This is a genomic window from Bradyrhizobium sp. B025 (genome assembly GCF_042257955.1).
GTDB classification, from domain to species: Bacteria; Pseudomonadota; Alphaproteobacteria; order Rhizobiales; family Xanthobacteraceae; genus Bradyrhizobium; species Bradyrhizobium diazoefficiens.
Window position 1 is genome coordinate 3,599,619 of the sequence record NZ_CP170150.1, and the last position, 56,740, is coordinate 3,656,358.

Here is a 56,740-nt window from a genome sequence, read left to right on the forward strand (position 1 = left end):
CGATAGGGCCGACTGCGGATGCTCTTGTTGCCGCGAAACATCAGCGAGCCGCTGAATAGCGGTTCCAGACCGATGGTTTTTGACTGTGCATGGATGAGCGCGTTCACTTCCAGCGTTGGAGGCGGACGTGAGTTGGTTGCTTGTGCTTATCATCGCTGCGAGCGCAATGGTGTTGATCGCTCATGCGATTGACGCGATGCGTTCCTGATACTCTTTGAGACCCGGTTTCATCGGTAGTCAAGTAAGCCAAGAGAATGTTCCGCGGCCGGCGAGTGTCAATTTGAGGAACTTGGCCCCGCGAGCCAAGGTTGTCACAGCAGGAGGAATACGATCATGCTTATGTTTTACTTGCCGATCATAATCTTCAACGCAATGCTCGAAGCAATTACGAAGCAGAAGAATGTGCCGGTATCCATCGATGAGCCACCAAGCTTCGATTAGACTCCGATCTCAATGCGTTGGCTTCGATGCTTGCTGAGGTCAACGTCCCCTCAGGCATTTGAATACTTCTTCAGCTCGAACCGTGCGATCTGGTTCCGGTGTACCTCGTCCGGGCCGTCAGCGAGACGCAGCAAACGTGCGGTGGCATAGGCCTGAGTCAGGCCGAAATCGTTCGAGGTGCCGCCGCCGCCATGGGCCTGGATCGCCCAGTCGATGACCTGGCAGGCCATGTTGGGCACGGCGACCTTGATCATCGCGATCTCGCTTTTCGCCACCTTGTTGCCGACCGTGTCCATGGCGTAGGCGGCGTTCAGCGTCAGCAGCCGGGCCTGCTCGATCATGATGCGGGCTTCCGCGATGCGCTCCTGCGTCACCGTCTGCTCGGAGACCGGCTTGCCGAAGGCGACGCGGCTGCGCACGCGGCGGCACATCTTTTCCAGCGTGCGTTCAGACAAGCCAATCAGGCGCATGCAGTGGTGGATGCGGCCGGGGCCGAGGCGCCCCTGCGCGATCTCGAAGCCGCGGCCTTCGCCGAGCAGCATGTTCTCCTTCGGGACCCGCACATTGGTGAAGACGACTTCGGAGGCGCGGTCGGGTACGCCGTAGAAGCCGAACACGGGGAGGGGACGCTTCACCTCGATGCCTGATGTATCCATCGGCACCAGGATCATGGATTGCTGCTTGTGGCGGTCCGGATTGTCAGGATCGGTCTTGCCCATGAAGATGCAGATCTTGCAGTGCGGGTCGGTCGCGTTGGTGGTGTACCATTTGCGCCCGTTGATGACGTAATGGTCGCCGTCGCGCACGATCGAGCTCTCGATGTTGGTCGCGTCGGACGAGGCGACCGCAGGCTCGGTCATCGCGAAGCAGGAGCGGATCTCACCCGCGAGCAGCGGCTTCAGCCAGCGCTCCTTGTCCTCTTTCGTGCCGTAGCGCTCCAGCACCTCCATGTTGCCGGTGTCGGGCGCCGAGCAGTTGAACACTTCGGGCGCAAGATGCGAGCGGCCCATCACTTCGCAGAGCGGGGCATATTCGAGATTGGTGAGGCCCGCGCCGTGGCTCGATTCCGGCAGGAACAGGTTCCAGAGGCCTTCCGCGCGCGCGAGCGGCTTCAGTTCTTCGACGACGGGATAGACCTTCCAGGGCCCGAGCTCCTCGGCCTCGCGGTAGAACCGTTCCTCATTGGGATAGATGTGCCGGTCCATGAAGCTTTCGAGCTTGCGCTTGAGCTCGACGACTTTGGGCGACATCGGGTAAAGCATCTTACGTCTCCTTGATCGATGGACGGCGCGGACTTCAGCGTGATCACGTGCCGCTTCAAGCGACGCGGTATTCCCTGAACTTCTCGCGCAACGCCGATTTGAGCACCTTTCCGGTGCCGGTCATCGGGAATTCGTCCAGGAACTCGACGGCGTCAGGCATCCACCAGCTCGCGATCTTCGGGCGCATGTGGTCGAGCAGCGCCTTGCCGTCGACGGTCGCGCCCTTCTTGCGAACCACGAGGAGCAGGGGACGCTCCTGCCACTTCTCATGCGCAATCGCGACCACGGCAGCTTGCAGCACGTCGGGATGAGACAAGGCGACGTCCTCGAGCTGGATCGAGGAGATCCACTCGCCGCCGGACTTGATCACGTCCTTGGAGCGGTCGGTCAGCGTGACGTGGCCCTGCGGGTCGATCACGGCCATGTCGCCGGTGATCAGCCAGCCGTCGCGGTCGAGGCCTTCGTCGAGCTTCATATAGCCCGAGGCGACCCAGGGACCACGCGCGCGCAGATGGCCGACGGTCTTGCCGTCGCGCGGCAGCTCGACGCCGCCGTCGTCGACGATGCGCAAGGCGGTGCCGAAACAGGCGCGGCCCGAGACCTGTCGGCGGTCGAACTTCTCCTTGTCGCTGAGGTGCTCCGAGCCGGGACGCAGGCCCGGCATCGAGCAGCCCAGAGCCTCGGTCATGCCCCAGGCCTGGATGTAGTCGATGTTGTAGTCGCGATTCAGCTTCTCGACCATGGCGCGCGGCGGGGCCGAGCCCGACGACAGCGTTGCACGCAGGGTGGAGAATCTGTTGCCGGTGCGGCCGAGCCAGTCGAGCAGGATCAGCCAGAAGCTCGGCACCCCCGCCGACAGCGTCACCTTCTCGCCTTCGAGCAATTCATACAGCTTGTCCGGCTCATAGTTGCGGCCGGGCAGCACCAGCTTCGAGCCGGTATAGGGCGCGGTGAACGGCATATTCCAGCCATTGCCGTGGAACAGCGGCGCCATCGGCATCATCACCTCGCGCACGCCTTCGACGTGCCCGGGCAGGAAGTCGAAGCTGCTGCAGGTCATGGTCTGCAGGATCGCGGCGCGGTGCGAATAGATCACGCCCTTGGGATTTCCCGTCGTCCCCGAGGTATAGCAGATGGTGGAGGCGGATTTTTCGTCGAACTCCGGCCAGGTGAAGCCGGCGTCGTTCTCTCGTCCGAGAAGCTCCTCGTAGCAATGGACGTTTACAAGCTTCGTCTCCGGCATCCGCTCGCGCGAGGACATCACGACGTAAGCCTCGATCGTCTTCAATTGCGGCGCGATCGCCTCGACGATCGGCAGCGTGGCGCGGTCGACGAACAGCAGGCGGTCTTCGGCGTGGTTGATGATGTAGACGAGCTGCTCGGGAAACAGCCGCGGATTGACGGTGTGCAGCACATAGCCCATGCCCGGCGCGGCGTAGAACATCTCGAAATGGCGGTGGGTATTCCAGGCCAGCGTGCCGACGCGGTCGCCTTGCTTCATGCCGAGACGCTTCAAGGCCAGCGCCATGCGCTTGATGCGTGGGAGAGCGTCCGCATAGGTGTAGCGATGGATGTCGCCCTCGATCTCGCGCGCGACGATCTCCGCCTCGCCGTGATAGTCGGCGGCGTACTGGATCAGGCCGCTGATCAGGAGCGGCATGTCCATCATCAATCCCTGCATCATTTCCTCCGGATCGCCATGTCGTTGCATGGCGCTTGTGATTTGCGCGCGAGGTTACCGGAACGTCACGCGCCGTTCACGCAAAAAACGGCAGACGTGATTGCATGCGTCACTTTTTCAAGGCTAACGTGAGGAGAGCTGCCGGCGAAGCAGCGTCTGTCGTGGAGGAAATGGATGTCAGCGGAAAGACACAAGACCGGCGCAGCCGGCGCACCTACGGTCGATCTTTCCGCACTTCGCGCGCGCTATCGCGACGAGCGCGATCGCCGTCTGCGCGCCGAGGGCAAGGCGCAATATGTCGAGGTATCAGGCGATTTCGGCCGCTATCTCGACGATCCCTGGGCCGATCCCGGATTTGCGCGCGAGGCCGTCAGCGAAGCGACCGAAGTGCTCATCGTCGGCGGCGGCTTTGGCGGCCTGCTCTGCGGCGCGCGCCTGCGCGAGGCCGGCATCGCGGATTTTCGCATGGTGGAAAAGGCCGCCGACTTCGGCGGCACCTGGTACTGGAATCGCTACCCCGGTGCGGCCTGCGATACCGAGAGCTACATCTATCTGCCGCTGCTGGAGGAGACCGGCTATATGCCGGTGCGCAAATATGCGCGGGCGCCGGAGATTTACGAACACTCCCGCCGCATCGGCCGCCACTTCGGCCTGTACGAGCGCGCGCTGTTTCAGACCGTCATCTCGCGCATGGAATGGCAGGAGCGGGAGGCGCGCTGGCTCGTCGAGACCGATCGCGGCGATCGCATCCGCGCGCGGTTCGTCATTCTGGCCGGTGGCCCGCTGAGCCGGCCGAAGCTGCCGGGCATTCCCGGCATCGAGAGCTTTGCGGGACACAGCTTTCACACCAGCCGCTGGGACTACGCCTACACCGGCGGTACGGCTGAAGGCGGTCTCGCCGGCCTTGCCGACAAGCGCGTCGGCATCATCGGCACCGGCGCCACCGCCGTGCAATGCGTGCCGCATCTCGGCCGCTCGGCGAAGGAGCTCTATGTCTTCCAGCGCACGCCGTCGGCGATCGGCGTGCGCGACGACCGGCCGACGGATCAGACCTGGGCGCAGAGCTTCAGGCCCGGCTGGCAGCGCGAGCGCATGGACAATTTCACCGCGGTGATCTCGGGCGAGCCGTTCGAGCAGGATCTGGTCCAGGATGGCTGGACCGGCCTGCTTGGCGAGATCCTGCTCGCGCCGCGCCGCCAGCCACAGCCGGTGACCTCGCTGGAGGAGGCGTTGAAGGTCATCGAGCAGGCCGACTACCGCAAGATGGAGGAGATCCGCGCGCGCGTCGATGCCGTGGTGAAGGACGAGGCGGCCGCGGCCGCGCTCAAGCCCTGGTACAAGGCGTTCTGCAAGCGGCCGTGCTTCCACGACGAATATCTCGACACCTTCAATCGCCCCAACGTGCATCTCGTCGATACCAAAGGGCAGGGCGTCGAGCGCATCACGGAGAATGCCGTGATCGTCGATGGCAAGGCCTATGAGCTCGACTGCCTGATCTATGCCAGCGGCTTCGAGGTCGGCACCGATTACGCCCGCCGCATGGGCTTCGAGGTCTATGGCCGCGACGGCATGAACCTGTCCGAGCGCTGGCGCGACGGCGTCAGGACGATGCACGGCTTCTACAGCCGCGGCTTCCCGAACTGCTTCCTGATCGTCACGGTGCAGGCCGGCCAGAGCGCCAACTTCCCGCACATCATCGACGAGCAGTCGCAGCACATCGCCTATGTGATCGATCAGGCGCGCAAGCGCGGCGCCAGAACGCTGGAGCCGACGCTCGCTGCCGAGAACGCCTGGGTCGAGGAGGTCGTGAAAGCCGCGCTCGGCCGTCAGACTTACTTGGCCGAATGCACGCCCGGCTATTACAACAACGAGGGCGTGTTCGATCCGATCGCGGCAAGAAACAGCCAATATTGGCGCGGGCCGGTGGCGTTCCTGCGGTTGCTCGACAAGTGGCGCAAGGAGGGCAATTTGGAGGGGCTGGAATTGAGTTACGAGACCGCTGCGGAGGCCCGGGCTTGAGCGGCATGATCCCGGCCCCGTCAGGCGCCACGCGGCTCCACGTCATCGTCGGTGATCCCATCGCGCAGGTGCGCTCGCCCGCGGGCGTGTCAGCCGCCTTCGCCGCACGGGGGCACGACGGCATTCTCGTGCCCGTTCAGGTCGCCCTGGGGGATTTGCCCGACTTCCTCTCGGTGGCGGCGCGGTTGAAAAATCTCGACGGCATCGTCGTGACCATCCCGCACAAATTTGCCTGCTACCAGGCCTGCACGAGTGCGACCGATCGGGCGCACTTCCTGCGCACCGTGAACCTGATGCGCCGGCGCGCCGACGGCTCATGGCATGGCGATATGGTGGATGGCCTCGGCTTCGTCGGCGCGGCGCGGGCAAAGGGGATCGATCCCGGCGGCATGCGCGCCCTTCTGGTCGGCGCCGGCGGCGCCGGCTCGGCGATCGCGCTCGCGCTGGTCGAGGCCGGCGTCGGCGAGCTCGCCATTCACGACAGCATGGCCGAGCGCCGCGACGCGCTGATCGGCCGGCTCAATGGGCTCGGCAAAGCGCCGGTGCGGACCGGCACCATGGACCCCGCCGGCTTCGACTTTGTCGCCAATGCGACGCCCGCGGGGATGAAGGACGGCGATCCGATGCCGGTCGACGTCGCGCGCCTTGCGCCGTCCGCCTAATGCGGCTGCGTCATCACCAGGCCCGAAGTCTCCCCCTTCCTCGCCGCGGCCCGCAAGATCGGCTGTGTCACGGGGACCGGTACCGACATGTACCAGCAGCACCAGAGCATCATGGTGGATTTCCTGCTGGGAGCGGAGGCTGGGTGACTTGCGGACGTCGCGACTTGCCGGTGTCAAGAGCTTTGCTTGGATCGATTGGTCCTGTCGGGACTTGAGCGATCGCAACCGACGTAGGATCATGCGCGCGCGCGAGCCGGTCGCGCCCTAAGGAGAGGAACGAGCAATGATCAAGGGCAGGATAGTCGCGACGGCGGTGATTGGCGCGGCCGCGCTGCTTCTCTCTCTGCCTGTGGCCAACGCCGCGCAATGCGGCAGCTCGCCGGCCGGGTTCGAAGGCTGGAAGCGCGAATTCAGCGCAGAGGCGCAGGGCAAGGGCATTGGCCCGACCGCGATCTCGGCCCTGATGCAGACGAACTACGCCAGCGCGACCATCGCAGCCGACCGCGGCCAGCGCAGCTTCTCGCTGTCGCTCGACCAGTTCCTGGCCAAGCGCGGCGCCACAACGATCGTCGCCAAGGGGCGGCAGCTCAAGCAGTCGCAGGCGGCCCTGTTCGCCTCGATCCAGCAGCGCTACGGCGTTCCGCCCGGGCCGCTGATCGCGATCTGGGGCATGGAGACCGGCTTCGGCAGCCAGCGCGGCAACCAGAACATGCTGTCGTCGATCGCGACCCTTGCCTATGACTGCCGTCGCCCCGAGTTTTTCACCGACCAGCTCTATGCCGCGCTGAAGCTGATCGACCGCGGCACCCTGTCGGGCGCGACCCGCGGCTCCATGCACGGCGAGGTCGGCCAGACCCAGTTCATGCCCAAGAACATCCTGGCCTATGGCACCGGCAATCTCGAGGTTGCCGCCAATGCGTTGAACTCGACCGCGAATTTCCTGAAGGCCCATGGCTGGCGTGCGGGAGCCGGTTACCAGCCGGGCGAGCCGAATTTCGCCGCGATCGAGGCCTGGAATGCGGCCGGCGTCTATCAGAAGGCAATTGCGTTGATGGGACGACAGATCGACGAGGGCGGAACGGCCGCCTCGCGCTGACGGGAGCCCCGTTTCAAACGGGGCTCTCGATGCTTGTTTTGATGCGTTTTCTTGACGCGAACCGGCATCCACTTCGCTCGAAAACGCTCTTGCTCAGCAAGGCGTGATGCGCCGGCGCGAGAAAGTTGTTGCTATCAGGAACTGACGGCATGAGGTTTGCTTTGATCAGATTCAGGGCTGGGCATGAGGAGACTCAACATGGCAACCCAGATCGTGATGGACCAGACTGGCGACACACGCCACGAGTTTGATCCTGGCAATGCCGAAGCGCTGGCGCGGGCCGAACAGCGCTTTCGGGAGCTGACCGGAGCCGGCTTCACCGCCGCCTTCCGTACCGGGCCCGGCGAAGTGACCCGTATCAAATCGTTCGACCCGACCGCGCAGGAAACGCTGTTCTATCCCCGCTTGGTCGGCGGTTGATCTGAGCTGCCCATGTTCGCGGCACTCCGGTTCCGCGCGCCAGCGCGTGCTCGTTTGCATGCGCTGCGCGAACTCTACCGTCGCTTCTTCGGCGAGAACACGCCGGATGCGCGCGGCCGTCGGCTTCTGGCCGATTGGCTGTCACCGGCGCAGCGCGCCCAGTTCGAGCAGCACCGGTATTTCGATGTGATCGGCTGCGATACCGGCAAGAGGTATCGCATCCACTACGGCACGGCCGCCAACGTCCACGAAATCGACGACGCCGGCATGGCAACGATGGGATGGTGCTTCGTCCCGACAGGCTTCCTCGTGCCCGGCGACGTGATGCTCGCGCAGAAGATCGCGCTCGAGACGGATGAAAAGTCAGCGCTGGCGCTCGCCAACAGGTTTCCGCCGGCAACGCATTCGGAGCATTTTTACCGGCGGCCGTTCTAGCGCAGGGCGCTCAGGAGTGCGTGGTGCGATAGGCATCCAGCGCATGCGCCGCAAAGACGCCGATGCTGCAAAGGGCGAGGAGGGCGGAGATCAGCTCGATCATAGCTCATCCTCCCGTGCCGGCTGGGCGACGAGATTTTGGCAGCAGGAATAGTCCAGGATCAGATTGAGAAGGAATTGCATGGTGGCCGTCCCTGTATGATTTTGACAACCAGATAACCGGCCATCTGTTTCAGGCGTGTTTCGTCGCACCGGAAAAGGGGTTTCGCGGGGAACCCTGGGCTGGTTTGTGCGCGGCAGGCCCGCTACATCGCGCTTTTAGTTCAATTCCTTCGGGCCGCGCGTCTTCGCGGGCGGTCCTGCTTTGCGAGGCAAAATCATGGCGCAGGTCGAGTGGTTCGACGATCTCAGCATCGGGATGCGGTTCAAATCGCCGGAGGTCGAGGTCACCGAAGCCGACATCAAGCGCTTCGCGGCCGAGTTCGATCCGCAGCCGATGCACCTCGACCACGAGGCCGCCAAGGGGACCCTGTTCAATGGGCTCGCTGCATCAGGATGGCACACCGCCGCGATTGCCATGAACCTCGCGATCCAGACCCGGCCCTTCGGTCCGCATCCGCTGATCGGCGCGGGCGTCGACGGGCTGCGCTGGACCATTCCGGTGCGGCCCAATGACCGCCTGCATCTGGTCGGCGAAGTGATGAGCCTGACGCCGTCGAAGTCGAAGCCGCAGGGTATCGCGCTGGTGAAATGGACGATGTTCAACCAGAACGGCGAGGAGGTTTACACCTTCACCCCGATCGCGATCGTGCCGCGGCGAGCCTAGGACGCAAGCCGCCTGCCGCTGGCCTTGCCCGCGGCCTGAAGCCCTTGCGGGTCGTCGGCAGAGGTGGTCATCTCGGCCTCGGGAACACGCTGGAGGCCGACATGAGACGATTCCTTCTCGCCGCCGGAATGCTCGCAGGCGCCTTGAGCGCAGCCGCCTTGAGCTCGAGGCCCGCGCTGGCGCAACAATCCAAGGTCGGCGACTGGACCATCGAGAAGCGTACGCAGGATACGCATTGCAATGCGAGCCGCGGCTACAAGGACAAGGAGGACGAGAACCGCGACTACGTCATCGTCATCACCTATTCCGACAAGGCTATCGTGATCGTGATGATCTACGACGGCTGGGAGTGGGACAAGGTCGGCGAGATCCTCCGGGCCGACGTCGCCACCGATGACGCCGATATCATGAAGAAGGCGAAGTGGGAGGTGATGGACAAGACCACCGTGCGCGGCATCTTCGAGTTCGACCAGGCGATCATGGATCGCCTCTCGAAGGCCAGGCGTCTCACGCTCGATTTCGTGGACGATGACGAGGACAGCATCGAGATGCAGATCCCGCGCGCCGGCGAGGCGCTCGCCGCGCTGAAATTCTGCGAGGAGAACCGGAAGTAAGTCGCAGAGGCCGGTCCGCAAGGCGGGCGGGCGACAGCAGGCGATAACCGCGAGCGGGCGCGTGACTCTTCGCACACTGTCCGGTCGCTGTTCGCATTAATCCTAGTCTTTGGCGGAAACGTCCAAGCCGCATCCTGCGGTTGACGTTACGCAAGGATGATGTTCGATATTCCAGCATTGCGCTGTCGCATTTTTTCTCCGTCCAAGGCGGCGATCGGCCGGCCTGCCTCCCTCAGTTCCCGACGCGCTCGTCCGCCTCGCCACCGGGGCAACACGCAGACCCCATCGTCCATCCGATGACGATCCTCCAGGCAAACCGGTTCTCGTCGCTTGTCGGCGAGATCTACGATGCAGCGGCCAATCCCGCGCTGCGGAGCGCCGCCTTGGAGCAGGTTTCGAATTTCGTCGGTGGATGTGCCGCGACCATCCTGTCCAGGGATGCAGCCAGGCTCTCGATCGAGATCCACGAGCATTTTGGCACAGACACTCGGTTCCGTCAGCTCTATCGCGACAGATATGTCGAACTTGATCCCTTGCTCGACCGCCATCTCGACTTCGCCGCGGGCCAGACGGTCGGCGTGGCCGACGTCATGCCCCAGTCCGACTTCGAGGCAACCAGCTTCTACCGAGAGTGGGTGGAGCCGCAGGGAGCGATAGACCTCGCAACCGTGACGCTCGAGAAAACGGTCGCGCGCACCACGATCTTGCAGGTGCTGCGTCACCGGTCCCGCGGGACCGTCGACGACGTGATGCGCGAGCGTATGCGCCTGCTCGCGCCTCACATCCAGCGGTCGCGGGTCATGGGTCGCCAGATCAGGGCGCGCTCGCATACCGTGGACGATCTTGCCGATGTCCTGGACGGACTGAGCACGGCGATCTGCCTGCTCGACGCAGAAGGGAGGGTCGTCCATGCCAACGCGTCGTGCCGTCAGCTCTTCGTCGACGCCAATCTCCTCGCAATGGTCGGCGACAGAATAGTTGGCCGCAACACCCAGGCTGACAAAATATTCCGCGGCCTGTTCGAATTTTCCGCGGATGCAGGAACTCATTCAAACGGTCGCCGTCAGATCGAGCTCGTGACATCGTCCGACGGACATCATTATCTGCTCCATGCCGTTCCGTTGAGGCGGGAGCGCCATCTGCCGCGTGACGGAGCTGCCACCGTGCTCTTCGTTCAAAGGGCCACGATGGTGTCATCGCTCGTGCCCGATGCGATCGCAGTGGCGTTCAGGCTGACGCCGTCCGAATTGCGCGTGCTGATGGCGATCGTCGAGATCGGCGGGGTTCCCGACATTGCGGCCAAGCTCGGTATCGCCGAGACGACGGTGAAGACGCATCTCAGCCGGCTGTTCGAAAAGACGGGCGCCGGCAGGCAGGCCGACCTCGTCAAGATCGCCGCCGGATTTGCGGCGCCGTTTGGGCGGCAGACCGGCGCCGGCGATGCGGTGTGATCCAATTCACATCGCGGATCATGAGTTCGCGCAATCTCAATCCATTGTGATGAGCAAGGTGCGTGTGTCCTCCGAACGTATGACGCGTATCATTTGATACTTTCGTATATGGCCGCCACTTGAAAATGAGAAGGGCAGCGTGCGTCACGGAACAATGCGCACCGGCACCGAACGCGGGTGCGGGGAGATAACAGCGCGTGGCCGGGCCTGCTCGTTGGTTGGAGAGATTGCAGTGAGCGGCAAGGATGAATTTTCAATTTTCAATGTTTCAACGGACCACATTCCCGAAGACGAGCGCGTACCGCTCCTGCGCGAATTCTACTGCCGCGGCGTGCTGAAGGCGGAAGTCGAGGCAAGGGAAGGAAAGCCGGCCGCGGCGAGCTTCACGTCCCACGTCTTGCCGGAAGCCCAGTTGCTGATCGGGGGATTGTGCGGAGCGCGGGTCGTTCGCACGAAGCATCTGGTTGCAGATGGCGACGACAGTCTCGCCCTGATCGTGAACAGGTCCGGCGTTCTCGGTATATCCGAGCGGGGACACGATTTGAGGCTTCGGGCGGGAGAGGCGGTCCTGACCAGCGCGGAGGACGTCACGACCTTCGAGCGACTCTCGCTGGGAAGTGGCTTCTCGCTGCGCGTGCCGAGACGCGTGCTGGCCCCGATGATCGTGGATGTCGACGATGCGGTGATGCGCGTCATCCCGGAGAGCACCACCGGGCTACGGCTGCTCGTCGACTACGCGATCGCGCTGGTGCACGAAAAGGTGCTGGCGGTGCCTGCGATGCGGCAGCTCGGCGTCGCGCATCTGCATGATCTCCTGGCGCTCGTTCTCGGCGCCACGGATCACGCCCGCGAATCGACCGGACGGCGCGGCATCAAGGCGGCGCGACTCCAGAAGGCGAAATTCCTCATCGTCAACAATTGCTGGCAGCAGGATATCTCGGTGGCAAATGTTGCCCAAGAGCTCGGCGTGACCCCGCGCTATCTCCAGCGGCTGTTCGAGGTCGACGGCAAGACCTTTTCATCCTTCCTCACCGAGCAACGCCTCAAGCGTGCCCATCGCATGCTGCGCGAGCCTGACTTCGCCGAGCGGCCGGTGAGTTCGATCGCCTACGACGTCGGGTTCGGAGATCTCTCTTATTTCAACCGCTGCTTCCGGCGGGCCTATGGCGCGACGCCGAGCGACGTCAGGAGCGGCGAAGCGCTGTAACGCACCCCGACCGGATTTAGTAGATCATGACGCAGCGTTGCGTGCGGAAACGGCGCCTGAAGCCGGAGTGTTGAATGCACCGTTTCTTCTTCGACCTCCTGGTCGGCAATATCGTGAAGATCGACCCGGGCGGCATGGTGTTCGAACATGCCAAGGCGACCATCGTGGTGGCTGACGAGATGGCGCGGCATCTTTTCGTCTGGCGCGACGACCTGCGCGATCGTGACGCCTGGATCCGCGTCAGGGACAACCGCGGGCGCGAGATCTATCGCGCCGCCGTGTGGGCCGAGAGCGCGGAGAGGGCGGGCTGGGACCAGGTGTGAGCCGCGCAGGCGGTGTCACGGCTCTGCACCAGTTCCGGGCGAAGCGCGCTCGGTTCGTTCTGAGCCGCGACCCGGTCGCCTCCGTCCAAGTCGAATACGACGGACATTTCTACTTTAGCGCTCAGCGAATCCAATTCGCAGTGGCAGCCTCCTCCGTTTGGAGGCGGGGCTGCCGACAACGTGCCTGTGCGCCGGTGGGGCGAGATGGCGGCGACCGAGGGACTGGAAATGAATGTGACGGCAGCGGCGATCTGCTGACGCCGACGGCGCGGCTGCGCTACGTCGCGGGCCGGTTCGATGGCTACAGCGAGACCGGCTCGGCGCAGGGATTGTCGGTCGGCGGCCGCACGCTGCAGAGGAGCGGGCGAGGTCGATCTGTCCTGCGTGACCAGCCTCGCCGGCGGCGAGCTCAAGGCCAACATCCATGGCGGCGTCATCGCGCTCCAGCGCGTCGGCGACACCACCATCAGCACGGTGCTGCTCGGCCAGAACTTCTCTTTCGTGACGCCCGGTAGCCGCAGCACGGTGGTGCCGTCGCCGGCTTCGGCTTCGACTACCGTACCAGCCGCAACGTGTCCGTGTTCGGCGCGGTCGAGGGCATGATGATGTCCGACCAGAGCCGCACTGGCACCGCGAGGGGCGGCGTTCGCGTCGCGTTCTGAGCCGGCATTAGCCCCGGCGGCTTGAACACGACGCACGCTGGCCGGGCTCCATCCGCCCGGCCGGCGCATCCTCCGATCGGAGGATGCCGCGTGCCGCGGTTGTGGTACGCTTGGTGATATTGATCACTCATGCCATTCATTGCCATGCACGGACCTCGAGAGCTGCCCGCTGCGGGATTGTCGAATCCGTTCGTCAACTGATCGGTGAAATCACGATCGGAGTTGAACCTTTTGCTCCCGTGACAGACTCAACTAAGCCGCCGGGCACGAAGAACATTCCACAGTCTCGATGTTTGACCACTGGCTCTTCCAATGCCCCGACCTCCCAAACATGACGAGTTGATCGAGAGTATATATGACGCGGGTCTCCACCCTGAGTTGTGGAGCGACGTCGTCGTCATGGTTAATGCGTTCATCGGCAGTCAGGCCTGCGGGCTGATTTCGAAGGATCCGGTCAGCAAGTCCGGCGCGACGCATTTCTATTGCGGGGTCGATCCGCACTACATCCAGCTCTATTCCGAGACCTACGCCCGCTACGATCCTCTCGCCAGGCTCCCCCGGTACGGCGAGGTGCGCAACATCCCGGATCTCGTGAATTTCGAGGAATATCGCCGCGGCCGCTTCTATCAGGAATGGCTGCGTCCACAGGGCTATGTCGACGTGGCGAACGTGGTGCTGGAGCAGTCGAAGTCGCCGTGTCCGATGTTGCTGACGGTGATCCCGGGCAGGGAGATGCTCAATGCGGAGCAGCGCGCGCATGCAGTCGCTGGTCGCGCACGCCAGCCGGGCGCTGCTGATCAACCGGGCGATCGAGCGAAAGCAGCAGCGAGCGATCGCGCTGGCCGATGTTGTGGACCGGCTCAGTGCCGGCGTCATCCTGCTCGATGCCGCCTGCAATATCGTCCACAGCAATCCTGCCGCAAAAACCATTCTGACCGCGGCTGACGTCCTGCGGTCGGTCTCGGGCCGGCTCGTGGCGCGATCCGCCGAGGCAAATCTGGCCCTGCGCGATATCTTCCGCGACTCCGGCGAGGTTGCCGTAGCTGCGGCGGCCGGTCGAAAAATCCCGCTGAGATCCGATGGCGGTTCCTACTATATCGCGAACGTCATCGCGCTGCCGTCGTTGCTGCGTGATGGCGCGACGGAGCGCACGCCGGCCGTCGGAGCCCTGTTCGTCTGGAAGGCGGAACTCGACGGCCGCTCGTGTGCCGGCCTCGTCGACCGCACGTTCGACCTCACGCCGGCGGAATTGAGGGTCTTGCAGTCGATCGTCGAGGTCGGCGGCGTGCCGGAGACGGCGATTGCGCTCGGCATCGCAGAGACGACGGTGAAGACGCATCTGCATCGCGTCTTCGCCAAGACCGGCGTTTCTCGTCAGGCGGATCTCGTCAAGCTCGTGGCGGGATTTTCCAATCCGCTCGTGCACTGACGCGCATTCGCGTCGCGGGCGGCGTCGCTGCAGCCCGCCATAGGTTCAAACAGACACATCATTAGAAAGTTATCGCGGGTCATTCGATCGAATGACGCGATTTGCCGCGTGCCCCTCTAGGAGATGTCACACGATCTCTTGTTCGACGCGTTCGTGTTTTGTGAAGCAACTCACAGCGAGCGGAAGTGAATCTCGTCAATCTCTGGTGTAGGTCGAAAGGAGATTGTCATGCGAACGACGTCACCGGTTCTGGCTCGCAAGTTCCGCGACATCGTCGCGCGTATCGGCGCGGCGTTCCGCGAGCAGCGCGCGATCGACGCGCGGCGCGCGTTGCTGCGCTATCGCCATCTGCTGGAGCAGCCGCACGACCCATTGCCTTTGAATGAAATCATTCCGGTCAGCAACAAAGAGGATATTGCAGAAAATGCCCACGGATCTGATGCGAGCGAGCGCGCCGCCGGCGACCCCACGTTCGAGCGTGCGTAACGTCAACATCGTCGCAGTCGCCGCGACCGTGGCACTCGTCACGCTTCAACTGGTTGGCCTTGCGATGCTGGAACGCTCTCACGCGCACGCGATGCATGTGTCGTTTCCACGCGAACCGCAAGTTTGCTCGGAAAACGTCGACGCTGCCGTCTCGCAAATTCCCTACGATTGACCGGAGGACGGTCCGTGCCTGATGTCACGACACTGGCTCTGCTCAGCGTTGCCGTATTCGCCGGCGCCTTTGTTTCGGGGCTGTCGGGATTCGCATTCTCGGCCGTAGCCGGCGCCATCCTGCTCCGGGTGTTTCAGCCGCTGGAGGCCGTGCCGCTGATGATGGCGTGCAGCATCGGCGTGCAGGCGACCAATCTGTGGGCGCTTCGGCGCAGCATCCGCTGGGAAGGCAGTCTGCTGCTGATCGTCGGCGGATTGATCGGCGTTCCCATCGCGGTGTCGCTGTTGCAGTCCACCGATACGCATCTGCTCAGGCGCGGCTTCGGCGTCATCGTCGCGCTCTATGCCGCCTACATGCTGCTGCGTCCGACGCTGGTGACGGCCGGCGAGGCCGTCGGCCGGCACTGGGTTGCGCTGATCGGATTCGGGGGAGGGCTGGTCGGCGGGCTGACGGCCATGCCGGGCGCGATCCCGACGATCTGGTGCGACATGCGCGGCATGCCCAAGAGCGAGCAGCGTGGCCTGGTGCAGCCGTTCATCGCGGCGATGCAGGTCTTCGCCATCGCGCTGCTGGTCGGACATCAGGACCTGTCGTCAAAGGTCTTCGTCGATCTCGCGGTCAGCCTGCCGGCGCTGTTCGCCGGCTCCGCGCTCGGTGTGATCGCCTTTCACCGCGTCAACGAGACGGTCTTTCGCAAGACCGTGCTCGTTCTGCTGCTGATCTCGGGGATTTCCCTGATCTAGTGGCCTGCGCCTTCGTGATGAAGCCCCTGGACCGGCGCGGCGCTGATGTCGCTGCCGTGATGTACCAGCGGCTTGTTGCCGGTGATGGTTCTGAGCAGCACGTAGAACACCGGCGTCAGGAACAGGCCGAACACGGTGACGCCGATCATGCCGGAGAACACCGCGACACCCATCGCGCGTCGCATCTCCGAGCCTGCGCCGGTCGAGAGCACCAGCGGCAGGACGCCCATGATGAACGCCATCGACGTCATCAGGATCGGACGGAGCCGCAGCCGGCTCGCCTCGATCGCGGCGCGGATCGGGGTGCGCCCGGCGAATTCGAGCTCGCGCGCGAATTCGACGATCAGGATCGCGTTCTTGGCCGAGAGCCCGACGAGAACGATGAGGCCGATCTGGGTGAAGACGTTGTTGTCGCCCTTCGAGAGCCAGACCCCGAACATCGCCGCGAGCAGACCCATCGGCACGATCATGATGATCGAGAGCGGCAGGGTCAGGCTCTCGTAGAGCGCGGCCAGCACCAGGAACACCAGCAGGATCGCCAGCGGGAACACCCAGATTCCGGAATTGCCGGCGATGAACTCCTGATAGGTCAGGTCGGTCCATTCGAAGGCAAAGCCGGGCGGCAGCACTTCCGCCGCGATCCGCGTCGCGACTTCCTGCGCCTGGCCCGATGAAAAGCCGGGCGCGGCCGCCGCGTTGATGTCGGACGACAGGAAGCCGTTGTAGCGGATCGCGCGCTCCGGACCCGCACTCTGGCGGATCTTGAGCAGTGCGGACAACGGCACCATGTCGCCGGAGGACGAGCGCACCTTGAGCTGCCGGATGTCGTCGGCCCGGGCGCGGAACGGCGCGTCGGCCTGGACGCGGACGGAATAGGTGCGGCCAAACTTGTTGAAGTCGTTGACGTAGTAGGAGCCGAGGTAGATCTGGAGCGTGTTGAACACTTCCGTCACGGGCACCCCGAGCTGGAGCGCCTTGGTGCGGTCGATGTCGGCGAAGAGCTGGGGCACGTTGACCTGGAAGCTCGAGAACACGCCGGCGATCTCCGGCGCCTTCTGCATCGCCGCCATGAACGCTTTGGTCGCCTCGTTCAGCGCCTCATAGCCGAGGCCGGCGCGATCCTCGATCTGCAGCTTGAAGCCGCCGATGGTGCCGAGGCCGTTGACCGGCGGCGGCGGGAACATGGCGATGAAGGCTTCCTGGATGCCGGCGTATTTCTTGTTCAGCTCGGCTGCGATGGCATTGCCGCTAAGGGCTGCACCCTTGCGCTCGTCGAACGGCTTCAGCGTCGAGAACACGATGCCGGCATTGGACGAGTTGGTGAAGCCGGAGATCGACAGGCCCGGGAAGGCGACAGAGCTCTCGACACCTGGCTGGGTCAGCGCGACGTCGCTCATCTTGCGGATCACCTCTTCGGTGCGGTCGAGCGTTGCCCCGTCAGGCAGCCGCGAGAAGCCGACCAGATATTGCTTGTCCTGGCCCGGCACGAAGCCGCTCGGCACCTGCTGGAACAGGAAGGCGGTGAGGCCGACCAGCACGACGTAGAGACCCATCACCGCGGCCTTGCCGGAGATCACCTTTGTGACGGTGCCGCTGTAATTCTCCGATGAACGCGTGAAGGCCCGGTTGAAGCCGCGGAAGAACCAGCCAAGGCCCTTTTCCATGAGGATCGTCAGCCGGTCCTTCGGCTCATTGTGGCCCTTGAGCAGCAGTGCCGACAACGCCGGGGACAGCGTCAGCGAGTTGACGGCGGAAATCACGGTCGAGATCGCGATCGTCAACGCGAACTGCTTGTAGAACTGCCCGGTCAGGCCGGAGATGAAGGCGAGAGGCACGAACACCGCGATCAGCACCATGGCGATCGCGATGATCGGGCCGGAGACCTCGCGCATCGCCTGATAGGTCGCATCGCGCGGCGACAGCCCGGCCTCGATGTTGCGCTCGACGTTCTCGACCACGACGATGGCGTCGTCGACGACGATGCCGATCGCGAGCACCAGGCCGAACAGGCTGAGCGCGTTGATGGAGAAGCCGAACACGTGCATCACGGCGAAGGTGCCGACGATGGAGACCGGCACCGCGAGCAACGGGATGATCGAGGCGCGCCAGGTCTGCAGGAACAGGATCACGACCAGCACCACCAGCGCGATCGCCTCCAGCAGCGTGTGGATCACCGCCTCGATCGAGGAGCGCACGAACTGGGTCGGATCGTAGACGATCTGGTAGGACACGCCCTCGGGCATGTTCTTCTTGATCTCGGCCATGGTGGCGCGGACGTGGTCGGAAATCTGCAGCGCATTGGAGCCGGGCGCCTGGAAGATCGGGATCGCCACCGCTTGCTTGTTGTCGAGCAGCGAGCGCAGGCCGTATTCGGACGCCCCTAACTCGATGCGCGCGACGTCGCGCAAGCGCACCACTTCGCCGCGCGCGCCGGTCCTGACGACGATGTCGCCGAACTGCTCCTCGTTCGCGAGCCGTCCTTCCGCATTGACGGACAGTTGCAGGTCGATTCCCTTGACGTTCGGGGAGGAGCCGACCACGCCGGCCGCGGCCTCGACGTTCTGCGCCTGGATCGATTTGACGATGTCGCTCGCGGTCAGCCCGTGTTCGGCCGCCTTCTGCGGGTCGACCCAGACCCGCATCGAATAGTCGCCGGCACCATAGAGCTGGACGTCACCGACGCCGTCGATCCGCGCCAGACGGTCCTTGACGTTGAGCACCGCATAGTTGCGCAAATACGTCATGTCGTAGCGGCCGTTGGGCGACAAGAGATGCACCACCATGGTGAGGTCGGGCGAGGACTTCTTGGTGATGATGCCGAGCTGGCGCACCACGGCGGGCAGGCGGGGCTCGGCCTGCTGCACGCGGTTCTGCACCAGCTGCGTCGCCTTGTCGGGGTCGGTGCCGAGGCGGAACGTCACCGTCAGCGTCATCGCGCCGTCGGTGGTCGCCTGGCTCGACATGTAGAGCATGCCTTCGACGCCGTTGATCTGCTCCTCGATCGGCGTCGCCACCGTCTCCGCGATCACCTTCGGATTGGCGCCGGGATAGGTCGCGCGCACGAGGACGGAGGGCGGCACCACGTCCGGGTATTCCGAGATCGGCATCGCGAACAGCGAGATGAGCCCTGCGAGGAAAATCAGGACCGACAGCACACCGGCAAAAATCGGACGATCGATGAAGAATTTTGAGAGATTCATGGCCTTGCCCCTGGGCAATATCTTGGTCGTCTCCACACAGCTCCGCCGTCATTCCGGGGCGCGCGAAGCGCGAACCCGGAATCTAGAGGTGAAGTGATCGGAGTTCAGTAACTTCTAGATTCCGGGTTCGCGCGACGCGCGCCCCGGAATGACGGAAGATGTTAACGTTGCACCACGTCCTGGTTGCTGTGGTTGGAAGCCGCTTGCTGCCCCCGCGCGCCCATCGCCGCGACCTCCGTCTTGAGGAGGGCGCCGGGACGCACGCGCTGCAGGCCGTTGACGACGATGCGATCGCCGGGCTTCAGGCCCGCGGTGACGATGCGCAAGCCGTCGACCGCACCACCGAGCGTGATCGGACGGTAAACCGCGCGGCTGTCGTCGCCGACCGCCATCACGAACTTCTTGTCCTGGTCGGTGCCGATCGCGCGCTCGTCGATCATCACCAGCGTCTGCTGCTTCGGCTGGCCCATGCGCACGCGGGCGAACTGGCCGGGGATCAGACGCCCGTCCTCGTTCCTGAACACCGCGCGGACACGGATGGTGCCGCTCTGGCCGTTGACCTGGTTGTCGATGAGCTGGATATGGCCTTTCGCCGAAAGGCCGCCTGAGGTCGCCATCTCCACCGGGATCTGGTCGAGATTGCCGCGCTTGCCGGAGGCGTCCGCGATCGAGTTCAGCGCGTGCAGCACGACCTCTTCATCCGCATCGAACGACGCGTAGATCGGATTGACGGAAACCAGCGAGGTCAGCACCGGGGAGGCGGTGCCGGCGGCGACGAGATTGCCGACGGTGACCTCGATCTTGCCGACGCGGCCGTCCACGGGCGCGCGCACTTCGGTGTAATCGAGATTGAGCCTTGCGGTCTGCAGCGTCGCTTCCGCCGCCTTGACGTTGGCGATGGCCTCGCGATTGGCGTTGTCGCGCTGGTCGTAGTCGCGCCGCGTGACGACCGCGTTGCCGACGAGCTGCGCACCGCGCTCGAGCTCGCTCTGGGTGAACACCACGCGCGCCTTCGCCGCCTCGAGCTGGGCGTTGGCCTTGTCGACCTCGGCCGCGTAGGGCGCCGGATCGATCTTGAACAGCACGTCGCCGGCTTTCACCAACGCGCCTTCGGTGAAGTTGGTCGACAGGATCGCACCGGCCACGCGCGGACGAAGCTCGACGCGTTGGATGGCCTCGAGCCGGCCGGAGAAATCATCCCACAGCACGGTCGGCCGTGGCTCGATCATCGCGACCGTGACGGAGACGGCCTGCTCGGCCGCGGCAGCCGTTGCGGTCGCCTGCGCAGCACGAAAGTAATGGCCGGTCGCGATCGAACCGGCCACGGCGAGGGCGCCCACGATGGCGGCGCCGCCGAGAAGGCGGCGGATACGGCCAGGGCGAGAGGTATTTTGGGAGGGGGGCATTTGCGCGCTCCAGATATGTAGTGTTCACTACAGATGTGGAGCTGGATACCGCAGCGCAAGATACTTATGTACCGTTTGCTAAGAAAATTGTAGCCGCTTACCGCAAGCATTGGAAGGCGGAAGAGAAAATAAAGCTAGAACAAATAGATAGGATTTGACGTTAAGCTTCACGCAGAACGTGAATTCCGAGGAGACAGGCACATGGGCATGGGACGCCCCCGGGAATTCGACGCCGAAACGGCGTTGGACCAAGCGATGGAAGTGTTCTGGCGCCACGGCTATGAGGGCGCCACCATCGCGCAGCTCACCGAAGCCATGGGCATCAATCCGCCCAGCCTCTACGCCTGTTTCGGCAACAAGGAGGGCCTGCTGAAGGCCGCGCTCGACCGCTACACCAAGCTGCGTAACGTCTGGATGGACGGCGTGGTCTCGGCGCCGACCGCCCGCGAGGTCGCCGAGCGGATGCTGATGGGCATCGCCGACAAGCAGACCGATCCCGCCAATCCGCCCGGCTGCCTGCTCGTGCAAGGCGGCATCGCCTGCGGCAGCGGCTCCGAGAATGTCCCCTTCGAACTCGCCGCCCGCCGCGCCCAGAACGAAGACCAGCTCCGCGACCGCTTTGTTCGCGCCAAGGCGGAAGGTGATCTCAAGCCGGGCTCTGATCCCGCCGCGCTTGCGCGCTACGTCTCGGCAGTCTCCGTCGGCATGGGCGTGATGGCGTCTTCGGGCGCAGACCGCGAGGCGCTGCGGCAAGTGGCGAACGTAGCCGTGCAGGCGGTCGAGGCGCAGTCGGCCGGGAGAACGTGACGGCTGCCAGCGTCGCCGGCTTCTGTCATCTTGTGGACTACATGGCAGGGAGCGACGGCGGCGGGACGAAGCCGCCGAACTCGCGCTCGATCAGCCCGGCCAGCGCAATCGTCGTGCGGTCCTCCAGGTAAGGCCCGATGATCTGGACGCCGATTGGCAAGCCCGTCGTCGTGCGCTCGATCGGAACGGCGGTCGCCGGCAATCCGCAGGTTGAAGCGGGGTCTGCCCAGATGAAGCACGCATCGGAGTAGTTGTAGAGCTTTCCATCGATGTCGAGCTGCCGAGCGTCGAACGGTTCGGACTGGTCGTGCGGAAAGGCCGGCACGGCGGCCGTCGGGTAGATCACCGCGTCGACGTCGCGGAAGAGCTGATGCCACTTCTGTTGCAGTTGCAGGCGTGTCGCGTCGGTCGCCAGCCATTCACGATGGGTCATGCCCCAGCCGCGGGCGCGCTCGGCCTGCAGGCTGCGGTCGTCGGGCGCGAGCGCCGCGGCAAGTCCTTGCGCCTCTGCGAGGGCGGCCGGTGACAGGCGCGGGCTTCGCGCGGCGTTGAGCAGCTTCATGTAGAGCCGCGCGGATTCGGAGAGATCGGGCAGCGACGTGCTCGCGCGCGCGACCCGCGCGCCCGAACGCTCGAGCCGCTGCGCCAGCCGCGAGATGGCGGAGCGCACGGCGTCGCCCGTCGGCATCAGCGGATGGGTATCGATCACGAGGATCCTGAAATTCTTCAGCTGGTCATGTCGCGGCGCCGGCAGCGCAAGGCGATAGCCGATCCCGTCGCGCGTCTCGTCGGGTCCGGCAATCACGTCGAGCGACAGCGCAAGGTCGGAGGCGGTGCGTGCCATCGGTCCAACGACAGCCAGATCGCCCTGGCCGGGGACGGGCGGCGCCGGCGGCAGGCTGTATCCGCGCAGCGGGACCAACCCAAGGCTCGGCTTGTGTCCGAACACGCCGCAGAAATGCGAAGGCACCCGGATCGAGCCGCCGATATCCGAGCCGATCGAGAGCGGACCGAATCCGGCGGCCAGCGCCGCCCCCGATCCGCCCGAGGAGCCACCGGGCGACCGGCCGAGATTCCACGGATTGTTCGTCGTCCCGTGGATGTCGTTGTAGCTCTGGAAATCCCGCAGCCCGATCGGGATATTGGTCTTGCCGATGATGACGGCGCCCGCCGCCTTCAACCGCGAGACGACGAGGGCATCTTCCTCCGGCCTAAAATCCCTGAAGTGCGGAAAGCCCCATGTCGTCGGCAGGCCGGCGACGTTGAACGGTTCCTTGAGGGTCACGGGGATGCCGAGCAATGGCTGGCGCTCGCCGCGGCCAAGCGCGGCGTCGGCAGCGCGCGCGGCGTCCCTTGCGCGATCGAAATCGCGTACGATGACGGCATTGATCTTGCCGTCCAGGGCCTCGATGCGCGCGATCGTATGCGCGAGCAGCTCCGACGCCGAGATCTTGCGGGTGTGCAGAGCACTCAGCAGCATGCTGATCGAGCCGTAGTTCAAGTCGGCGGCATCTGCGGTCATCACGAACTCCATTGCATCTCATCGTCTCGGCGAGCCGATCCGGGGATGGAACATGCAATGTTGGGAGCGTGATGAGGAGGCAGCGCAACGGGAACCAGATCTGCCCGCCGGTCGGGGCGGGGGTTGGTCGCATTTGGGAGCCAGGAGACTGCCGGACGAACTCGGCCTGCATGGTTCGAGACGCCCGCTTTGGCGGGCTCCTCACCATGAGGGGCAGACATCCCGCCGCAAAACGCGACCTCATCCTGAGGGCCCGCCGTAGGCGGGCGTCTCGAAGGATGGGCCGCGGGCGAGCTTCCCGCCACGCCTTCTTATGCGATCGCCCCGACATCGATGCCGGGGCGCCCGCAGACCAGCGAACAGTGATGCTCAGGAAGCTTCCTTGAGCACCGGCGAAGCCGATTCCTCGGCCTTGAGCTCCTCGAGGCTGCGATGCCGCGGCTCGATGCCGAGCGCCCAGACCGTGATGATCTGCACCACCAGCAGTCCGATCATCAGCGCCATCACGCCGGCCACGCCGCGCGTCTCGAACAGCGACACCACGAGGAATGGTGTGACGATCGTGGCGCCGCGCCCGAGCGTGTTGACGATGCCCGAAGCGCGCAGGCGGACCTCGGTCGGAAACAGCTCGGGGATGTAGATGCCGAACAGAAGCGCGACCAGGACGTAGATCGGCACCGTCAGCGCAAAGCCCACGGCCGGCAGCAGGATCGGATCGGAGATCATGGGGTAGAGGACGCCGAGCGCCACTGCGATCAGCGACGCGCCGATGATGGTCGGCTTCCGGCCCCAGCGGTCGGCGGTCAATGCGCCGATCGCCGCGCCGACGGGAGCGCCGAGCGCCATCAGCAGCGAGTAGCCGAACGAGGTTGCGATCGAGAGCCCTTGCTTGACGAAGAACACCGGGAGCCAGGTCACGAAGCCATAGAGCAGGGTGTTGATCGTGATCAGGCAGACGGCGCCGACGATCATCCGCGACAGCAAGGGAGCAGTGAACAGCGTGCCGAGATCGGGGGACACTGGGGCCGGTGCCGTAGCTGCGGGAGGAGGCAAGGGCTGGCCTTGCGCCGCCTCCTTCTCGATGGCCTGCATCAGCGCTTCCGCTTCAGCGGTGCGACCGACCGCTTCCAGCCAGCGCGGGGATTCCGGCAACGACTTGCGCATGTACCAGACGACGAGCGCGCCGACGCCGCCGAGCACGAACATGGAGCGCCAGCCGAACTGCGGCACGAGTACCGATGCGACCAGCAGGGCGACCGGCAAGCCGGTGACGACGCAGACGGCCGTGAAGCCGAGCCATTTTCCGCGGGTGCGCGCGGGCACGAATTCCGTCATCGTCGAATAGCCGACGACATTCTCCGCCCCTAAGCCGACCCCCATCACGAAGCGGCAGGCAATGAGGAAGGCCATATCAGGCGAGAACGCGGCGGCGAGGGAAGCGATGCCGAAAAGCAGCAAATTGAATTGATAGGTGAAGCGGCGTCCGTAGCGGTCGCCGAGAAAGCCGGTGCCGAACGATCCCAGCATCATGCCGACGAAGGTCGCGGAGATGAAAGCCGCGTTCTGGGCGAGCGTCGAAAAGCCGGTCTTCAGCGTCACGCTCAGCACGGTCCCGGCGATATAGATGTCGAAGCCGTCGAAAAACATGCCGATGCCGATCAGCAGCATGATGCGGCGGTGGAATGGCCCGATCGGCAGCCGATCAAGACGGCTGCCTGCGTTCACCGATGTCGACATATACGCTCTCCCTTGACTGTTATTCTGGTCGATGCGGCCCGCCTTCTGTGAGCGATCTGCCGCGTGCAATGTCTGCTAGTTGAGGCGCTTCTGGTTGGCCGTGTCGCGATACCAGTCGAACGGCTGCTCGTGGGTGGCGACCATCACGCTCTTGGTGTTGAAGTGGTCGTTGAAGCTTTCGGTGCCGCATTCGCGGCCGATGCCGGAATCGTCGACGCCGCCCCAGGGCGAGGCCGGATCGAGCCGATGGTGATCGTTGATCCAGACGATGCCGGCCTTGACCGAGGCGGCGACACGATGCGCACGGGCGACGTCGCGCGTGCGGATCGCGGCGGCGAGACCGAACGGCGAGTCGTTGGCAAGCCGGAGCGCGTCGGCCTCGTCCTTGAACGGCGTTACCGACGTGAAGGGACCAAACACCTCCTCCTGGAAGATGCGCATGTCGGATGTGACGTCGGCGAAGACCGTCGGCTCGACGAAATAGCCGTTGTCGTGGCCCGGCACCTTCGCGGCAACACCGCCGGTGACGAGACGCGCGCCGTCTTCGTGGCCGTAGCCCGCGTAGGTGAGAACGCGGTCGCGCTGCCGGGCGGAGATCACGGGGCCCATTTGGGTGCTCGCATCGAAGGGATCGCCGACGCGGATCGTGCGGGTCTTGGCCTGCAGCTTCTCGACGAATTCGTCATAGATGGTGGCCTGGACGATGTGGCGCGAGGCACAGACGCAGGTCTGTCCGGCGCCGATGAAAGCGCCGAACGCGGCGTAATTGACGGCGCGGTCGACGTCGAAATCGTCGAACACCATCACCGGCGTCTTGCCGCCGAGCTCCATGGTCTGATGTGCGAACACTTTTGCCGCCGCGCTGCCGGCGATGCGGCCGGCCTCGGTGCCGCCGGTCAGGACCAGCTTGTTGATGTCGCCATGTTCGGCCAGCATCTTGCCGGCGCTCTGGCCGAGGCCCAGCACGATATTGAAGACACCCGGCGGAAGGCCGGCTTCGGTGAAGATCTGCGCGAGCTTCAAGGTCGTCAGCGGCGTATATTCGGACGGCTTGACCACGGTGACGCATCCGGTCGCCAGCACCACGGCCAGCGACTTGCACAGGATCATCAGCGGATGGTTGAAGGGCGTGCAGTTGGCGACGATGCCGATCGGCGTGCGAAGCGTGTAGTTCAGATACGCGCCTTCCACGGGGATCACGGAGTCGCGGCGCGCCAGCGCAACGCCCGCAAAGTAGCGAAAGAAATCGGGCAGGCGGGAGAGCTGCGCGCGGGTCTCGTTGACCGGGCGGCCGTTGTTGAGGGTTTCCAGCCGGTACAGGCTGTCGAGATTGGCCTCGAAGGCATCGGCGAGCTTGTTGACCAGTCTGGCACGGGCGCGCGTATCCATGCCGCCCCAGGCCTTGCCTTCGAACGCGGCGCGCGCGCTCTTCATGGCGCGGTCGATGTCCTCGGCAGTTGAATTGGGAATGCGGGCAATGACGTCGCCGGTCGCGGGGTTGCGCACGTCGAGCATCGCGCCGTTGCCGGCTTCGACTTCACGTCCGTCGATGAAATTGCCGTGGGTTTCGACGTCGATCGACGCAGGTTTTGAAGGAATGTTCATGATGACCTCTCCTCGACGATGACGGCGTTGCGCTTGAGCGCCGGCAGAACGCGTTTTTCGGTGGCCCCGATATGAGCCTTGATAATGCGCGCCGCGGTTCGCGTCTCGCGGCTCTGCATGGCGTCGATCAGGGCGACGTGCTCGGCGACGAGCTTCGCGGGGTCGTGCCCCCTAAGGTTGGAGATGCTGACGCGGACCAGCCGGTCGGCCTGGCCGATCAGGTCGCACAGCGCCGTCGCCATCCGGCGATTGCCGGACGCGTGCGCCAGCGCGGAGTGGAAGGCGCGATTGTAGGCGATGAAGTCCTCGTGGTTGCCGGCGAAGCGGCGAAATTCATCGAGCGATTTCAGGACACTGTCGGGCGCGCTCTCGATCGCCTCGGCAACGCAGGCCGGCTCCAGCGCAAGACGGAAGCGCAGGAGGTCGCGGGCGTCCGCCAGCGAGATCGGCGTGACCCGGTAGCCCTGGCGCGGCTGTACCGTCACCAGATGCTCGCGCTGCAGCCGCAGAAGCGCATCCCGGACCGGTTGCCGGCTCACGTCATAGCGCTCGGCAAGGTCCTGCTCGCGCATTTCATCACCCGGCGCAAAGCGACAGGCTAAAATATCAGACCTGAGACGGTCGTAGATATTCTCGCGCAAAAGCATCATATTGTTGGTCTCCTTGGCGTTAATATCTCAGTCGTGATATTTCACGTCAAGAGCCAAATGCTTGAATTCCCTGACAGTTGATTTATCAATCAGCGCCTCCGCGGCGCGCCAGCGACCGACGAAGTGAGGGAAAGACCGGACATGGACAGGCTTCTTGCCAACGGGACCGTCAACGCCGCGCAATCGGGCGAGGGGCCGCCGCTGTTCCTCTTTCACTCGCTGTTGTCGGATCGCGCGAGCTTCGATGCGATCGTGCCTGAGCTTCAGAGGTCGTTTCGCACCATCGTGCCGGAACTGCCGGGGTTCGGCCGCTCGCGCCCGGTGGACGGCGGCCTTGCTGCGGTCGCGGACCGGATGGCCGAGGCCGTGCGCGAAGGCGCGGGCGGCGCGCCGGCGATCGTGCTCGGCAATGGTTACGGTGGGTTCGTCGCGTTGCAGATGGCGATCCGGCATCCGGAGATCGCCAGCAAGCTCGTTCTCGCCGACAGCGGCGCAGCGTTCTCGGAGCCCGGTCGCGAAGCGTTTCGCAACATGGCGAAGGCATCGCGCGAGAAGGGGTTGGAGGCCATCACTGACGTCGCGATGCGTCGCCTGTTTGCGCCCGAGTTCCAGGCGCAGCAAACGGAGTTGATGCAGGATCGTCGTGCCGCGTTTCTGCGGACGGATCCCGGCGTGTTCCGTGCCGCGTGCGATGCATTGGCGAGCCTCGATCTTCGAGCTGAGCTTGCCGCGGTGAAAGTTCCGGTCCTCGTTCTCGTCGGCGAGCACGACGAAGCGACGCCGCCGCCGATGTCGCGTGAATTGGCCGCCGGATTGCCACGCGCCGAGCTCAAGGTCATCCCGGGCTGCGCCCACGTGCCGCAGCTTCAATCGCCGCGACAGTTTCTCGGAGCTCTTCAAGGCTTCCTGTTTTGAAGACGCAGCGATGCCTTCCGAACGGTTAACGGTTTGGCTCGGCGGCGAATTCAGCTTTGGGGATCGTGCAATCCTGCGCCTGTCTTGCCCGACGTGTCAAACGTCCTCGCGGGCCAGGCGCGACCCCGCGCGGCAGGAAATTCCTCATTGATTTGTACTGTGCATGGGGTTGTTTTCGCGTTTTTTGTTTGGACCCCCAGGTAGCGACGATCGGCACGTCAGCCGTCTGCATTGAACCGGTAGTCCTAAGAGTTTTTACACACAGTTCTGGCACGCTCCGCGCGTCCATATCCGCACCCCGCATCGTCGCGTCTCATTGCGCGCACGAAAAGATGGAACCCGCGGGCATCGAGGGGGCGTTACCCATGACTGCACTTACTTCGGACGCCGGTCGTGCGAAGGGCGGGATCGTGCCGATCCTGTTGTGCGTCGTGCCGTTCAGCCAGATTCCGCTCGATGCCTATACGCCCGGCCTGCCGCAGATGGTGGTGGATCTTTCCGCCGATCCGGCGTCGATGCAGAACACCGTTACCGCCTACATGCTCGGCATGAGCCTCGCACTGGTGCCGGTCGGCATCGCCTCCGATACGCTCGGTCGCCGCAACGTCCTGCTCGCGGGGCTGTCGGTGCTCATCGCGATGAGCATAGCCTGCGCGCTCGCCACCAGCGCATCGCTGCTGCTTGCGCTGCGCTTCCTGCAAGGCGTCGGCGGCTGCACCTGCCTCGTCGTTGCCTATGCGGTCGCGGCCGATTGCTTTCGTGGCCGCGAGCTCACCGCAATCTCCGGCCTGCTTGGCGCGGCCTGGGGACTTGCACCGGTGCTTGCGCCCACGGCCGGCGGCTTCATCGTCGAGCTGACGTCGTGGCGCGGAGTGTTCGTCATCATCGCCATTGCCGCGGCGATCGTCGCCGCGATCGTCGTGCTGTTGCTGCCCGAGACGTTGCCGGCGGAGCGGCGGGCACCGTTCGATCCGCGCCGGACCGCCGGCATCCTCCGCGAGGCGCTGGTCCGTCCGGGCTTCCTGGCCTTCGTGCTGGTCTTTGCGGCGGCGGCGAGCGCGCAGCTGGCGTTTGGCGTCGTCGCGCCCTTCTTCTACCAGACCGGCCTCGGCTATTCGGCGGCCATCTACGGCCTCGTCGCGCTCGGCCTTGGCGGCGTCAATCTCGCCGGCGAGCTCGGCTGCGCACATTTCGCTCGCTTCATGCCGGCCCGCATGCTGGGGTTTGGCGCTTTCGCGCTGTTTCTTGCAGGCTCCGCGGTCCTGACCGTAACAGGCATGACCTTCGGTCTCGATTTCGCATCGATCACGATCGGCGGCGCGCTGGTGCTCGGCGGCTGCGGAGTCCTGTGCCCGATGATGTACGGCATGGCGCTCGGCCTGTTCGAGCGTGACCACGGCCTGATCGGCGGCCTCATCAGCGCACTCTGCTATCTCGCGGTGAGCGGCGCCATGGCGATCGCGGCGGTGCTGCCCGAAGCAACGCAGGCGCCGATCGGCTGGCTTTATCTCGGCCTCTGCACTGTTGCGGGCACGCTGCTCGCGATCTCGCTGCCTGCGGCGCGCCACGCCACACAGACTTAAGGAAGGAACCAGTTCATGACCACCGTCGGTATTCGCGGCACGTTCTTCGATTTCGTCGACGATCCCTGGAAGCACATCGGCAACGAGCAAGCGGCTGCGCGCTTTCATCAGGACGGCCTCATGGTCGTCACCGACGGCGTCATCAAGGCGTTCGGTCCGTACGAGAAGATCGCCGCCGCGCATCCGGGCGTTGAGATCACCCATATCAAGGACCGCATCATCGTCCCGGGCTTCATCGACGGCCACATCCATCTGCCTCAGACCCGCGTGCTCGGTGCCTATGGCGAGCAGCTCTTGCCGTGGCTGCAGAAGTCGATCTATCCCGAGGAGATCAAGTACAAGGATCGCAACTACGCGCGCGAAGGCGTGAAGCGTTTTCTCGATGCACTGCTCGCCGCCGGCACCACCACCTGCCAGGCCTTCACCAGCTCCTCACCGGTCGCGACCGAAGAGCTGTTCGAGGAGGCAAGCCGGCGCAACATGCGCGTGATCGCGGGTCTCACCGGGATCGACCGCAACGCGCCGGCCGAATTCATCGATACGCCCGAGAATTTCTATCGCGACAGCAAGCGGCTGATCGCGCAGTATCACGACAAGGGCCGTAACCTCTACGCTATCACGCCGCGCTTCGCCTTCGGCGCCTCGCCCGAGCTGCTGAAGGCGTGTCAGCGCCTCAAGCACGAGCATCCGGACTGCTGGGTCAATACCCACATCTCCGAGAACCCGGCCGAATGCAGCGGCGTGCTGGTCGAGCACCCGGACTGCCAGGATTATCTCGGCGTCTACGAGAAGTTCGACCTGGTCGGCCCAAAGTTCTCCGGCGGCCACGGCGTCTATCTCTCGAACAACGAATTCCGCCGCATGTCCAAGAAAGGCGCGGCGGTGGTGTTCTGCCCGTGCTCGAACCTGTTCCTCGGCAGCGGCCTGTTCCGTCTCGGCCGCGCCACCGATCCGGAGCATCGCGTGAAGATGTCGTTCGGCACCGATGTCGGCGGCGGCAACCGCTTCTCGATGATCTCCGTGCTCGACGACGCCTACAAGGTCGGCATGTGCAACAACACGCTGCTCGACGGCAGCATCGATCCGTCGCGCAAGGACCTCGCGGAAGCCGAGCGCAACAAGCTCTCGCCCTACCGTGGCTTCTGGTCGGTCACGCTCGGCGGCGCCGAAGGCCTCTACATCGACGACAAGCTCGGCAATTTCGAGCCCGGCAAGGAGGCCGATTTCGTCGCGCTCGATCCGAACGGCGGCCCGGTCGCTCAACCCTGGCACCAGTCGCTGGTCGCCGACGGTGCTGGTCCGCGCACGGTCGATGACGCCGCGAACATGCTGTTCGCTGTCATGATGGTCGGCGACGATCGCTGCGTCGACGAGACCTGGGTGATGGGCAAGCGTCTCTACAAGAAGAGCTGAAGCGGACGCGATGAACGGATCACCCGATACGGCCGGCCAGCCGGTCGCCCTCGTCATCCAGCGCCGCATCGCCGACGACGGCTTTGCGGCGTTTGCGCGGTGGAACGGCGAGGTCGGCGAGGTGCTCAAGACCTGGCCCGGCTTTCTCAGCCAGGAGGTGGTGCCGCCGCAGCCGCCGGCGCATGTGGACTGGGTGACGATCGTGCGCTTCGCGAGTCCGGCGGCGGCGCGCGCCTGGCTTCAGAGCGAGGTGCGGGCGAAGCTGATTGCGGAGATACAACGCTTCTTCGTTGGTTCGGAGGACGTCCATATCCTGCCCGACACCGGAGTGCAGCGCGACAGCGCGGTCTCCGCCGTGATCTCCTTCAAGGTGCCGGCAGGATTGGAGGACGCTTTCCTCACCTGGCAGCAGCGCATCCAGGCCGCGGAAGCCGAGTTCAAAGGATTTTTGCGGCACAAGATCGAGCGGCCGATTCCGGGCCTGCACGATGAGTGGATCGTCATCCTGTCATTCGATAGCGATGCCAACCTCAGCGCATGGCTCGACTCGCCGTTGCGGCAGACACTGCTTAGGGAGGGCGCGCGCTTCAACGCGGGCATGAACGTGAAGCGGGCGAGCTACGGCTTCAATTTCTGGTTCCCGGCCGGCAAGACGCAGGCTCCGGAGCAGGGGCCTGCGTTGATCTGGAAGAGCAACCTCATCGTCCTCCTGGTGCTCTATCCCGTGGTCTACCTCTGGGGCTATTTCGTCAGCGCGCCCTTGATCGACAGCCACGGCGTGCCGGTCTGGCTGTCGCTCTTCGTCGGCAATCTCGTCAGCACCCAGCTGCTCGGCTGGTGGCTGGTGCCGGCCGCCTTCAGGGCGTTGGACTGGTGGGTGACGCCGAAGGCGACGCTCGGTCGCCAGATCGCGGGCTACGCGCTGCTTGCCGCGCTCTACGCCGCGTCGATGGGTCTGTACGCGCTGCTGCTCGCGTGGCATTGGGGGCGGTGAGATCGTCCACCGTGCGCGCCGCTCCGGTGCTGTCGGGGAGAGCGGCGGTCTCTGGACACTGACGAGCATGTTCGCCCTGACATTTCTCGGGACCTCGGCCAGCGTTCCCTCGGCGGAACGCAACCATCCGGCCCTCCTGGTGGAGGCCGCGGGCAAGCGCATCCTGATCGATTGCGGCGAGGGCACGCAGCGTCAGTTGCTGCGCAGTGGCGCCGGCTTCCGGCGGCTCGACCGCATCCTGCTGACGCACGCTCATCTCGATCACGTGCTCGGCATCCCCGGTCTCTTCTCGACGCTGGGCTTGCGGCAATCCTCCGATGTGATGACCATTCATGGCGGCCCGGGCACGCTCGACATCGTCATCCGGATGCTGGCGGGCCTGTGGGGCGCGGGCAGGGCGCCGATCCCCGTGGAGTTCGCAGCGCTGACCGAAGGCCAGGTCATCGATGCCGGCGACTTCACCATCGACTGCTTTCCGGTCCGCCATCGCGACACCGACAGCTTTGGCTTCGTATTCCAAAGCCCCGCGCGCCGTCACCTTCTGTCCGATCGCCTCGCCTCGCTCGGTGTGCCCGACGGTCCCTTGCGCGGCGAATTGGCCCAAGGACGGCCGGTCGTGATCGAAGGCGGCCGGACGATCGATCCGGAGGACGTCCTGGGGCCGCCGAGCGGCGGCAGGAAGCTCGTCGTGATCGGCGACACCGAGACCACCGAGGGGCTGTCGCAATATGTCGCCGACGCCGACATGCTGGTGATCGAGGCGACGTTTCTCGATCGCGACGCGTCGATCGCGCGGGACTACGGCCACCTTACCGCAGCAGAAGCAGCCGCCTTTGCGGCCGCGAACAATGTCGGACAGCTCGTGCTGACCCATATGTCGGGACGCTACGAGGACGAAGAGATCCTGGCCGAGGCGGCAAGGATCTTCCCGAACAGCCGGATCGCCGCCGACTTCGATCACATCGTCGTCTAGTCCGCCGCCCTCAGCCCGACAATCCCGACTTGATCGCGATATCCTGCACCTGGCGCGTCAACTGCGTCAGTCGCGGCAGCGCCTGGTCGCGAAAGGCCGGCATGTCCATGCGCATCGCGTCGATGGTGACGCTCAATCCCCCGATCACGACACCCTGGGCGTCGAAGATCGGCGTGGCCAGCGTCCGCAAGCCATAGGCGTTCTCGCCGTCGGAGACGGCGTGGCCCTTCTTCTTCACCAGGTCGAGCCGGGCGAGCAGGGCGTCGAGATCGGTCAGCGTTCGCTCCGACAGCTTGACGCGAGGGCGCGCTTCCAGTCGCTCGATCTGCTCGTCCCGCGGCAGATGCGCCAGCATGACATGGCCGAGCGCGGCGCTGTAGGCGGGAATGCGCGAACCCGGCCGGCGATCCATCTTGTGGCGGTCGAGGCCGGCGCCGACGCGCGCGAGATAGATCACGTCGCCGCCGTCGAGGATGCCGAGCGAGGCCGCATCGCCCACGTCAGGCACGAGGTCGCGCAGCAGCGGCTCGACGATGGCTCGCAGCGATCCGTGCGACAGCACGGTGTAGCCGAGGTCGAGACAGGCGAGCCCGAGGCGGAACCGGCGGTTTTGCGGAACCGGCTGGAGATAGCCGAGCTCGATCAGGGTCTGGATCAGCCGGAACGCGGTCCCGCGATCGAGATCGGCGCGTGCGGCGACTTCACTCAAGGTGAGCTCGAAGGCCTCGCTGGTGAAACTCCTGAGCACGGCAAACGCCTTGCCGACGGAAGCGACATAATTCTTGGGATTCTTTGGGCTAGCTTCAGGTTTGCGCTTCGCGGCCTTCCTTTGGACCTTGGCCATGCTCGAATGCCCCCGTCATGACAGCATCACCCTTGACGCAGGGGTGCGCTGATTTTACTGACAGTATCAGTAAATAACAAATGTTCGCATTCCGAACAATATCGATTTGGCGATCGGAGGAAGTTTTGTCGACATCATCGCTGCACCCTCATGGCGTGTTCTCCGCCGCGCTGACGCCGCTCGACGCCGAGCTCGCGCCCGATCACGCGCGTTTCGTGGAGCATTGCCGCTACCTTCTGGATGAGGGCTGCAACGGCATCGCGCTGCTCGGCACGACCGGCGAGGCAAACTCCTTCTCAGCGGCCGAGCGCACCGCGCTGCTTGAAGCCGTGGTGGCCGCCGGCATCGCGCCGCAGCGGCTTCTGCCCGGCACCGGCGTTGCCGCGCTCACCGAGACCATCGCGCTGACGCGTCACGCGCTTTCGGTCGGCGTCGATACCGTGGTGATGCTGCCGCCGTTCTACTACAAGAACGTCAGCGATGACGGCATCTACGCCTCCTACAGCGAAGTGGTGCAGCGCATCGGTGATGCGCGCCTGAAAGTCGTGCTCTACCACTATCCGCAGATGTCGGCGCAGCCGATCTCGCATGCGCTGATCGAACGGCTGCGCAAGGCCTATCCGGCCGTCTTCACCGGCATCAAGGATTCGTCCGGCGATTTCGCCAACATGACCGCAATGGTGGAGCGCTTCCCCGGGTTCGCGGTCCTGGGTGGCGCGGACCCGTTGATGCTGCCGTTGCTGCGCAAGGGCGGCGCGGGCTGCATTACCGCGACGTCCAACCTCGTCGCGCGCAGTCTTGCCTACGTCTACAAGCACTTTCGCGACGGCGATGACGATCCGGCCCTCAAGGCGGCGCAGGCGCGCATCGTGAAGGCGCGCGAGCTGGTCTCGCGGTTCCCGCAGATGGCATCGCTGAAGGCGCTGGTGGCCGAGCGCACCGGTCACGCCGGATGGCAGCGGCTGCGGCCGCCGCTGGAGTCGCTGCCGCCGGCTCAAATGAAAGAACTGCTCGCGGATGCTGCTGCATTCGCTGCCGCCGCCGTCTAGACTTGGCGCGGGCGACGAGGCGATCCGATGTCCGATTCTTTCCAGGGTGCGTTGGCCGGGCTCGCTGATATCGTCGGCGACAAGTACGTCATCGCGTCCGGGCCCGACCAGGAGCCCTATGTGGTGGACTGGCGCGGGCGCTATCACGGCCGCGCCGTGGCGGTGGTGAAGCCCGGCTCGACCGCCGAGGTCGCCTCCGTCGTCAAGTTCTGCGCGGCAAGGCGGCTCGCGATCGTGCCGCAGGGCGGCAACACCGGCATGTGCGGGGCGGCGACGCCGGACGATCGCGCGGGCAATGTCGTGATCCGGCTCGACCGCATGCGGGCCGTGCGCGACGTCAGCCCGCTCGCCAACACGATCACCGTGGAGGCCGGCTGCATCCTCGCCGAGGTGCAGAACGCGGCCCGGGACGTCGATCGCTATTTTCCCCTGAGCCTCGGTGCCGAGGGCTCCTGCCAGATCGGCGGCAATATCTCGACCAATGCCGGCGGCACGGCCGTGCTGCGCTACGGGCCGACGCGCGATCTCGTGCTCGGGTTGGAGGTCGTGCTGCCCGACGGGCGCGTCTTCAACGGCCTGCGCGCGCTGCGCAAGGACAACACGGGCTACGCGCTCAAGCAGCTCTTCATCGGCGCCGAAGGAACGCTCGGCATCGTCACTGCGGCGGTGCTGAAACTGTTCGCGCCGCCGCGCAGCTCGGCTTTGGCGCTATTGAAGTTGCAGGGCGTCGAGCAGGCGCTCGAGCTCATGCAGCGCCTGCGCGGTGCCGTCGGCGACCGGCTCGGCAGCCTCGAGATCATGTCGCGGTCGCAGATCGAGGCGATCGCGAAGACGGTGCCGCATGTCACGATCTCCTTCGAGCTGACGACGCCGTGGTATCTGATCGTCGAGCTGACCGACACGCTCGCAGGCGTGGACCTGAGCGAGCCGCTGGCCGCGGTGCTTGCGGAGGCGATGGACGCGGGTCTTGCTGAAGACGCCATATTGGCCTCCAACCTGGCGCAGGCGAAGGCGATCTGGGCGGTCCGGCACAGCGTGTCCGAAGGCAACAAGCGCAGCGGTTACGTGGTGTCGCATGACAGCGTCGTGCCGCTGGAGCGCCAGGCGGCCTTCGTCAACAATGTCGAGGCCCGGATCAAGGCCGCCGTGCCGCATGCGAATGTGGTCATGCACGGCCATATCGGCGACGGCAACATCCATGTCGTGGCGCTGATCGATCGCGCGCATTGCCAGGACCCGGATGCGACGGCCGAGCTGGTGGCCGAGATCAACGAGATCGTCGACGACGAGACCGCGGCGCAAGGTGGGGCCATCAGTGCCGAGCACGGTATCGGGATCACCAATCGCGGCCGGCTCGCCCGCGTCGCCGATCCGCTCGACATCGAACTGATGCGCGATATCAAGCATCTGCTCGATCCGAATGGCCTGATGAATCCGGGCAAGATTTTCGCCGCAGGAGGCGTGCGCCGATGACGAGCGTCCGCCTGCTTGCCGACGACCTCACCGGTGCGCTCGACACCGCGGCGGAGTTCGTCGGCCTGTGCGGATCGTTCGACGTTACCTGGCCGGAAGCGCCCCCGACGCAGGGCTCCCGGAGCCTTGCGATCGACAGCGGCACGCGGGAGCGCTCCAAGGCCGAGAGTGTCGAGATCGTCGGGCGGCTGGCGCCGCAGCTCCACGGGGCGACGATCGGCTACAAGAAGGTCGATAGCCTCCTGCGTGGCGCATGGGCGGCAGAGCTCGGCGCCTGCCTGCGCAACGGCCATTGGGCATCTTGCGTGGTCGCGCCCGCCTTCGACTATCAGGGACGCCGGACCGTCGATGGCCAGCAATTCGCGCGTACGGTGCAAGGCGACTGGCATCGCGTCGGCGACAATCTCCTCGCCCAATTGCAGCTCGAGGGCATCGAGGCGCGGCAGGGGCAGGCCGACACGCTGGCGCAGGCCGGCGTTCAGGTCTTCGATGCCGAGAGCGACATCGATCTCGATCGTGTGGTGGAGATGGGACGGCGCATGCCGGGGCCCGTGCTGTGGTGCGGAAGCGGCGGCTTGGCCGGGGCGCTCGCCCGCAGCCATCGTGCCGACGCGCCGAGCCAGTTGAAGCTGCCGGTGCTGGGACTGTTCGGCTCGGACCAGGCTGCCACGGCGTCGCAGCTCGCCGCATGCGGCGAGGCGACCATCGCCCTTGCGGAAGGTGAGGGCGCGATGCGTGTCCAGCGCAAGCTGGCCGGTGACGGAATCGCATTGGTCAAATTCTCTCTCGCCGAAGGCCTGACGCGCGCCGAGGCGGCGCGGCGGATCGCGCGCGAAATGACGGCGCTGATCGCGGCGCTCGATCGACCCGGCACGTTGATCGTCGCCGGCGGCGAGACCCTGAAGGCCGCATGCATTGCCCTTGGCGCGCATGCCCTCCAGGTGACAGGACGCATCGTGCCGGGACTGCCGCGTTCAGTGCTGCAAGGCGGGCGCTGGGCCGGCGTTGACGTCGTCTCGAAGTCCGGAGCGTTCGGCACCCGCGAGCTCTGGCGCGATCTGCTCCGGGACAATCATCTGCTCAGAATGGAGAGTCCGACATGACCTCTCGTCATCTTGCCGTCACCATGGGCGATCCGGCCGGGATCGGGCCGGAGATCATCGTCAAGGCCTGCCTCGGGCTGAAGGACCGGATCGCGACGGGCGATCTGCGCCTGCTGATCATCGGCAGCGGCGCGGCGCTGGACGGTGCGAAGGCCGCGCTCGGCACCGACGTTGCCATCCCGCAGGTGTCGGCGGACGATCGCGAATGGCCCAACCTCTGCTACCTGCAGGCCGACGCCGAGGGCGATCCGATCAAGCCGGGCGTGCTCAGCGCCGATGGCGGCCGCTTCGCCTACAAGGCGATCGAGCAGGGCGTGCGTCTGACGCAGGAGGGCCGGACCGCGGCCATCGTCACGGCCCCCCTCAACAAGGAGGCCCTCAACAAGGCCGGCTATCATTTCCCCGGCCATACCGAGATGCTGGCCCATCTGACCGGCGTGCGCGGCTCGGTGATGCTGCTCGCCCATGGCAACATGCGCGTCAGCCATGTCTCGACCCATGTCGCGCTGGAAGACGTGCCGAAGCGTCTGACGCCGGAGCGGTTGCGCATGGTGATCGACCTCACCAACGATGCGCTGCGCCGGCTCGGCATTGCCAAACCAAAGATCGCGGTCGCCGCGCTCAACCCGCATGCGGGCGAGGGCGGCCTGTTCGGCCGGCAGGATATCGACGTGTCGGCGCCGACGATCGCCAAAGCGGTCGCGGACGGTCTAGATGTCATCGGTCCCGTGCCCGGCGACACCATCTTCGTCAAGCTGCGCGCCGGCCAGTTCGATGCGGCGGTCGCGATGTATCACGACCAGGGGCATATCCCCGTCAAGCTGCTCGGCTTCCAGGTCGATCCCGCGACCGGTCGCTGGCAGGAGCTCTCCGGCGTCAACATCACGCTGGGCCTGCCGATCATCCGCACCTCCGTCGATCATGGCACCGCCTTCGACATTGCCGGCAAGGGCATCGCCAACGAGCACAGCCTGATCGAGGCCATCGACTATGCCGAACGGCTGGCCGCTGGCGCCTCCGCATCCAAATCATGAGATCGACCGCACGATGACCAACGCCTTCACGCCCATCGAAATCCTTCGTCCCACCATCCTGGAATTCGGCAACGGCACGATCACGGCCGCGGCGCGCTTCGCCGAGCGGACCGGCGCCAAGCGGCCGCTCGTGATTTCCGATGCGTTCAATGCGCGCCGCATCGACATGCTGGCGTTGCCGGGTGCGGTGAAGGTGTTCGGCGACGTCAAGCCTGAGCCGGACCTGCCCAATCTCGAGAAGGCGGTGGCGATGGCGCGCGAGGCCAAGCCCGATCTCGTGGTCGGCTTCGGCGGCGGCAGCGCGATGGATCTCGCCAAGCTGGTCGCGGTGCTCTGCACGTCCGACGTGGCCTTTGCCGACATCGTCGGGCCAGAGAAGGTGGCCGGCCGCAGCGTGGCGCTGATGCAGATCCCGACCACGTCGGGCACCGGCAGCGAGGCCGGCACCCGTGCGCTCGTCACCGATCCCGTCAGCCAGAACAAGCAGGCCGTGCAGAGCCGTTTCATGCTCGCCGACATCGCCATCGTCGATCCGGACTTGACGATGACCGTGCCGAAGGAGGTCACTGCGGCCACCGGCGTCGATGCGCTCGCGCATTGCGTCGAGGCCTATACCAGCCGCAAGGCGCATCCGACGATCGATCTCTATGCGCTCGAGGGAGCGCGGCTGGTCGGGCGCTATCTCAAGCGCGCGGTGGCCGACGGCGGCGACCGCGAGGCGCGCGCCGGTCTTGCCCTGGCTTCGCTCTATGGTGGCTACTGCCTTGGACCGGTGAACACCACCGCCGGCCATGCGGTGGCCTATCCGCTTGGCACGCGCCATCATGTCGCGCACGGGCTCGCCTGCGCGGTGATCTTCCCGCACACGCTGGCCTTCAACATGCCGGCGGTCGAGGCGAAGACGCGCGCAGTGCTCCAGGCGCTCGGACTGCCGGAGCAGGGCGATGCGAAACGCGCGTTCGACGCGACTTACGAGTTCTGCAGGGATCTCGGGATCGAGATGCGGCTGTCCGCGCTCGGCGTGCCCAAGGACGACCTCGGGGTGATGGCCGACGAGGCGCACGCCATTCGCCGCCTGCTCGACAACAACCCGCGCGATCTCGGCCGGGATGCGATCCACGGGATGTACGAGGTCGCGTTCTAGGGTCTGTACCTAAATAGCGCCACGTGATTCTCTTGCCTACGTGTTGATTCGGGGGCGAGAGAATGCGCGCTGGTTTGTTTTGGCTGAACGACAGGCAATGGGCGCGTATCGAACCGCATCTGCCGAGGGGACTGACGGGGCCGGATCGGGACGACGACCGACGCATCGTCAGCGGCATCATTCACATGCTGCAATCGGGTGCACGATGGCGTGATTGTCCACGTGAATACGGCCCTTACACGACGATCTACAATCGCTTCAATCGCTGGGCCAAGCGAGGACGATGGTGCGCAATCTTCGAAGCGCTGGCCAAGCCTGGCGAAGACGGCGTCGTACTGTCGCTCGACTCGACCTCGATTAAAGCTCACCGGTGTGCCTCCGGCGGAAAAGGGGGGAGCACAATCAAGCAATCGGCCGCTCGCGCGGAGGCCGCACGACAAAAATCCATGCGCTGAGCGATCCGCTCTGCCGGCCGGTCGTCCTGCATCTGACTCCAGGCCAGGATGCCGATATCGCTGCGGCTCCCGATGTCCTGGCGCTCGCGCCACCCATGAGCGTGCTCCTCGCCGACAAAGGGTATGATGGCGACAAGCTTCGCGGCGCAATCATTCGTCGTGGCGCCAAGCCCGTAATCCCCAATAAATCTAACCGTGTCGTCATCCATCGCTTCAACAAACGCGCCTACAAAGGACGAAATGTCATCGAACGCTGCTTTTGCAGGCTCAAGGACTTCCGGCGCATCGCCACGCGATATGACAAGCTCGCCCGTAATTTTTTGGCCGCTGTTCATCTCGCCGCTCTCGTCGCATATTGGCTCAATTGAGTCTGGACCCTAAAACACCCGCCGCGCGCGGCGGCCAATCAATAACACAGTGAAAACAGAGGAAACTTCGATGAGATCGATGTGGCTTGTTCTTGCCTCAGTGATGCTGCTGGCGACGTCGCCGGCGAAGGCGCAGGACGGCTATCCGTCCAAGCAGGTGACGGTGATCGTTCCCTTCGCCGCCGGCGGCACCGCTGACATCTTCGCGCGCATGGTCTCCAACCATTTGCAGGTCAAGCTCGGCAAGCCCTTCGTGGTGGAGAATGTCGGCGGCGCCGGCTCGATCCTCGGCGTGACACGGCTGGCGAAATCGGCGCCTGACGGCATCACGCTCGGGCTTGCCAGCACGTCGGCGCTCGCCATCAACCCCTCGCTCTATGGGCCGAAGCTCAGCTACCAGCCGGACAAGGATCTGGTGCCGGTCGCCCAGATCAGCGTCGTGCCCAACGTTCTCGTCGTGAACCCCAACAAGATCAAGGCGCGCACCGTGCCGGAGCTAATCGCCTATCTGAAGGCGAATCCGGACAAGGTCTCGTTCGGCTCGGCCGGCGTCGGTACTTCGCAGCATCTGGCCGGCGAGCTGTTTCAGCAGATGACCGGCACGAAGATGGTGCACGTGCCTTACAAGGGCTCCAGCCAGATGCTGACCGATCTCCTCAGCGGTCAGATCGATCTCGCCTTCGACAACGTGCCGCTGCTGCTGCCGCAGGTGAAGACCGGCCAGCTCGCGATGCTTGCGACAGCAACGCCGAAGCGCGCCGCGTTCGATCCGGAAGTCCCGGCAGTCGCCGAATTCCTACCGGGCTTCGAGGCGGTCGCCTGGCACGGCTTCCTCGTCCCTGCGGGCACGCCGAAGCCGATCGTCGAAAAGCTCTCGGCCGAGATCCGCGCCTTCATGCAGCAGCCGGACACGGTGCAGAAGATGGCCGAGCTCGGCGCGGCTGCGGTCGCGGTGGATTCGGAGCCGTTCGCAGCCTACATCACCGCAGAAACGGCGCGCTGGAAGAAGGTGATCGAGGCCGCGAACATCAAGCTGGAGTAGGGGGCAGGCGTTCACTCCAAGGCTTGGCTGGCGCGTGTCGCCGACCAAGCTGTACCGCGCATGCGAGAACCAGCGCGATCGACCTCCAGGCGGAAGCCGTCCGGCATTCGCGGCGCGTCGCCGTCGGCCGGGATGTTGCAGGCCGGGCAGGGTGCGCCGGCGCCGCCGCAACCGCATGCGCGCGGGCCGTCCCATGGGTAGTCCGGGTGGTTCTCGCATACGCAGCCGAGATCGTCACAGGCCGTGCACTTAGCCACGGCCGGCGATTCGCAGCGGCAGCGCCAGTTGCACGCCGATCGCGCGGCCCAGCTGGCTTTCGATGAAATCGCGCAGCGCCTCCGGAATATCGCAGGCGCCAAGCTGAACGCCAAAGCCTATGGTCGGTGTCAGAGTTGTGGCCAGATCAGTAGCGGTATCGCCCAGGCGCGCGCCTCCAATTTGGATAGCAGCGTCCGTTGTCATAGTTGAAGTCGTACCCATCGGGGCAGGATCCGTACCCATAGGCTCTATAGCCTTGATAGTCCGGCTGCGGTCGGGCATAGGTACCTGGCGCTTTGTATTCGTTAGGATAACAGCGCCCATTGGAGTAGTTGAAATCATAGCCGTGCGGACACCCGCCACTCGGCGAGCCTGGAAACTGAGCCATGGCCGATGAGACTGATCCTAGGATTGCCAGCGCCAGAATTGCAGCACGAATAAACACTGTTCTCTCCTTTTGATTGATCTTCAACGAAGGGCGTGGATACGGGTTCCAATAGGCAGATTACGCCTATGATATGCAACGCTTATTGAATGGGGCATTCATCAGCCGTTCAGCTGCTACGTTGGATTGTGAGATTTCTCGATCTCTATTGACGCAAGACGTTCAGTCAACCAATTTCCGGCCCTCGGGCAAACTGTTAGAGCGCGCCGCGAAGCCGATGGGACTGAGAATTGCCAATTTTAGGGATAGCCTCAGGCGCCGTCCTGTAATTTGTTCTCTACCGGTCGTTTCATTATTGGCATTCCGAAGAGCCGCATGATCGGCTCATCGCGGTGATGATTGAGGGGGCCAAGTGGGGAATGAGCTGGCTCCACTAACCTCCAAGCCCTCCGACAGCGTTACTGGCGGATTGCCGTCGTCTTCAGGGGCGAGCGGTTACGGTTCGAAACGAAGCCATTCTCCGCAGTATCCAGCGAGCGAGTTGTTTGTGTCGGGCTTCGGTGACCATGGCGAAGAGCCAAGCGACGAAATTTGAGATGAGGATCGCCAGCACGAATCTCACCCAGAGCGGCGACGTCAAGTGCCAAACGACGATCTTCACTATCGTGAAGTGGATTAAGAACAGGCTATAGGAATAACCTGCGAAGAACCCGACGATTGATTGAAATCTTCGGAGCCAGTTTTGGCCCTGCGCTGCGATCGCAAGACTCACAAAAAACAGCGCAAAATAGGGTTGTGCAGCTAGCGCGTACTCGTCGCCGCGCACATGAGAGCCGCGCCACTTCCAGAACAACGGGATAGAGAGTATGGCGCAGGCGACTGTCACCAGCCGATCGATCCTCATATTGATCGCGACGAAGTACCCGCCGAAACCCAGCAACCAGAGCACGAAGAGGCCGTGGGACGCGTCCGGCCTCTCAGCAAAATGGAACAGTGGAACGGTGGCGGTTGCGATTGCCAGCACGAGGCCAGCGATCTGGTCGCGACCTTTGCAGAAGAAGAACAGGCCGCCGACGAAGAAGTAGATGTGAAATTCGATGGCGAGCGTGCTGAGCTGGCCGGCTGAGCCGAATGTGTCTCCGCCCCACCTACCAGGATAACCCTGCAGCATCACCAAGTTCTTCAAAAAGCTTGCCGCGCTGTCGAGTCGAAACCGCTCAACTCCGAGCGCCCAGGCGGAATAGTCCAGTACGGCGATCAAGATCAGCACCGGCGCGTATGCGGAGTATATGCGGGCGAAGCGCTCGACGGCATAGTTCAGCAGGGAATAATCATCAGCTTTGGTTCGCTCGTGGAGCGTGAATGCGATGACGAAGCCGGACAGCACGAAAAACAGAAGAACGCCGATATCGGGGATTAGCGTCTGCGTAGCCCCGCCGAAGAACGTGAAAGTCAAATTCCAAGTGTGCCCGACGCAAACCATTTGGGCGGCGAGCGCGCGGAGGAGATCCAGCAATGTGGAAGTATCGTTCTTCGTTCGATCGAGGCTGAACATTTTGATCTGCGTGGCGGCTTCGTGCTTTATGGAGCGTCAGCAAGTATCCGGTCATACGGCCCGCGCTCATGTAACTCAAGGCAATCGTTCTCCTGCCGGTGCCGAACTCGCTGCCTTGCCCGTTTCCAGGTTCAGCTCCGGCGCGTATTCGGAGAAGCTGTTCGCCGGCACCAGGCAACGGCTCTCCGGCTTCAACCAGCGACGCCAGTGTGGCGACGTCGTGTTACGCTCGTTGGTGACGGGGGGCCCCTTGATGCTCGGCGGCGACGGCATGCCCGGCGCATCATGGCAAGCTCGCACTCGCCGTTGTCGGCGGCACGCACCACGGGCGCCGGATTGTCCTGGAAGGCCGAGGGCATCGCCGCCAGGTTGCCGACGTAGCGATTGACGACGCGAAACAGCGCGCTGATCGCCGCCTGGCTGGCGGTGACGCTCTAGAGATTGCACATCGTCAGGAGGCCTTCTTGATGCGGCGAGATGGTGCGGCGGGTTGCGGATCGCCGGCCTGACGCAGGACGATCAAATCCGGCCGGCGCTTCTTCGCTGGCACGGACTGCCGTACAGAAGTTACGCATGAGCGCGACCTGCCGATCGCGCGGCTGCGTGAGTCGTCGCGCGTCCTCGAGACGTTGTGCGGAAGGTGACTTCCGCCTTGCGGATCTCACGGGCGTAGTATTTGCGATCGCCGCCGGAAAGCGGTGGCGCCTTGATGATGCGGGCGGCGGACATGGCGCCGAGTCATAGGACGAGAACGCAAGGCGAACAAGCCGCGATAGTCACAGAGGGGCTGGACCGCGAACGCCGAGGCGGCTATATGAGCGCCAGCGCGCCGCCGATTTGCAAAACTTTTGCTCCGGCTTGCAAAAACTTCCGAAGAAAGACTTGTAATATCAAGTGCTTCGGTGGGGAATGGTGTAACGGTAGCACAACAGACTCTGACTCTGTTTGTCTTGGTTCGAATCCAGGTTCCCCAGCCAGTTCCTAAGTCCATGAAACTGTTGAATTATTTGGCCTGAAGTCCCTTCGATTTCGGTCGCTTTTGTGTTGCGCCTGTCGCGCAAAAATCATGTGTGAATTCAAGCACTCAAGTCCAGTCAAGGCGGCTCGGCGCGACACGGGGTGCGACACGCTGTGAATAGGTCGGATAGTCCCCGATCAGCATGTTGAGTGCGAAATGCACGTGTCAACATTGGGCGTTGATTCGCGGGGACGGGACACTTACTGCCGTGCTGACTGATATATTTTCTAATCGCTATAAGAGCACGCCGCTATGGCACACGTTCACGGCGTCCGAGCAGACCCTCCTGGTGCAAATGTATCGGATTTTTTCCGAACAAGTGTGCCCGTTTGACGAGTCCACGGAACAGAACAAGAGGCTCTGGGCCGATCTACAAAGCCGCATCTCGATGGAGCTGGGAAGAGAATCGCTCTCACCACTGACTTATAACTACATGGGCCAGTGGAACGGTCAGCCTCACCACTACTACGGCACATGGACAATCGGTCAGGTCTGTAAGACTTGGTTTCTAGAGACTTTTGACGGCGCGATGTCCGCTGACCTTTTTCTAAAACAGCGGGTCAGTTTTATCGAGGTTGCGTTTCGCCTCGTCGAGGAGCGTCTTTCGGTAATTAATTCAAACTTGCCAGCTGCTATGAAAGCGGCTGACCAAACTATAGCGAGAAAAAATATTCGAGGCATCGTGCCTCGAAAGCCAAGTGAGACGGTCAAAGCGAATAACGAGGCTATCAACCTCGCCTTCCGCAATGCCGTGGACGAATTGAATGCTCGATTCCGTCACGCGGGGTGCAACCTGAATTACCACAATGGTTTCGTTCAAATCGCACGCGACGACCGACTCGAAAGCGAAATTGAGAAGCCATTCTGGCAGTTGGTCTCGGCGCCGAAGTGGAAGAATGTTGACACCGATATGAAGGAGGCATTTGACCGCCGGGACAACGACGATCGCGATCCGGCTTTTTACGCGGCTCGCGCGCTCGAAAGCGCCATCAAGATTATCTCCGACGACAAGGGGTGGACACACGGCAAAGAAAAAGGCGCCCACAACTACATCGACAATCTCTCTAGCAAAGGATTCGTTTCAGGTTGGGAAGCGAACGCGCTGAAGCACATCTTTACCACTGTTAGAAACCCACTAAGTCACGGACCGGGTTCGGCAGAGATGCCAGCTCTTTCGAGATATCAAACGGAATGGGTTATCGACAACAGCCTAAGCTGGATCAAACGGTTGATCCGAGCGACTTGAAGAGCGTGCAAAATCCGCAGTCTAGTCGTGATCATTTTGTGGACCAGCTCGCTTAGTTCTTTCGCAATAGGCTCGCGCCCTAGCACCCCTAAACCTGCAATGGCTGCCGACTGACGGTCGGCCTGTTCGTCGCGATGAACAGCGCAATGCAGATTGCCAAAATTAGGTCATCATGCGCCCCTGATCGGGCGTTGTAGGTGACGCGTCCGCTTTCCGACACCTTGCGCCCGAAATCCCGCAACTCGTCCTTAAGCGCTGCCGACTCCATCAGATCAGCGGCAATTTTCAGTTCGCCGCTGTGCATCCGCGATTCCAACCCCGAGACAAGAAATCCCTTCGGCACATGGTGCGTGTCGCCCCCGTTCATCGTCACTTCGTTGCCGGCAGTGATCAGAACCTTTTGCGGTCTCAGTCCGGCCCGCTCGAATTGATCGGCAACGGGGCGACCGCAGCCCGTGAAATCCAAAGCGAACGTCGCGCCGACCAACGGTTCGCGCCCAAGCAGGTTTGCCACGTGCTCGATTTGCTGCGGGTACGGCATGCCCAGTGGCAAGCGTTCCAAATGCCGAACTAGAAACCGTTCGATCTTGGTTTGGCGCAGCACACGGTTCTTATCGTCGCGCACGTGATCGCCGGGGATGACCTTGTAATTGAGCGCACAGATGGCGCTTGGATCGATGGACTGGCCAACGTCGAGGCCCACGATCCATTCGTCGCGCGGGCGCACATCGGTACGTCGCCAGCCAGACGGGTCAACCATTGTCATCATTTCCATAGCTGTCTCACTTCGGGGTCAAACATCATTTCCACCAGGCTCGAATTGAATGCTGCGATGTCCGAGTCTAGGAATTCGCAAAGGTATTCTTCGCGGAATTTCGTCTCGCCAAGGTTTTTGCGCTCGCGTGCCAGGAATTCGGGCGTGATGCGATCGCACGATCCCAATTCGACATGGATGCGGTGCCAATCGGGGTCATTGCTGGTCCACGTCTCGTAAAAAACGCCGCGCTTGCCTTTCGGGGTCGACAAATAGACGAGCTGACCGCGCGTGTTTGTGGCCAGCATCGGCCGAACCGCCGTAATCAGAGCGTCCGAGCACCGGGACGTTTCGTCGATGATCGCGAGGCGCACGTTTGCCAAGCCGCGGAGCGTGTCGCCGTCATTGTCACCGGGCAGCGCCAGAATCCGGCTCTTGTTCTCAAGCTCGATTCGACGCGCGGCGTCGCCGATCAGGGAAGGAGCATTCTCGATGCGGCCGTACGCGCTGCGCGCCCGTCGGACGAATTCATCAGACAGGCGCTGTGCGGGTGACACGATCAGAACCAAGCTGTCGGGCTCTGCCGTCGCCACCGAAAGCGCCTTCATGACGGCCGCCTCGGTTTTCCCGTGCTGCCGGGGAATGAGCATGGCGACCTGTGGCGCGTTCGAGCGCACAAAGTCAGCCTGCCACGGGTCGAGATCAATATCCGCGTCCTGTGCGAGCAGCGCAGGATCCAAGGCGCGGGCAAAGTCGGTGGCCATCAGCACGGCGGCGGTACCGGGCAGGGCGGAGGCGTCGCTGGCGTGACGTCGATGACCAGGGGCGGCTTGCCGGCGCGCTGCGTGATCGCCGCGGCAGCGTCGGTTTCCAACCGGTGCAGGGCCGCGCCCACGGCCCGTGATGCCTCGGGGAAGGGGCGCAGGGCGTTGACGATCGCCTGGCGCACGGCCAGGTAGTCCGCGCTGATCAGCAGCGACGTCGACCGGACGTCGTGCCGCTGCACGATCATTCCCAAAAGCTTGCCGACCAGGGCCAGGTTGCCAGTGATGGCGCTCTCAGCGCTGATGGCGGCTTTGATGTCGCCGAAGTCGATGGCCGTTGCCACATGCTGTTGCAGGCGAGCGCGCTGGTGCACGAGCTGCGACAGCAAGCCTTCCTGCTCGCTCGCCTGCAACGCCTCCAAGTCAATCTCGGTGGGCTTCTGTGCAGTCAGGATCGCCGCGCGCATGGCCGGGCTGACGTGGTTCGCTGCATGGCGGCCTACCGCGTCGGCGCTCACATTGAAGCGGCGCGCGAGCGCGTTGTGCGCGATGCCATGCGCAAGGCCGATCTCGATCTGATGTCGGGATTTGTGCTTGCAAATTGAACACGTTGGGCCGGTCTTGCCCATGACTGAACTCACCTGCGATTTGGCACCGCGAATTGCGCCGTCGACCTGCATCACCGGCCGAAGGCGCAACATGGGCGCATCATGATTTGGAGAATCGAGTTATTTCAGTCAATTAACATGCGAGTAGAAGATATAAAATCCGTTAATCGGCCAGAGCGTGCGCGACAAGGCCGGAAAAGCGGCGCGGATTGAACATTGTCCACGCCGTCACCGCTTCAGCGATCCGGTATGTGGAATCGGTGGAGTCGGTGATCCGCCATTGCCCCCCTTTTTCCCATACCAACGTACTCTGCTTTAGTAGCTGCTGTTCAGTTTCAGGTAGACACGTAGGAAGGCGGTGGAGGGTGAAGCTATAAACGATAATAGCGGATCACCGACTCCACCTATCGGGTCGGCAGCTGTGGCATTGGTAAACCTGCCGAAGATAGTCTTTCGGCGGCGGCAATCTGATCCCTAGTCGACAATTCCCGCCGTGCATAGACCGGCGCACGTTTGCCGTTCACCACCCAATATCCGTCGCCGGCCGATGGGTTGCGCACCGCCACATAACCGCATTCCTCGAACCGGTGCGGGATCTTGCGTCGGTTGCGCCGGTCCTGCAGCCATTCGCCAAAGCTCGGTACGGCCCGGGTTAGGATGTTCGCCAGGGTGACCGCATCGGGTTTACCGAGCGCATCCAGTGCGTCGGCCATCTCAGCGTCCTCCGGCGCGCGGGAGCTATCCACCATCTCCCAAAAAGCCGGTGTCTTCGGCGGAGGCGCCTTCGGGTTGAAGTCAGTCAGATCCAACGTCGCAAGGTGGTGCGCAACGATCTCGGTGCCGCCATTTGCGAACCACCGATAGAGCGCATTCCAATAATCCGGCTTGAAGTCGTCCTTGCTGCGTGAGGACCAGGCGACGAAATGGCGGCGATCGTCGGGCGGCAAGTGCATCGAGTCCTTGTTGTTTGTCGTGATGATCACACCGCAAACATTGACCACTGCGTGTTCACGAAGGTGCTTCTCGTCGACCCGAAGCACATCAGGCGGCGCCGCGGTGAGCGTTTTCATGTGCTCATAGAATCCGTAGCGGTCGACGTCGCCAAGATCGCGAGCCTCACTAATCCGCAGGATGACGGACTTAACGAAGCCGTTGAAGCGACCGAGCATCTGCACCGGAGAGACTTCGGTGAAATTCCATGCGCCGATGGAGTGCTTTACCGGTTCGAGTAGCGTGTCTTTTCCGATACCCTGAGGACCGCCGAGGACCAGGGCGTGATTAATTTTCTGCTCGGGGCGCTGTACTCGCTGCGCAAGCCATCTGATGATGTGCTCGGCCTCGTCTTCAAACACATACTTGACGTGATCGATCCACGGTGACGCGTCCCCGGCCGCTGGTTTGATGGTGGGGGCGCGGTACAGGTTAAACACGCTGCAACCGGACCGGTTGATCCAGCCGCCATCCGCGATCAGCTTGTCGACAATGACCATTGGACGGCCGGGCGCCCATGTCATCTGCTCGACCGCCCGGTGCGTCGCCAGCCATGTTGACGCCTGTATAGGCTTCTCGCGCATCGGGACTGCGACAGGCCCAATCCGTGAATTAACGCTCGTCGCCGGCCACATGTCGCGGGTAGGCGTGAAGATGAAGGCGCCGGCCGGCAAACAAGCATAGAAGTCCTCCAGTGCGATCGCCTGCTGCGCCGTCAGGTTCGGGTGATCGGGGAGGGGCATAGGCAACGGGACCGGACACGGTTGGACCGGTTGAGCCTCGTAGCGCGCCATCATAATCTCGTTTTCAACCCGCAGTCGATCGCGAAACGAGAGTTCGGTAAGGTCGGCTTCGGTCAGCGTTAGCAAATCCCGGGCGAGCAGCCCGGCCACCTCGCCGGGGTTCGTAATACCAGCCGCTATTTCCAACCGATCAAACTCCGCAGAGTCGAGTTCGTAAAACAGACGATGAAGGCGCTTGATTGCTTCCACTTCGTCGGGGTCACCTTCATCGCCATCGGGCAGGAGCACCCACAGCCCACCTTCGTCGTCTTCTTGGTGATACAGCGAAGCCAATGCGCGAAGCACTAGGACGTCCTTACCATCCTCGTAAGGACGATCCGCTTCGGCCCATAGCGCCTCTAGCTTCTCGGGATCATCCCACTCAGCCAGGACCGGCGCTAGCCACTCTTCGGCAAAAGCATGATCTCCGTCGACCAATCGTCGAATGTCCCAAACAAAGTGCCTGATGGGAAAAATCGGAGAATTCTTTTCGGCATAGAACAACCACGAAGCCACGAGATTGCGCGGGATCGCGACCGAAAGAGCATCCTGCACAGTCGGCGGCATGGCATATGCGTGACCATTGTGATATTCGAAGAGGCGCTCGTTCGCGCGCGCCCACTCTTCAACGTTCTCAACTCTCATAGTCGGGTACTCCTACTCGTGAGCCCCGAACCAAGATGCTGATTGCAAAAATCGCGGAACGTGGTAGGTAAAGGCCGCCAAGCAATTTACCGATACGTTCCGCGGCCCTGCGATCAACCTGATCCGGGGCCGTTTCGTTTATGCTGGCGGCTTCAAGTCCAACAGCCTGGCGATTTCCAAAAGCACGCGGCCGTGAATCACGGTCAGGCGCTCGACGTCCCGCCGTTTCCGTTCGCCACGCTGGTAAAGTAGGGCAGCCACCTCGTCGGGCGGCCGATCGAAGATCGATAGCGACACGAACACCCCGTCAGCATCGAAGTTGGCCGTCACGAGATCGTCGTCTCGCTCTAGGCGTTCTTTGATCCGCGGCACCAGCATATCCCCGATGAACAGTGCGAGCCCGTGACCGGCCGTCTTTGCCGAAAGGTACGTCAGGTCATCGGCATAGCCATTTGGATTGAGCTGGTCGTGCATCGGCAGGTCTAGAACGCGCTTAACCTCCTTGGCGAAGTCGCCGCCGCGCTCATGATCGATCGCGAGCGCGATCAGCCACACCGCCGCGTCGCGTGCAGTCATCTCCGCCGCGCCGCGCCCGTGCCCTTTGATATGGAGAAGGCCGGCTGCCCTGAGATGCCGGCCGTAAAGATCCACCGTCGAAAACGGCTCATTGAGCAATTCCGACAGCGCCTTCGCGAGATCGCCAGATGTAGCCATGTTACGCGGCCCGTACTTTTACCGGTAGTTTTTACTATTGATAATCATCAATACACCTGCTAATCTTAAAAAGTCAATAACGCGGGGGAACCGATGACCAGTGCCCAACTCGATACGACCACTTTCGCGAACGCGGTGGCATTCGCGCAGTTCGCGCCGGAACAGCGCCGATATCAGGAAGCGGTGACCTCGTTCGCCGCCGATACTAGCCCGACCGCTATCAGCAGCGCGATTGCGACCGCTCAGCGGTGCGGCTTCCGTTTGACCAGGGCGGCGGCTCGCGAAGCCGCGGTGGCCGGCCTGCGCGACCGGCTCTTGGCTTTGCCGGGATACACCGAGGCCGATGTGCAGTGGCACGCAGCACGGCGCGGCCGGCGCGAGCGACAATTCTACGCCTGACAATCAGGTGCGGGGCGGCCGGGCTTTTGCTCGTGCCGCCTTTCGCGCTTCATACTTCCGTTCCCAGGCGTCTTCGCGCGCCCGTTCGGTTGCTTGATTCCGCAATTCATTCAATGCGTGCTCGCAGCGCATCTGCGCCAACTCGACTTCGGTCAATCCGAGACCGTTGGGAACGTCGGGTGTTGGCCTTGTCGGCGGCTTTCGTCCCACTCGCGTGGCCTGAACCATCTCCCAGATATTGGCTAGTGTCGACAGATGCTGTTTGCCCGGCCGGTAGACGACGAGCTTACCGGCGCGCGCTAGCCGTTTGAGCGTGTCGGCTGTCACGCCGCTGCCCTCCGGAAAGCCGATGCGCGCTAGTTCGTCGAGAGGCCGCAGCGTCTCGTCAGTCCAATCGGTCATGTGGCACTTCGTACCATGCCCGAAGCCGATCCTATGTTGACAATTTACAATAGCTCGTTTTCCAGAAAATAATTTCTGGTTGCACTCTCGCTGGCTGCCAGACCGCAGTGCATTAACCTTAGAAGGGCAGCCCTGCTACCCACGGTGGAGAGGGAGCCGAACGCACTTGCACGGAACGGTTGTGGCAGGATAGTGTCGCCCCGCAATGCGCTGGGGACGAACAATACTATTGGGCGGTGTCGCCATAGCGGTCGCCTTGGGCGCCGCCGGGCTTGTCACGTCGCGCGACCAGCTTCGGAAAGCGAAAAGCGATGTCGTCGCCCTGACCAACCGCTTGGATCGGCTCAAGCCGGCAAGCGGGCATGAGCACTCCGACGTGCGACAGTTCATGATCCGGCAAGAACTTCAGCGGGTTGGCCCGGTGGTCGTGCTCGGCGACAGCATCACGGAAGCCGCGCCGCTCCCGAAAACCATCTGTGGTCACGCCATCGTCAATGCCGGAATCGGCGGAGCAGACGCGAATTTCGCAGCTAAGACCATTAGCGCCCTGCTCAACGGTACCTCCCCGGCGCTGATCGTACTCGCCCTCGGAACCAACGACGCCCACCCGGAGGGCGATAACGGGTTCGCAGACAGATACGACGCACTGCTCAAGGAGGCGTCGGCTCTCTCGCCCCGCCTCGCCGTTGTCACAGTCCCCTCAATCGCATCTGACGGTCCGCTTACGCGTGCGGCAGGCTTCGATTCCTCCATTGTCCCCGACCTCAACATCAAGATCGAACGAGCCGCCGGCAAATACGGCGCCGCGGTCATTGACGTCCGTGACGCCATCGATCAAGCCGGCCTTCCGGCCGCAACCATCGATGGTGTTCATCTTTCTTCCCGCGCATACGACGTTTGGCTGACCAGCGTTGCGGGCGGTATTCGCAAAGCCATGGCTTGCGAAGCGATCACGGGCGCCGCGCTGTCGACGGCTAGGTGACCGTCGCACCCCAGCCCGACGCCATCTGAGCATGGCCGGCGTCATTGGGGTGAGTGCCGTCCGCGTTCATCTGCGTCGATGTGTTGGTGATGAGCGCTCCGTTGTTAACGCCAATCAACTGTGAATAGCCGAGGTTCGTTTTCACGGTGCCGGGTACCGCCTGGTAACTGCTGAGTGGGATGGTCAGCGATTGAGCGTTGAAGATGCACCCCGCGATGTAGATGGGGACGTTCGGCAACACTGCATGGAAGCTCTGCAACAGCGCCGTGTAATCGGATTGAAAAGTCGCGATCGGCACCTGATTCAGATACTCGTTCGTTCCCATCAGAATGACGACCAGATCAGGATTTAGCGCGGCAATGGCGGCGCCATCAGATCCTACCGTCTGACGGCCACCAAACCCCATATTGATGCAGCGGAAGCCCTTCGCCGCAGCGAGAAGAAACGGCCAGGTATTGCGAACCTCGCTGCCCCAAAAGCCTTGGGTGATGCTGTCGCCGTAGCAGACCATCAAGCGGCCAGTGCGCGCCGCCGCCGCTGTCACGACAAAAGGCTGATCGACCTCGACCCCGCCAAACTCAACACCGTCCGCATACGGCAGCACGATCTCATAGAGGCGATCGGCCGCGGACGCATTGACGATGTTCACACGATGCGGCGTTACCGCATTGATGCCCGCTGGCGATGTGAAGTTGACCGAGAACGCTCCGTCAATGTAGATCGCGCCGATCGAATTGCGCGCATCCGTCCTGGTGATCAGGCCGTTGTAACGGAGCAGAACGTTGACGATTTTGGCGTTCGACCTGAACCGCAACCGACCGCCCGGCATGGCGTAGGAATAGCCCGAACCGGCGTCGCTCGTCGATCGCTGAAACCGCGCATAGCCATTGACGAAAGACGGCGCAACGCAGTCGGTATAGGCGAGCAGACCAGAATTTGCGGCATAGCTGTTCACGCCGATGTAGCCGCTCTTGCCGCCTCCAATGCCAATTACCACGACGGACAGACCTCCGAGAAGTCTAGCAGCGCCGACACGGCCGCCCCCGCAACCTTTGGTCCCGTACCGTCGACATTCGCCGCGGCAAGGATATTAGCTCCAGCGGTGACGGCGAGCCGGCTCGTGCCGTAGACCGTTCCCGCGTTGACCGAGCCGGTCCATGAATACGTCCCGCTTGCCTTGGTGGTCACAGTGCCAAGGGCGAGCCAGTTTTGATTGAAGCTGGCGCCTGACGATGTGTGATAGCTGTAGAGCGAGAACACGAAGGAGCTAGCCCGCGGCGCGACAAAGCGATTTCCCGAAAAACACAGGTTCAACCCGGTCGGATCGTCGGACGCGACAGTGAACGGAATCTCGGTGATCGTCGCCGAGACTAGCGTCAAATCGCTGGCCCGGGTGAAGCGCCCGACGAAGGGAATTTGTTTCGCGCTGACGATCACCCAATTGGCGCCATCGGACCTGATCACCAACTGCTCATAGGCCCACATGACCAGCGATGTGGCCCGCCCGACGTTTCCGGACGGTGACGCGATCGTGTAAAGCTTGGTCGCATTCGTTGGATTGTCGACGCTCAGGGCGATGATCGCGCCTGTATTGCCCACCGGGGTCGGCAGCGTGACGGTGTAGCTGCTCGACGTGCCGCTGATGAGGTGCAGCTTGCCGAACGCGCTGCTCGTGAGCGTCGCTGCCGCGGTCACGGCAACCACAGCCGAGAGGTCGAGACCGCCGAGATTGCGGATCGCGGCGGGCGCACTGGTCAGGTCTGACAGATTGTTGGCAGCCAACAGCGCGCCGGCGGCCGTGCCGGCATTGCCGGCAAGGTTGATATTCCAGTCGGCGAAGGTGCCAGAGCCGCCAACGGTGTCGGCGTTAATGGTCAAAGACGTGCCGCTGTAAGCGGTGACGAGCCCCTCCATATAATTGGCGCCGTTCGCGTTTGAACTGGTGCGCACTCGCGCACCGCCCTGGTAGGCGAGCCCGGCCTGCGTGGTGAAAACCTTGGATCCGGTTCCGATCGCAAGCGACGTCGCGGACGTGCCGCCGTAGCCGGCGCCGGTCGCGCCAGTGTTGCCCGTGGCGCCGATGCTCGCCAGCAGTTGCCAATAGGTCGCGTTCGGCGCGGCATGGCCGGCGCTTGGCGTGGCGTTGATGTAAACGTAGGACGACCCCGCCGTCGTCTGGACATCGCCATAGGAATAGGTTGCGGCGTTGTCATAGGGACCACGGAAACTGAACCCCTTGTAAATGCCGAGATAGGTCCAGACGCCGGATACCTTCGCCCACGTCTTGCCGGTCGTCGGTTGGAAAGCATACTGCCCGTCATCGCCAAGGGACGGGTCGGGTGCAGTTGCCGTAGCACCGACGAAAACGAAGAATCCGGTGGTGTTCCAGGCGGAGACTGCCTTGTTGACGTCTTTTGCGACTTCCCCATCGACAATGCTCGGCCGAGCGACCTTCCAAATCGCATACGTCGCGCCGCTGAGCGTCGAGCCCGGCCAGGGTGTGATAGTTAAATGCGTGTCATCCGCAATGTCCGTGATGAATACGCCAAAATGCCCGCTCTGGAGAAAGTCGCCAGGCTTGACGTTGCCGGCGGTGAGCCAGAGCGTGCTTGTGCCGGTGACGGTCGTTCCGTCGGCGGCGACCGAGATCGTTCCGGTAAAATAGCTGGTAAGTGCGGTCATTTCGATTGCTTCCGTGCTTCTCTGCGCGCGAGCGCTTTATCGATTGGGAGCCATTCGCCTTCGATATTCCACCAGACCTTCCCGGTGGAAGGTTGGAAGGCGAGCCAACCGCGCGCATCCTTTGGCGGCTCGGTCATGTTCGGTGGAAGGCTTCCTAGATTGATCATTTCAACACTCGCTTCTGCTTGGCGTCCTGCACAATTCGAACCGTATCGGCGTAGCGGCTGGCGCGATCCCTTGCCAATTCCTCGCGGAGTTGTGCGACGGTCTCAGCGGATGCACCCTGGCCGATGTTGATCTGCCGATTGTCCTGCATGATCACGGGCGGAACGTTACCGGCGCCGCTCAACATGCCCTGCGTCTGCCCGCTGTTGAAAACCTGCGCGCCGCGCGGCAGGTTGATCAACTCCGGACCTTTTTCGCCGACGATCGATAGGCCGCCAGGCGCTGAATTCGTGCCACTGGCGAACATCGGGAAAGAAAGTCCGCCCGTACCGGCGCCGAGATCACCGGCCGCGCTCATGACAGGAGTGCTTCCGCTGCCGCCAAGTCCGAACAGAGATGCGATGCCGCCCGATGACCCGCCGAATGCATTAGCAAACAGTTTGTCCGCCGCCATGGATGCGAGCTTGTCGGAGAGTTTGCCGAGCGCATCGAGGCCCGCCGACTTGAATGCGTTCCAGGCGTTTGCACCGCCGCGGAGTTGCTGATTGAACGTGGTGAAAAAGCCGCGGTTGACGCTCATGCCCTCGACCATCAGGGAATCGAGTTGCTTCCGGGCGTTAGTGGCGTCGTTGAAGGCTTGCTGCAATTGGGGCAAGGCAGCGCCGGCAACCTTCGCCTGGTCGGCGACGTCTTCCATAGCTTTCGCGGAGTAATTCAGCGCGGCGTTGAATTCTTCGAGGTTCTTCGGATCGACCAAGCCACGGTCGACCCACGATTGAAACTGATCGCCCATCGCCTTGGCGGCGTCTTTCGTCCTGAAAATGCCGATCGCGGCCATCTCAGTGCTCCCGATTCAACGTCGACATGCGGTGGCCAATCCGATCCTCTGGCCAGCGACACAAAATCTGCCGATCGATCCCGTCCGGTCGGATGACTGTCAGATCAGCCCAGCCGCCAATGCGCGAAAAGCCGTCCTCCGCAGGGGTGCGCCGCTGTAATTCGAGCAGCTTGCGCAGGCTGCTCACGATCTGCTCCGGTTCGTCATCGGGATCGGGCTCGACGAAGCCTGAGGCCGCGATCAACTCGTCTGACGGCCACGGCCCAAGCATTGTCGAGCCGACGGGAACGCACAGGTACGGCTGCAA

50 protein-coding genes, 1 tRNA gene and 3 pseudogenes (1 of these 54 running past the window's edge) are annotated in these 56,740 nt (G+C 63.5%); 32 read left to right on the plus strand and 22 right to left on the minus strand.

All coding sequences use genetic code 11. The features are described 5' to 3' along the window. Window positions 1–491: 491 nt before the first annotated feature. Window positions 492–1,703 carry an acyl-CoA dehydrogenase family protein gene (locus ACE10W_RS16410; RefSeq protein ID WP_304552694.1) on the minus strand — a complete coding sequence of 404 codons (1,212 nt, stop codon included), beginning with the start codon at window positions 1,701–1,703 and terminating at the stop codon, window positions 492–494. A 55-nt stretch (window positions 1,704–1,758) separates the two neighbouring features. After that, complete coding sequence (locus ACE10W_RS16415; protein WP_304552695.1) at window positions 1,759–3,384, minus strand: long-chain fatty acid--CoA ligase; 1,626 nt, start codon at window positions 3,382–3,384, stop codon at window positions 1,759–1,761. Between the two features lie 174 nt (window positions 3,385–3,558). Here ACE10W_RS16415 and ACE10W_RS16420 point away from each other — a divergent pair, with 174 nt between their 5' ends. The 15 genes and pseudogenes from ACE10W_RS16420 (at window position 3,559) to ACE10W_RS16490 (ending at window position 15,929) form a co-directional block, all read left to right on the plus strand. Beyond that, the gene (locus ACE10W_RS16420) at window positions 3,559–5,403 is read left to right on the plus strand and encodes a flavin-containing monooxygenase (protein WP_375762607.1); all 1,845 of its coding nucleotides are present in this window, start codon (window positions 3,559–3,561) and stop codon (window positions 5,401–5,403) included. 5 nt (window positions 5,404–5,408) lie between these two features. Beyond that, window positions 5,409–6,212: pseudogene (locus ACE10W_RS16425) on the plus strand (shikimate dehydrogenase family protein). A gap of 136 nt (window positions 6,213–6,348) precedes the next feature. Beyond that, window positions 6,349–7,161: a lytic transglycosylase domain-containing protein gene (locus ACE10W_RS16430; protein WP_011086640.1), complete on the plus strand. Its 813-nt coding sequence runs from the start codon at window positions 6,349–6,351 to the stop codon at window positions 7,159–7,161. Between the two features lie 198 nt (window positions 7,162–7,359). Then, window positions 7,360–7,581: a hypothetical protein gene (locus tag ACE10W_RS16435; RefSeq protein WP_008137329.1), complete on the plus strand. Its 222-nt coding sequence runs from the start codon at window positions 7,360–7,362 to the stop codon at window positions 7,579–7,581. 12 nt (window positions 7,582–7,593) lie between these two features. Further along, window positions 7,594–8,016 (plus strand): hypothetical protein, encoded by a 423-nt coding sequence (locus tag ACE10W_RS16440; protein ID WP_011086641.1) that lies wholly within the window; start codon window positions 7,594–7,596, stop codon window positions 8,014–8,016. Between the two features lie 379 nt (window positions 8,017–8,395). Further along, the gene (locus ACE10W_RS16445; protein ID WP_011086642.1) at window positions 8,396–8,842 is read left to right on the plus strand and encodes a MaoC family dehydratase; all 447 of its coding nucleotides are present in this window, start codon (window positions 8,396–8,398) and stop codon (window positions 8,840–8,842) included. A 101-nt stretch (window positions 8,843–8,943) separates the two neighbouring features. Continuing rightward, window positions 8,944–9,456: a hypothetical protein gene (locus ACE10W_RS16450; RefSeq protein ID WP_304552703.1), complete on the plus strand. Its 513-nt coding sequence runs from the start codon at window positions 8,944–8,946 to the stop codon at window positions 9,454–9,456. A gap of 296 nt (window positions 9,457–9,752) precedes the next feature. Then, the gene (locus ACE10W_RS16455) at window positions 9,753–10,907 is read left to right on the plus strand and encodes a LuxR C-terminal-related transcriptional regulator (protein WP_304552705.1); all 1,155 of its coding nucleotides are present in this window, start codon (window positions 9,753–9,755) and stop codon (window positions 10,905–10,907) included. A 232-nt stretch (window positions 10,908–11,139) separates the two neighbouring features. Continuing rightward, the gene (locus ACE10W_RS16460; protein WP_304552709.1) at window positions 11,140–12,114 is read left to right on the plus strand and encodes an AraC family transcriptional regulator; all 975 of its coding nucleotides are present in this window, start codon (window positions 11,140–11,142) and stop codon (window positions 12,112–12,114) included. Window positions 12,115–12,188: 74 nt separating this feature from the next. Continuing rightward, window positions 12,189–12,437, plus strand: coding sequence for a DUF6894 family protein (locus tag ACE10W_RS16465; RefSeq protein WP_060911582.1), 249 nt, complete (start codon window positions 12,189–12,191; stop codon window positions 12,435–12,437). A gap of 384 nt (window positions 12,438–12,821) precedes the next feature. Then, window positions 12,822–13,040, plus strand: coding sequence for a hypothetical protein (locus tag ACE10W_RS16470; protein WP_271556502.1), 219 nt, complete (start codon window positions 12,822–12,824; stop codon window positions 13,038–13,040). 371 nt (window positions 13,041–13,411) lie between these two features. Beyond that, a pseudogene (locus ACE10W_RS16475) lies at window positions 13,412–14,528 on the plus strand (helix-turn-helix transcriptional regulator). A 228-nt stretch (window positions 14,529–14,756) separates the two neighbouring features. Beyond that, window positions 14,757–15,014: a hypothetical protein gene (locus ACE10W_RS16480; RefSeq protein WP_304552711.1), complete on the plus strand. Its 258-nt coding sequence runs from the start codon at window positions 14,757–14,759 to the stop codon at window positions 15,012–15,014. Further along, window positions 15,007–15,186: a hypothetical protein gene (locus tag ACE10W_RS16485; protein ID WP_304552714.1), complete on the plus strand. Its 180-nt coding sequence runs from the start codon at window positions 15,007–15,009 to the stop codon at window positions 15,184–15,186. The genes ACE10W_RS16480 and ACE10W_RS16485 overlap by 8 nt, the downstream gene beginning before the upstream one ends. Before the next feature lie 14 nt (window positions 15,187–15,200). Then, window positions 15,201–15,929 carry a sulfite exporter TauE/SafE family protein gene (locus tag ACE10W_RS16490; protein WP_161535297.1) on the plus strand — a complete coding sequence of 243 codons (729 nt, stop codon included), beginning with the start codon at window positions 15,201–15,203 and terminating at the stop codon, window positions 15,927–15,929. Here ACE10W_RS16490 and ACE10W_RS16495 read toward each other — a convergent pair. Continuing rightward, on the minus strand, window positions 15,926–19,129 hold the full coding sequence (locus ACE10W_RS16495; protein ID WP_304552716.1) for an efflux RND transporter permease subunit: 3,204 nt from the start codon (window positions 19,127–19,129) through the stop codon (window positions 15,926–15,928). The genes ACE10W_RS16490 and ACE10W_RS16495 overlap by 4 nt on opposite strands. A 161-nt stretch (window positions 19,130–19,290) precedes the next feature. Further along, the gene (locus tag ACE10W_RS16500; protein ID WP_304552718.1) at window positions 19,291–20,535 is read right to left on the minus strand and encodes an efflux RND transporter periplasmic adaptor subunit; all 1,245 of its coding nucleotides are present in this window, start codon (window positions 20,533–20,535) and stop codon (window positions 19,291–19,293) included. A gap of 201 nt (window positions 20,536–20,736) precedes the next feature. On the opposite strand from ACE10W_RS16500, the gene ACE10W_RS16505 reads away from it, so the two are divergent. Then, the gene (locus tag ACE10W_RS16505) at window positions 20,737–21,342 is read left to right on the plus strand and encodes a TetR/AcrR family transcriptional regulator (RefSeq protein WP_304552720.1); all 606 of its coding nucleotides are present in this window, start codon (window positions 20,737–20,739) and stop codon (window positions 21,340–21,342) included. A gap of 37 nt (window positions 21,343–21,379) precedes the next feature. On the opposite strand, the gene ACE10W_RS16510 is transcribed toward ACE10W_RS16505, so the two are convergent. The 4 genes from ACE10W_RS16510 to ACE10W_RS16525 all read right to left on the minus strand — a co-directional run bounded on the left by ACE10W_RS16510 (window position 21,380) and on the right by ACE10W_RS16525 (window position 26,853). Further along, window positions 21,380–22,864, minus strand: coding sequence for an amidase (locus tag ACE10W_RS16510; protein WP_304552722.1), 1,485 nt, complete (start codon window positions 22,862–22,864; stop codon window positions 21,380–21,382). A gap of 369 nt (window positions 22,865–23,233) precedes the next feature. Then, a complete protein-coding gene (locus ACE10W_RS16515) occupies window positions 23,234–24,601 on the minus strand; it encodes an MFS transporter (protein WP_304552724.1) in 1,368 nt (455 codons plus the stop codon). A 75-nt stretch (window positions 24,602–24,676) separates the two neighbouring features. After that, window positions 24,677–26,206 (minus strand): aldehyde dehydrogenase, encoded by a 1,530-nt coding sequence (locus tag ACE10W_RS16520; protein WP_304552725.1) that lies wholly within the window; start codon window positions 26,204–26,206, stop codon window positions 24,677–24,679. Continuing rightward, window positions 26,203–26,853, minus strand: a complete 651-nt coding sequence (locus ACE10W_RS16525) for a GntR family transcriptional regulator (RefSeq protein WP_304553777.1) — start codon at window positions 26,851–26,853, stop codon at window positions 26,203–26,205. The genes ACE10W_RS16520 and ACE10W_RS16525 overlap by 4 nt, the downstream gene beginning before the upstream one ends. Before the next feature lie 144 nt (window positions 26,854–26,997). Between ACE10W_RS16525 and ACE10W_RS16530 the strand changes: the two genes are divergently transcribed. The 5 genes from ACE10W_RS16530 to rnz all read left to right on the plus strand — a co-directional run bounded on the left by ACE10W_RS16530 (window position 26,998) and on the right by rnz (window position 32,734). Then, window positions 26,998–27,771, plus strand: coding sequence for an alpha/beta fold hydrolase (locus tag ACE10W_RS16530; protein ID WP_304552727.1), 774 nt, complete (start codon window positions 26,998–27,000; stop codon window positions 27,769–27,771). Window positions 27,772–28,136: 365 nt separating this feature from the next. Continuing rightward, complete coding sequence (locus ACE10W_RS16535; RefSeq protein ID WP_304552728.1) at window positions 28,137–29,354, plus strand: multidrug effflux MFS transporter; 1,218 nt, start codon at window positions 28,137–28,139, stop codon at window positions 29,352–29,354. A 15-nt stretch (window positions 29,355–29,369) separates the two neighbouring features. Then, a complete protein-coding gene (gene guaD / locus ACE10W_RS16540; RefSeq protein ID WP_304552729.1) occupies window positions 29,370–30,767 on the plus strand; it encodes a guanine deaminase in 1,398 nt (465 codons plus the stop codon). 10 nt (window positions 30,768–30,777) lie between these two features. Beyond that, entirely contained in the window at window positions 30,778–31,761 is a 984-nt protein-coding gene (locus ACE10W_RS16545) for an antibiotic biosynthesis monooxygenase (protein WP_161535291.1), read from the plus strand. Between the two features lie 67 nt (window positions 31,762–31,828). Then, window positions 31,829–32,734 carry a ribonuclease Z gene (rnz, locus tag ACE10W_RS16550; RefSeq protein WP_304552731.1) on the plus strand — a complete coding sequence of 302 codons (906 nt, stop codon included), beginning with the start codon at window positions 31,829–31,831 and terminating at the stop codon, window positions 32,732–32,734. A gap of 10 nt (window positions 32,735–32,744) precedes the next feature. On the opposite strand, the gene ACE10W_RS16555 is transcribed toward rnz, so the two are convergent. Continuing rightward, window positions 32,745–33,578: an IclR family transcriptional regulator gene (locus ACE10W_RS16555; RefSeq protein ID WP_304552732.1), complete on the minus strand. Its 834-nt coding sequence runs from the start codon at window positions 33,576–33,578 to the stop codon at window positions 32,745–32,747. A gap of 125 nt (window positions 33,579–33,703) precedes the next feature. Here ACE10W_RS16555 and ACE10W_RS16560 point away from each other — a divergent pair, with 125 nt between their 5' ends. The 7 genes from ACE10W_RS16560 to ACE10W_RS16590 all read left to right on the plus strand — a co-directional run bounded on the left by ACE10W_RS16560 (window position 33,704) and on the right by ACE10W_RS16590 (window position 41,246). Next, on the plus strand, window positions 33,704–34,627 hold the full coding sequence (locus tag ACE10W_RS16560; protein ID WP_304552734.1) for a dihydrodipicolinate synthase family protein: 924 nt from the start codon (window positions 33,704–33,706) through the stop codon (window positions 34,625–34,627). 27 nt (window positions 34,628–34,654) lie between these two features. Next, a complete protein-coding gene (locus ACE10W_RS16565) occupies window positions 34,655–36,100 on the plus strand; it encodes an FAD-binding oxidoreductase (protein ID WP_304552737.1) in 1,446 nt (481 codons plus the stop codon). Then, the gene (locus ACE10W_RS16570) at window positions 36,097–37,203 is read left to right on the plus strand and encodes a four-carbon acid sugar kinase family protein (RefSeq protein WP_304552739.1); all 1,107 of its coding nucleotides are present in this window, start codon (window positions 36,097–36,099) and stop codon (window positions 37,201–37,203) included. The genes ACE10W_RS16565 and ACE10W_RS16570 overlap by 4 nt, the downstream gene beginning before the upstream one ends. Beyond that, entirely contained in the window at window positions 37,200–38,237 is a 1,038-nt protein-coding gene (gene pdxA / locus ACE10W_RS16575) for a 4-hydroxythreonine-4-phosphate dehydrogenase PdxA (protein WP_304552741.1), read from the plus strand. The genes ACE10W_RS16570 and pdxA overlap by 4 nt, the downstream gene beginning before the upstream one ends. 13 nt (window positions 38,238–38,250) lie before the next feature. Then, on the plus strand, window positions 38,251–39,381 hold the full coding sequence (locus ACE10W_RS16580; protein ID WP_028170942.1) for an iron-containing alcohol dehydrogenase: 1,131 nt from the start codon (window positions 38,251–38,253) through the stop codon (window positions 39,379–39,381). Window positions 39,382–39,443: 62 nt separating this feature from the next. Continuing rightward, a protein-coding gene (locus tag ACE10W_RS16585; RefSeq protein ID WP_110115815.1) for an IS5-like element ISBj2 family transposase occupies window positions 39,444–40,204 on the plus strand; the annotation gives its coding sequence in 2 pieces (ribosomal slippage) (window positions 39,444–39,783 and window positions 39,783–40,204; 762 coding nt in all). A gap of 70 nt (window positions 40,205–40,274) precedes the next feature. Continuing rightward, complete coding sequence (locus tag ACE10W_RS16590) at window positions 40,275–41,246, plus strand: tripartite tricarboxylate transporter substrate binding protein (RefSeq protein WP_028170943.1); 972 nt, start codon at window positions 40,275–40,277, stop codon at window positions 41,244–41,246. A gap of 249 nt (window positions 41,247–41,495) precedes the next feature. Here the strand turns inward: ACE10W_RS16590 and ACE10W_RS16595 are convergent, their stop codons facing one another. The 3 genes and pseudogenes from ACE10W_RS16595 to ACE10W_RS16605 all read right to left on the minus strand — a co-directional run. Beyond that, window positions 41,496–41,726 carry a hypothetical protein gene (locus ACE10W_RS16595; RefSeq protein ID WP_304552747.1) on the minus strand — a complete coding sequence of 77 codons (231 nt, stop codon included), beginning with the start codon at window positions 41,724–41,726 and terminating at the stop codon, window positions 41,496–41,498. A 644-nt stretch (window positions 41,727–42,370) separates the two neighbouring features. Beyond that, complete coding sequence (locus tag ACE10W_RS16600; protein ID WP_304552749.1) at window positions 42,371–43,444, minus strand: acyltransferase; 1,074 nt, start codon at window positions 43,442–43,444, stop codon at window positions 42,371–42,373. 114 nt (window positions 43,445–43,558) lie between these two features. Then, window positions 43,559–43,854: pseudogene (locus ACE10W_RS16605) on the minus strand (SOS response-associated peptidase); the annotation flags it as partial. 493 nt (window positions 43,855–44,347) lie between these two features. Here ACE10W_RS16605 and ACE10W_RS16610 point away from each other — a divergent pair. Further along, window positions 44,348–44,421, plus strand: a tRNA-Gln gene (locus ACE10W_RS16610). A 249-nt stretch (window positions 44,422–44,670) separates the two neighbouring features. After that, entirely contained in the window at window positions 44,671–45,708 is a 1,038-nt protein-coding gene (locus tag ACE10W_RS16615; RefSeq protein WP_375762608.1) for an AbiJ-NTD4 domain-containing protein, read from the plus strand. Window positions 45,709–45,796: 88 nt separating this feature from the next. Here ACE10W_RS16615 and ACE10W_RS16620 read toward each other — a convergent pair whose 3' ends face one another. From ACE10W_RS16620 to ACE10W_RS16640, 5 genes are all read right to left on the minus strand, one after another. Continuing rightward, a complete protein-coding gene (locus ACE10W_RS16620; protein ID WP_375762609.1) occupies window positions 45,797–46,483 on the minus strand; it encodes a hypothetical protein in 687 nt (228 codons plus the stop codon). After that, on the minus strand, window positions 46,474–47,226 hold the full coding sequence (locus ACE10W_RS16625; protein WP_375762760.1) for a terminase large subunit domain-containing protein: 753 nt from the start codon (window positions 47,224–47,226) through the stop codon (window positions 46,474–46,476). Before ACE10W_RS16625 ends, ACE10W_RS16620 begins: the two co-directional genes overlap by 10 nt. Further along, window positions 47,226–47,927 (minus strand): hypothetical protein, encoded by a 702-nt coding sequence (locus ACE10W_RS16630; RefSeq protein WP_375762610.1) that lies wholly within the window; start codon window positions 47,925–47,927, stop codon window positions 47,226–47,228. Before ACE10W_RS16630 ends, ACE10W_RS16625 begins: the two co-directional genes overlap by 1 nt. 311 nt (window positions 47,928–48,238) lie before the next feature. Continuing rightward, window positions 48,239–50,251: a primase-helicase family protein gene (locus ACE10W_RS16635; RefSeq protein ID WP_375762611.1), complete on the minus strand. Its 2,013-nt coding sequence runs from the start codon at window positions 50,249–50,251 to the stop codon at window positions 48,239–48,241. A gap of 138 nt (window positions 50,252–50,389) precedes the next feature. Beyond that, window positions 50,390–50,965 (minus strand): hypothetical protein, encoded by a 576-nt coding sequence (locus ACE10W_RS16640; RefSeq protein WP_375762612.1) that lies wholly within the window; start codon window positions 50,963–50,965, stop codon window positions 50,390–50,392. Window positions 50,966–51,058: 93 nt separating this feature from the next. Here ACE10W_RS16640 and ACE10W_RS16645 point away from each other — a divergent pair, with 93 nt between their 5' ends. Next, entirely contained in the window at window positions 51,059–51,364 is a 306-nt protein-coding gene (locus tag ACE10W_RS16645; protein WP_375762613.1) for a hypothetical protein, read from the plus strand. A gap of 3 nt (window positions 51,365–51,367) precedes the next feature. Here ACE10W_RS16645 and ACE10W_RS16650 read toward each other — a convergent pair whose 3' ends face one another. Next, the gene (locus ACE10W_RS16650) at window positions 51,368–51,766 is read right to left on the minus strand and encodes a hypothetical protein (RefSeq protein WP_375762614.1); all 399 of its coding nucleotides are present in this window, start codon (window positions 51,764–51,766) and stop codon (window positions 51,368–51,370) included. A gap of 229 nt (window positions 51,767–51,995) precedes the next feature. Here ACE10W_RS16650 and ACE10W_RS16655 point away from each other — a divergent pair, with 229 nt between their 5' ends. After that, window positions 51,996–52,748, plus strand: a complete 753-nt coding sequence (locus ACE10W_RS16655) for an SGNH/GDSL hydrolase family protein (RefSeq protein ID WP_375762615.1) — start codon at window positions 51,996–51,998, stop codon at window positions 52,746–52,748. Here the strand turns inward: ACE10W_RS16655 and ACE10W_RS16660 are convergent. The 4 genes from ACE10W_RS16660 to ACE10W_RS16675 form a co-directional block, all read right to left on the minus strand. Further along, window positions 52,741–53,745, minus strand: coding sequence for an SGNH/GDSL hydrolase family protein (locus ACE10W_RS16660; protein ID WP_375762616.1), 1,005 nt, complete (start codon window positions 53,743–53,745; stop codon window positions 52,741–52,743). The genes ACE10W_RS16655 and ACE10W_RS16660 overlap by 8 nt on opposite strands. Further along, complete coding sequence (locus tag ACE10W_RS16665; RefSeq protein ID WP_375762617.1) at window positions 53,739–55,430, minus strand: hypothetical protein; 1,692 nt, start codon at window positions 55,428–55,430, stop codon at window positions 53,739–53,741. Before ACE10W_RS16665 ends, ACE10W_RS16660 begins: the two co-directional genes overlap by 7 nt. A gap of 163 nt (window positions 55,431–55,593) precedes the next feature. Then, complete coding sequence (locus ACE10W_RS16670; RefSeq protein WP_375762618.1) at window positions 55,594–56,433, minus strand: hypothetical protein; 840 nt, start codon at window positions 56,431–56,433, stop codon at window positions 55,594–55,596. 1 nt (window position 56,434) lies between these two features. Continuing rightward, a protein-coding gene (locus tag ACE10W_RS16675) for a hypothetical protein (protein WP_375762619.1) crosses the window boundary here: on the minus strand, window positions 56,435–56,740 show its 3' portion. It continues 369 nt past the right edge of the window; the window shows 306 of its 675 coding nt (coding positions 370–675); its start codon lies beyond the right edge, outside the window; the stop codon is at window positions 56,435–56,437.

Excerpts from the sequence above, each read along its gene's own strand:
- ACE10W_RS16595 (WP_304552747.1), bottom strand. The coding sequence starts at position 41,726 with ATGGGTACGACTTCAACTATGACAACGGACGCTGCTATCCAAATTGGA.
- ACE10W_RS16570 (WP_304552739.1), top strand. The coding sequence starts at position 36,097 with ATGACGAGCGTCCGCCTGCTTGCCGACGACCTCACCGGTGCGCTCGAC.
- ACE10W_RS16455 (WP_304552705.1), top strand. The coding sequence starts at position 9,753 with ATGACGATCCTCCAGGCAAACCGGTTCTCGTCGCTTGTCGGCGAGATC.
- ACE10W_RS16515 (WP_304552724.1), bottom strand. The coding sequence starts at position 24,601 with ATGTCGACATCGGTGAACGCAGGCAGCCGTCTTGATCGGCTGCCGATC.
- ACE10W_RS16535 (WP_304552728.1), top strand. The coding sequence starts at position 28,137 with ATGACTGCACTTACTTCGGACGCCGGTCGTGCGAAGGGCGGGATCGTG.
- ACE10W_RS16645 (WP_375762613.1), top strand. The coding sequence starts at position 51,059 with ATGACCAGTGCCCAACTCGATACGACCACTTTCGCGAACGCGGTGGCA.
- ACE10W_RS16420 (WP_375762607.1), top strand. The coding sequence starts at position 3,559 with ATGTCAGCGGAAAGACACAAGACCGGCGCAGCCGGCGCACCTACGGTC.
- ACE10W_RS16450 (WP_304552703.1), top strand. The coding sequence starts at position 8,944 with ATGAGACGATTCCTTCTCGCCGCCGGAATGCTCGCAGGCGCCTTGAGC.
- ACE10W_RS16505 (WP_304552720.1), top strand. The coding sequence starts at position 20,737 with ATGGGCATGGGACGCCCCCGGGAATTCGACGCCGAAACGGCGTTGGAC.
- ACE10W_RS16445 (WP_011086642.1), top strand. The coding sequence starts at position 8,396 with ATGGCGCAGGTCGAGTGGTTCGACGATCTCAGCATCGGGATGCGGTTC.
- ACE10W_RS16665 (WP_375762617.1), bottom strand. The coding sequence starts at position 55,430 with ATGACCGCACTTACCAGCTATTTTACCGGAACGATCTCGGTCGCCGCC.
- ACE10W_RS16510 (WP_304552722.1), bottom strand. The coding sequence starts at position 22,864 with ATGACCGCAGATGCCGCCGACTTGAACTACGGCTCGATCAGCATGCTG.
- ACE10W_RS16500 (WP_304552718.1), bottom strand. The coding sequence starts at position 20,535 with ATGCCCCCCTCCCAAAATACCTCTCGCCCTGGCCGTATCCGCCGCCTT.
- ACE10W_RS16520 (WP_304552725.1), bottom strand. The coding sequence starts at position 26,206 with ATGAACATTCCTTCAAAACCTGCGTCGATCGACGTCGAAACCCACGGC.
- ACE10W_RS16580 (WP_028170942.1), top strand. The coding sequence starts at position 38,251 with ATGACCAACGCCTTCACGCCCATCGAAATCCTTCGTCCCACCATCCTG.
- ACE10W_RS16625 (WP_375762760.1), bottom strand. The coding sequence starts at position 47,226 with ATGGCCACCGACTTTGCCCGCGCCTTGGATCCTGCGCTGCTCGCACAG.
- ACE10W_RS16590 (WP_028170943.1), top strand. The coding sequence starts at position 40,275 with ATGAGATCGATGTGGCTTGTTCTTGCCTCAGTGATGCTGCTGGCGACG.
- ACE10W_RS16545 (WP_161535291.1), top strand. The coding sequence starts at position 30,778 with ATGAACGGATCACCCGATACGGCCGGCCAGCCGGTCGCCCTCGTCATC.
- ACE10W_RS16525 (WP_304553777.1), bottom strand. The coding sequence starts at position 26,853 with ATGCTTTTGCGCGAGAATATCTACGACCGTCTCAGGTCTGATATTTTA.
- ACE10W_RS16650 (WP_375762614.1), bottom strand. The coding sequence starts at position 51,766 with ATGACCGATTGGACTGACGAGACGCTGCGGCCTCTCGACGAACTAGCG.
- ACE10W_RS16670 (WP_375762618.1), bottom strand. The coding sequence starts at position 56,433 with ATGGCCGCGATCGGCATTTTCAGGACGAAAGACGCCGCCAAGGCGATG.
- ACE10W_RS16555 (WP_304552732.1), bottom strand. The coding sequence starts at position 33,578 with ATGGCCAAGGTCCAAAGGAAGGCCGCGAAGCGCAAACCTGAAGCTAGC.
- ACE10W_RS16530 (WP_304552727.1), top strand. The coding sequence starts at position 26,998 with ATGGACAGGCTTCTTGCCAACGGGACCGTCAACGCCGCGCAATCGGGC.
- ACE10W_RS16430 (WP_011086640.1), top strand. The coding sequence starts at position 6,349 with ATGATCAAGGGCAGGATAGTCGCGACGGCGGTGATTGGCGCGGCCGCG.
- ACE10W_RS16635 (WP_375762611.1), bottom strand. The coding sequence starts at position 50,251 with ATGAGAGTTGAGAACGTTGAAGAGTGGGCGCGCGCGAACGAGCGCCTC.
- rnz (WP_304552731.1), top strand. The coding sequence starts at position 31,829 with ATGTTCGCCCTGACATTTCTCGGGACCTCGGCCAGCGTTCCCTCGGCG.
- ACE10W_RS16630 (WP_375762610.1), bottom strand. The coding sequence starts at position 47,927 with ATGTTGCGCCTTCGGCCGGTGATGCAGGTCGACGGCGCAATTCGCGGT.
- guaD (WP_304552729.1), top strand. The coding sequence starts at position 29,370 with ATGACCACCGTCGGTATTCGCGGCACGTTCTTCGATTTCGTCGACGAT.
- ACE10W_RS16410 (WP_304552694.1), bottom strand. The coding sequence starts at position 1,703 with ATGCTTTACCCGATGTCGCCCAAAGTCGTCGAGCTCAAGCGCAAGCTC.
- ACE10W_RS16435 (WP_008137329.1), top strand. The coding sequence starts at position 7,360 with ATGGCAACCCAGATCGTGATGGACCAGACTGGCGACACACGCCACGAG.
- ACE10W_RS16640 (WP_375762612.1), bottom strand. The coding sequence starts at position 50,965 with ATGGCTACATCTGGCGATCTCGCGAAGGCGCTGTCGGAATTGCTCAAT.
- ACE10W_RS16620 (WP_375762609.1), bottom strand. The coding sequence starts at position 46,483 with ATGGAAATGATGACAATGGTTGACCCGTCTGGCTGGCGACGTACCGAT.
- ACE10W_RS16565 (WP_304552737.1), top strand. The coding sequence starts at position 34,655 with ATGTCCGATTCTTTCCAGGGTGCGTTGGCCGGGCTCGCTGATATCGTC.
- ACE10W_RS16465 (WP_060911582.1), top strand. The coding sequence starts at position 12,189 with ATGCACCGTTTCTTCTTCGACCTCCTGGTCGGCAATATCGTGAAGATC.
- ACE10W_RS16480 (WP_304552711.1), top strand. The coding sequence starts at position 14,757 with ATGCGAACGACGTCACCGGTTCTGGCTCGCAAGTTCCGCGACATCGTC.
- ACE10W_RS16440 (WP_011086641.1), top strand. The coding sequence starts at position 7,594 with ATGTTCGCGGCACTCCGGTTCCGCGCGCCAGCGCGTGCTCGTTTGCAT.
- ACE10W_RS16415 (WP_304552695.1), bottom strand. The coding sequence starts at position 3,384 with ATGCAGGGATTGATGATGGACATGCCGCTCCTGATCAGCGGCCTGATC.
- ACE10W_RS16600 (WP_304552749.1), bottom strand. The coding sequence starts at position 43,444 with ATGTTCAGCCTCGATCGAACGAAGAACGATACTTCCACATTGCTGGAT.
- ACE10W_RS16495 (WP_304552716.1), bottom strand. The coding sequence starts at position 19,129 with ATGAATCTCTCAAAATTCTTCATCGATCGTCCGATTTTTGCCGGTGTG.
- pdxA (WP_304552741.1), top strand. The coding sequence starts at position 37,200 with ATGACCTCTCGTCATCTTGCCGTCACCATGGGCGATCCGGCCGGGATC.